The 57671-nt window shown below is 72.5% G+C and carries 48 protein-coding genes and 2 pseudogenes (2 of these 50 running past the window's edge); 24 read left to right on the plus strand and 26 right to left on the minus strand.

The features are described from left to right. Window positions 1-26 (plus strand): annotated as a pseudogene (locus ABZ861_RS19545) (Tn3 family transposase) (its annotated part extends 262 nt beyond the left edge of the window); the annotation flags it as partial. Window positions 27-95: 69 nt separating this feature from the next. Here ABZ861_RS19545 and ABZ861_RS19550 read toward each other — a convergent pair. Together ABZ861_RS19550 and ABZ861_RS19555 are read right to left on the minus strand one after the other, a co-directional pair. Beyond that, window positions 96-863 carry an SDR family oxidoreductase gene (locus ABZ861_RS19550; RefSeq protein WP_361631685.1) on the minus strand — a complete coding sequence of 256 codons (768 nt, stop codon included), beginning with the start codon at window positions 861-863 and terminating at the stop codon, window positions 96-98. A gap of 53 nt (window positions 864-916) precedes the next feature. Continuing rightward, window positions 917-1372, minus strand: a complete 456-nt coding sequence (locus tag ABZ861_RS19555; protein WP_361631687.1) for a lipocalin-like domain-containing protein — start codon at window positions 1370-1372, stop codon at window positions 917-919. 402 nt (window positions 1373-1774) lie between these two features. On the opposite strand from ABZ861_RS19555, the gene ABZ861_RS19560 reads away from it, so the two are divergent. The 3 genes from ABZ861_RS19560 to ABZ861_RS19570 all read left to right on the plus strand — a co-directional run bounded on the left by ABZ861_RS19560 (window position 1775) and on the right by ABZ861_RS19570 (window position 4313). Then, entirely contained in the window at window positions 1775-2416 is a 642-nt protein-coding gene (locus ABZ861_RS19560; protein WP_361631689.1) for a trimeric intracellular cation channel family protein, read from the plus strand. A 44-nt stretch (window positions 2417-2460) separates the two neighbouring features. Beyond that, a complete protein-coding gene (locus tag ABZ861_RS19565) occupies window positions 2461-3738 on the plus strand; it encodes an amidohydrolase (RefSeq protein WP_361631691.1) in 1278 nt (425 codons plus the stop codon). Window positions 3739-4091: 353 nt separating this feature from the next. Next, window positions 4092-4313 carry a hypothetical protein gene (locus ABZ861_RS19570; protein ID WP_361631829.1) on the plus strand — a complete coding sequence of 74 codons (222 nt, stop codon included), beginning with the start codon at window positions 4092-4094 and terminating at the stop codon, window positions 4311-4313. Between the two features lie 629 nt (window positions 4314-4942). On the opposite strand, the gene ABZ861_RS19575 is transcribed toward ABZ861_RS19570, so the two are convergent. The 9 genes from ABZ861_RS19575 to ABZ861_RS19615 form a co-directional block, all read right to left on the minus strand. Further along, the gene (locus tag ABZ861_RS19575; protein WP_361631693.1) at window positions 4943-5902 is read right to left on the minus strand and encodes an ABC transporter substrate-binding protein; all 960 of its coding nucleotides are present in this window, start codon (window positions 5900-5902) and stop codon (window positions 4943-4945) included. 159 nt (window positions 5903-6061) lie between these two features. Next, entirely contained in the window at window positions 6062-6730 is a 669-nt protein-coding gene (locus ABZ861_RS19580) for an ABC transporter permease (protein WP_361631695.1), read from the minus strand. Beyond that, window positions 6727-7443 (minus strand): ABC transporter permease subunit, encoded by a 717-nt coding sequence (locus ABZ861_RS19585; protein ID WP_361631697.1) that lies wholly within the window; start codon window positions 7441-7443, stop codon window positions 6727-6729. Before ABZ861_RS19585 ends, ABZ861_RS19580 begins: the two co-directional genes overlap by 4 nt. Beyond that, window positions 7440-8594 (minus strand): ABC transporter ATP-binding protein, encoded by a 1155-nt coding sequence (locus ABZ861_RS19590; protein ID WP_361631699.1) that lies wholly within the window; start codon window positions 8592-8594, stop codon window positions 7440-7442. Before ABZ861_RS19590 ends, ABZ861_RS19585 begins: the two co-directional genes overlap by 4 nt. A gap of 281 nt (window positions 8595-8875) precedes the next feature. Continuing rightward, a complete protein-coding gene (locus ABZ861_RS19595; protein ID WP_361631701.1) occupies window positions 8876-9241 on the minus strand; it encodes a DUF6479 family protein in 366 nt (121 codons plus the stop codon). 263 nt (window positions 9242-9504) lie between these two features. Continuing rightward, a complete protein-coding gene (gene msrB / locus ABZ861_RS19600) occupies window positions 9505-9912 on the minus strand; it encodes a peptide-methionine (R)-S-oxide reductase MsrB (protein ID WP_361631703.1) in 408 nt (135 codons plus the stop codon). A 14-nt stretch (window positions 9913-9926) separates the two neighbouring features. Next, the gene (murC, locus tag ABZ861_RS19605) at window positions 9927-11318 is read right to left on the minus strand and encodes a UDP-N-acetylmuramate--L-alanine ligase (RefSeq protein WP_361631705.1); all 1392 of its coding nucleotides are present in this window, start codon (window positions 11316-11318) and stop codon (window positions 9927-9929) included. A gap of 78 nt (window positions 11319-11396) precedes the next feature. After that, window positions 11397-11870, minus strand: a complete 474-nt coding sequence (locus ABZ861_RS19610; RefSeq protein ID WP_361631707.1) for an indole-3-glycerol phosphate synthase — start codon at window positions 11868-11870, stop codon at window positions 11397-11399. A gap of 337 nt (window positions 11871-12207) precedes the next feature. After that, the gene (locus tag ABZ861_RS19615; protein ID WP_361631709.1) at window positions 12208-13038 is read right to left on the minus strand and encodes a pyrimidine reductase family protein; all 831 of its coding nucleotides are present in this window, start codon (window positions 13036-13038) and stop codon (window positions 12208-12210) included. A gap of 37 nt (window positions 13039-13075) precedes the next feature. Between ABZ861_RS19615 and zapE the strand changes: the two genes are divergently transcribed. The 6 genes from zapE to ABZ861_RS19645 all read left to right on the plus strand — a co-directional run bounded on the left by zapE (window position 13076) and on the right by ABZ861_RS19645 (window position 18389). Next, complete coding sequence (gene zapE / locus ABZ861_RS19620) at window positions 13076-14185, plus strand: cell division protein ZapE (protein ID WP_361631711.1); 1110 nt, start codon at window positions 13076-13078, stop codon at window positions 14183-14185. 264 nt (window positions 14186-14449) lie between these two features. After that, entirely contained in the window at window positions 14450-15589 is a 1140-nt protein-coding gene (locus ABZ861_RS19625) for an SPFH domain-containing protein (RefSeq protein ID WP_361631713.1), read from the plus strand. 122 nt (window positions 15590-15711) lie between these two features. Continuing rightward, window positions 15712-16608, plus strand: a complete 897-nt coding sequence (locus ABZ861_RS19630) for a polysaccharide deacetylase family protein (RefSeq protein ID WP_361631715.1) — start codon at window positions 15712-15714, stop codon at window positions 16606-16608. 38 nt (window positions 16609-16646) lie between these two features. After that, a complete protein-coding gene (locus ABZ861_RS19635) occupies window positions 16647-16907 on the plus strand; it encodes a hypothetical protein (RefSeq protein ID WP_361631717.1) in 261 nt (86 codons plus the stop codon). Between the two features lie 119 nt (window positions 16908-17026). Continuing rightward, complete coding sequence (locus tag ABZ861_RS19640) at window positions 17027-17740, plus strand: peptidyl-tRNA hydrolase (RefSeq protein WP_361631719.1); 714 nt, start codon at window positions 17027-17029, stop codon at window positions 17738-17740. Window positions 17741-18251: 511 nt separating this feature from the next. Continuing rightward, window positions 18252-18389, plus strand: coding sequence for a hypothetical protein (locus ABZ861_RS19645; protein WP_361631721.1), 138 nt, complete (start codon window positions 18252-18254; stop codon window positions 18387-18389). Between the two features lie 86 nt (window positions 18390-18475). Here the strand turns inward: ABZ861_RS19645 and ABZ861_RS19650 are convergent, their stop codons facing one another. From ABZ861_RS19650 to ABZ861_RS19660, 3 genes are all read right to left on the minus strand, one after another. Next, window positions 18476-20374 (minus strand): ABC transporter ATP-binding protein, encoded by a 1899-nt coding sequence (locus ABZ861_RS19650; protein WP_361631723.1) that lies wholly within the window; start codon window positions 20372-20374, stop codon window positions 18476-18478. A 107-nt stretch (window positions 20375-20481) separates the two neighbouring features. Continuing rightward, window positions 20482-21204 carry a lasso peptide biosynthesis B2 protein gene (locus tag ABZ861_RS19655; RefSeq protein ID WP_361631725.1) on the minus strand — a complete coding sequence of 241 codons (723 nt, stop codon included), beginning with the start codon at window positions 21202-21204 and terminating at the stop codon, window positions 20482-20484. After that, the gene (locus ABZ861_RS19660; RefSeq protein ID WP_361631727.1) at window positions 21204-22958 is read right to left on the minus strand and encodes an asparagine synthase-related protein; all 1755 of its coding nucleotides are present in this window, start codon (window positions 22956-22958) and stop codon (window positions 21204-21206) included. Before ABZ861_RS19660 ends, ABZ861_RS19655 begins: the two co-directional genes overlap by 1 nt. A gap of 496 nt (window positions 22959-23454) precedes the next feature. On the opposite strand from ABZ861_RS19660, the gene ABZ861_RS19665 reads away from it, so the two are divergent. After that, on the plus strand, window positions 23455-24873 hold the full coding sequence (locus ABZ861_RS19665; RefSeq protein ID WP_361631729.1) for a transcriptional regulator: 1419 nt from the start codon (window positions 23455-23457) through the stop codon (window positions 24871-24873). A 73-nt stretch (window positions 24874-24946) separates the two neighbouring features. Here the strand turns inward: ABZ861_RS19665 and ABZ861_RS19670 are convergent, their stop codons facing one another. Further along, complete coding sequence (locus tag ABZ861_RS19670) at window positions 24947-25171, minus strand: hypothetical protein (RefSeq protein ID WP_361631731.1); 225 nt, start codon at window positions 25169-25171, stop codon at window positions 24947-24949. A 73-nt stretch (window positions 25172-25244) separates the two neighbouring features. Continuing rightward, window positions 25245-25361, minus strand: a complete 117-nt coding sequence (locus tag ABZ861_RS19675) for a DUF6233 domain-containing protein (RefSeq protein WP_361631823.1) — start codon at window positions 25359-25361, stop codon at window positions 25245-25247. Between the two features lie 443 nt (window positions 25362-25804). Here ABZ861_RS19675 and ABZ861_RS19680 point away from each other — a divergent pair, with 443 nt between their 5' ends. Beyond that, window positions 25805-27319 (plus strand): DUF692 domain-containing protein, encoded by a 1515-nt coding sequence (locus ABZ861_RS19680; RefSeq protein ID WP_361631825.1) that lies wholly within the window; start codon window positions 25805-25807, stop codon window positions 27317-27319. A gap of 672 nt (window positions 27320-27991) precedes the next feature. Here the strand turns inward: ABZ861_RS19680 and hemQ are convergent. Further along, window positions 27992-28723 carry a hydrogen peroxide-dependent heme synthase gene (gene hemQ, locus ABZ861_RS19685; protein WP_361631733.1) on the minus strand — a complete coding sequence of 244 codons (732 nt, stop codon included), beginning with the start codon at window positions 28721-28723 and terminating at the stop codon, window positions 27992-27994. Between the two features lie 4 nt (window positions 28724-28727). Next, complete coding sequence (gene hemG / locus ABZ861_RS19690) at window positions 28728-30212, minus strand: protoporphyrinogen oxidase (protein ID WP_361631735.1); 1485 nt, start codon at window positions 30210-30212, stop codon at window positions 28728-28730. Window positions 30213-30345: 133 nt separating this feature from the next. Here hemG and ABZ861_RS19695 point away from each other — a divergent pair, with 133 nt between their 5' ends. Next, window positions 30346-31764: an FAD-dependent oxidoreductase gene (locus tag ABZ861_RS19695; protein ID WP_361631737.1), complete on the plus strand. Its 1419-nt coding sequence runs from the start codon at window positions 30346-30348 to the stop codon at window positions 31762-31764. Window positions 31765-31779: 15 nt separating this feature from the next. Here ABZ861_RS19695 and ABZ861_RS19700 read toward each other — a convergent pair whose 3' ends face one another. Beyond that, on the minus strand, window positions 31780-32061 hold the full coding sequence (locus tag ABZ861_RS19700) for a hypothetical protein (protein WP_361631739.1): 282 nt from the start codon (window positions 32059-32061) through the stop codon (window positions 31780-31782). A gap of 122 nt (window positions 32062-32183) precedes the next feature. Between ABZ861_RS19700 and ABZ861_RS19705 the strand changes: the two genes are divergently transcribed. Further along, window positions 32184-32999 (plus strand): rhomboid family intramembrane serine protease, encoded by an 816-nt coding sequence (locus ABZ861_RS19705; RefSeq protein WP_361631741.1) that lies wholly within the window; start codon window positions 32184-32186, stop codon window positions 32997-32999. 463 nt (window positions 33000-33462) lie between these two features. On the opposite strand, the gene ABZ861_RS19710 is transcribed toward ABZ861_RS19705, so the two are convergent. After that, window positions 33463-33849, minus strand: a complete 387-nt coding sequence (locus ABZ861_RS19710; protein WP_361631743.1) for a peptidoglycan-binding domain-containing protein — start codon at window positions 33847-33849, stop codon at window positions 33463-33465. Window positions 33850-34035: 186 nt separating this feature from the next. Further along, the gene (locus ABZ861_RS19715; protein WP_361631745.1) at window positions 34036-37866 is read right to left on the minus strand and encodes a hypothetical protein; all 3831 of its coding nucleotides are present in this window, start codon (window positions 37864-37866) and stop codon (window positions 34036-34038) included. A gap of 152 nt (window positions 37867-38018) precedes the next feature. Here ABZ861_RS19715 and ABZ861_RS19720 point away from each other — a divergent pair, with 152 nt between their 5' ends. Both ABZ861_RS19720 and ABZ861_RS19725 read left to right on the plus strand, forming a co-directional pair. Then, window positions 38019-38930: a peptidoglycan-binding protein gene (locus ABZ861_RS19720; RefSeq protein ID WP_361631747.1), complete on the plus strand. Its 912-nt coding sequence runs from the start codon at window positions 38019-38021 to the stop codon at window positions 38928-38930. Window positions 38931-39062: 132 nt separating this feature from the next. Beyond that, window positions 39063-40328 (plus strand): GH25 family lysozyme, encoded by a 1266-nt coding sequence (locus tag ABZ861_RS19725; RefSeq protein ID WP_361631749.1) that lies wholly within the window; start codon window positions 39063-39065, stop codon window positions 40326-40328. A 51-nt stretch (window positions 40329-40379) separates the two neighbouring features. Here ABZ861_RS19725 and ABZ861_RS19730 read toward each other — a convergent pair whose 3' ends face one another. Both ABZ861_RS19730 and ABZ861_RS19735 read right to left on the minus strand, forming a co-directional pair. Beyond that, a complete protein-coding gene (locus ABZ861_RS19730) occupies window positions 40380-41702 on the minus strand; it encodes an aldehyde dehydrogenase family protein (protein ID WP_361631751.1) in 1323 nt (440 codons plus the stop codon). Between the two features lie 376 nt (window positions 41703-42078). Then, complete coding sequence (locus ABZ861_RS19735; RefSeq protein WP_361631753.1) at window positions 42079-42312, minus strand: DUF2945 domain-containing protein; 234 nt, start codon at window positions 42310-42312, stop codon at window positions 42079-42081. A 186-nt stretch (window positions 42313-42498) separates the two neighbouring features. Here ABZ861_RS19735 and ABZ861_RS19740 point away from each other — a divergent pair, with 186 nt between their 5' ends. Together ABZ861_RS19740 and ABZ861_RS19745 are read left to right on the plus strand one after the other, a co-directional pair. Next, complete coding sequence (locus ABZ861_RS19740; protein WP_361631755.1) at window positions 42499-44259, plus strand: PP2C family protein-serine/threonine phosphatase; 1761 nt, start codon at window positions 42499-42501, stop codon at window positions 44257-44259. Continuing rightward, entirely contained in the window at window positions 44256-45374 is a 1119-nt protein-coding gene (locus ABZ861_RS19745) for a cobalamin-dependent protein (protein ID WP_361631757.1), read from the plus strand. The genes ABZ861_RS19740 and ABZ861_RS19745 overlap by 4 nt, the downstream gene beginning before the upstream one ends. A gap of 288 nt (window positions 45375-45662) precedes the next feature. Here ABZ861_RS19745 and hemE read toward each other — a convergent pair whose 3' ends face one another. After that, a complete protein-coding gene (hemE, locus tag ABZ861_RS19750; RefSeq protein WP_361631759.1) occupies window positions 45663-46733 on the minus strand; it encodes a uroporphyrinogen decarboxylase in 1071 nt (356 codons plus the stop codon). Between the two features lie 125 nt (window positions 46734-46858). On the opposite strand from hemE, the gene ABZ861_RS19755 reads away from it, so the two are divergent. The 6 genes and pseudogenes from ABZ861_RS19755 to ABZ861_RS19780 all read left to right on the plus strand — a co-directional run. Then, complete coding sequence (locus tag ABZ861_RS19755; RefSeq protein WP_361631761.1) at window positions 46859-47560, plus strand: DUF3000 domain-containing protein; 702 nt, start codon at window positions 46859-46861, stop codon at window positions 47558-47560. A gap of 362 nt (window positions 47561-47922) precedes the next feature. After that, window positions 47923-48579 (plus strand): response regulator transcription factor, encoded by a 657-nt coding sequence (locus tag ABZ861_RS19760; protein WP_361631763.1) that lies wholly within the window; start codon window positions 47923-47925, stop codon window positions 48577-48579. Window positions 48580-49036: 457 nt separating this feature from the next. After that, window positions 49037-50326, plus strand: a complete 1290-nt coding sequence (locus ABZ861_RS19765; protein WP_361631765.1) for a ribonuclease D — start codon at window positions 49037-49039, stop codon at window positions 50324-50326. A 405-nt stretch (window positions 50327-50731) separates the two neighbouring features. Then, the gene (locus tag ABZ861_RS19770; RefSeq protein ID WP_361631767.1) at window positions 50732-51952 is read left to right on the plus strand and encodes an acetyl-CoA C-acyltransferase; all 1221 of its coding nucleotides are present in this window, start codon (window positions 50732-50734) and stop codon (window positions 51950-51952) included. Further along, window positions 51949-54075, plus strand: coding sequence for a 3-hydroxyacyl-CoA dehydrogenase NAD-binding domain-containing protein (locus ABZ861_RS19775; protein ID WP_361631769.1), 2127 nt, complete (start codon window positions 51949-51951; stop codon window positions 54073-54075). Before ABZ861_RS19770 ends, ABZ861_RS19775 begins: the two co-directional genes overlap by 4 nt. Window positions 54076-54337: 262 nt before the next feature. Next, window positions 54338-54797 (plus strand): annotated as a pseudogene (locus ABZ861_RS19780) (transposase); the annotation flags it as partial. Between the two features lie 1101 nt (window positions 54798-55898). Here the strand turns inward: ABZ861_RS19780 and ABZ861_RS19785 are convergent. Together ABZ861_RS19785 and ABZ861_RS19790 are read right to left on the minus strand one after the other, a co-directional pair. After that, entirely contained in the window at window positions 55899-56294 is a 396-nt protein-coding gene (locus ABZ861_RS19785) for a hypothetical protein (protein ID WP_361631771.1), read from the minus strand. 128 nt (window positions 56295-56422) lie between these two features. Then, window positions 56423-57671, minus strand: the final stretch of a protein-coding gene (locus ABZ861_RS19790; protein WP_361631827.1) for a DNRLRE domain-containing protein. The gene runs 4829 nt beyond the window's last position; only the last 1249 of its 6078 coding nucleotides appear in the window; its start codon lies beyond the right edge, outside the window — the gene reads right to left on this strand; the stop codon is at window positions 56423-56425.

Raw genomic sequence — 57671 nt, forward strand, 5'->3', positions numbered from 1 at the left:
CGACGAACGCGGTCGTGTGCTGGCACACCGAGCACTCTGAAGGTGTCGGCGCTACCGGCGGCGCCCCCTGCTGCAACAGGATTTTCCGTCGTGTGTCACTGCGCGGTCTTCGAGCCGCCGTCGATGGGGATGGTCTGCCCGGTGATGGACTTGGCGCTGTCGGAGGCGAGGAAGAGCGCCAGTGCCGCGATGTCGTCGGGGTCGGTGAAGTGTTTGAGGGACTGAATGCTCAGGGCGTCGACGGTGACGTCTGGCAGGCTGCGTCCGCTGGCGTCGGCCCGGCCCTGCAGGACCCGCTGGATGCGGTCGCCGGCGACTGCGCCGGGGGCGATGGCGTTGACGCGGATGCCGTCGTCCCCGAGTTCGATGGCGAGGGTCTCGGTGAGGGCGATCAGTCCGCGTTTGGTGGTCGCGTAGGGGCTGCGGTTTGGGTAGCCGTAGCGTCCGCCGACGGAGGACATGATCAGTAGGACGCCAGAGTCGGACTTCTTCAGGAAGGGGATGGAGAGCCGGGTGACGTTGAAGGTGCCGGTGAGATTGACGGCCAGCACCTTCTCCCACTGATCAGGGTCCATCTCTTCCACTGGTGCGGTGGGACCGGAGACGCCTGCGTTGTTGACCAGTACGTCGATGCCGCCGAGGGTGTGGGCAGCGGCCTCGACGAAGGTCTCGACGGCGGGCCTGTCGGACACGTCGCAGACTGTTGCGGTGATCATCGGATCGGCTTCGGTGATCTGTTCGAGGGACCGTTCATCGATGTCGCAGATGTGTACCCGGTCGCCGTTGGCCGCGAAGGCTCTGGCCGTCGCGAGTCCGATGCCGGCGGCTCCTGCCGTCACGACGACTCGTCGTCCAGTGTTCATGAGGGTTCCCTCCTCGGGTCGTAGCGGCCGCGCTGCCCGGTTGCCGCGGGGGGTCAGTTGGGTTCCGCCCGGCGCCAGGTGAGGGCCGAGTTGACGGTCTGGCCGCTAGACGTGATGGGGGATGCGGTGCTCAGGCGCAGCGTGTCGCCGTCGAGTTGCACCACACGTGGTTGCGTCTGGCCGGTCCAGTTAGGGAACAGGGAGACGAACATGGAGTGGGTGAGGGTCTGCTTCTCCTCGTCGACGTGGAACGGTCCCGAGTAGGCGATATAGGAGGTCGCTTCCGCCGTGTATTCCTCGGTCGTGCCGTCGAACCAGTCCCCGGAGGCGAAGCCGGGACGGTCGGGTCTGGACAGTTGCGCGGACATGTACCCGTCGGGGGTGTACATGATGATGCCTTGCGGCTTCCGGCCCAGCGGCTCGAACGGCTCGGAACCGTCCACGGGGATCTCCTGGTACGACACCAGCTTCCAGGCGCCGATCAGCCGTTTGCGCAGACCCTCAGCCATCACTGCCTCCGTCGACAAGTGCGCCGTTCCGTTCCGGCAGGCCGGCCGGCACTGCCGGTAGCTGCTCGACTCAACCCGCCCATGGAGATGATTCAGGGGCCGGCCCAAGTCCGCTCGGCCCGCTGCTCTGTCCGGGTGCCTGGTACGGGAATGACGGGGCCCGTCGATAGAAAGTGACCACCTCCTGCTCGGGGTGACCCCACACCTGCTCAGTGGGTTTCCCCACCCGTACGGCACGTGATCTGCGAACGGAGGCCACAGTCGCAGTCCGGCCAGCCAGTGGCGGGGGAGGCTGCCTTCGTGCCGTGCCCGGCGGGCAGGTGGCGCCTTTTGCTGCTTCGATGGTGAAAGGTGTGAAGGGAGACGCTGGTGTCTGTGGCGCGGGCGTTGTCGCCTGAGAGCGTGAGCGAGCTGACCCGGGCGCTGGACCTGAGCGGGGTGTTCGCCAACGGCACGCTCGGAGCGGTGCTGGCTCGGGCCCGTCGTCTGGACCTGTTCGGCTTCCTGGTCATCGGCATCGTCTCCGGGCTGGGCGGCGGAATTCTGCGCGACACCCTGTTGCAGCACGGCACGCCCGTCGCCCTGACCGACTACACCTATCTCACGGTCGCCACGGCCGGCACCCTGCTGGCCTTCGTGGCCGACCTGAGCCGCCACACATCCGGCTGGGCCTTCAACCTCCTGGATGCCTCGGCCCTGAGCGTATGGGCGGTCGCCGGGGCGCAGAAGACGCTCGCTGTCGGCCTGGGCTGGCTGCCGGCCGTGCTGCTGGGCACCATCACGGCGGTCGGCGGCGGCGCGATCCGGGACCTGCTGCTCGCGCGGACTCCTTCCGTCTTCGGCGGCACTCCGTTGTACGCGACCGTCGCGATCGCGGTGAGCGCGGTGATGGCGGTCTGCAGCCGGCTCGGCGCACCCACCGTAGGCGTCCTGGCCGGAATTACGGTCGGTATCCCGCTGCGGCTGGCCGCGTTCCACTGGGACTGGAAGCTGCCGGGCAGCCGCGACTGGCGGCCGGGGGCGTCCAAGGACCGGAATCCCTGACCTGAACGGGCACTGCGATCACCCACCGATAGGGAGGAGCAGCCATGACGCCCAAGGACATTGCGGATACTGTCCTGGCCGGGCTCGGTGACATCCGCTCCGACCTCGAAGAGGTCTACAAGGATTTGCACGCCCACCCCGAGCTGGGACACCAGGAGCACCGCACCGCGACCCGGGTGGCGGAACGCCTGAGAAACTGCGGCTGCCAGGTGCACGAGGGCATCGGCGGCACCGGTGTGATCGGTGTGCTGGCCAACGGCGAGGGGCCGACCGTTTTGCTGCGGGCCGACATGGACGCCCTGCCAGTCCTTGAAGATACCGGCCTGCCCTACGCCAGCACGGCCGAAGCCACGGACGCCTCCGGCCGCCGGGTGCCCGTGGCGCATGCCTGCGGTCACGACATGCACGTCACCTGCCTGCTGGGGGCCGCGCGGCTCATGGCCGCCGCGCCGGGGGCGTGGCAGGGCACACTGGTGGCCTTGTTCCAGCCTGCCGAAGAGCCGGGGGACGGTGCTGACCGGATGCTCGCCGACCATCTGAACGACCGTGTTCCCCGCCCAGACGTCGCCTTCGCCCAACATGTGCTTCCCTATCCGGCCGGGCAGGTCGGCACGCGCGCCGGGTCCTTCCTCTCCGCGGCAGACAATGTGAAGATCACCGTCCATGGCCGGGGCGCTCACGGCTCGGCACCGCAGGCAGCCATCGACCCCGTGGTGATCGCCTCGATGATCGTCGTCCGGCTCCAGACGATCGTCTCGCGTGAACTGGCCGCCACCCAGCCGGTCGTGGTCACCGTGGGCTCCGTCCAGGCGGGCGCGAGCGGCAACGTGATCCCGGAGTCGGCCGAACTACTGGTGAACGTGCGCACATACGACGACGAGACCCGGCAGGCCGTCCTGGCAGCCGTGCGGCGCATCGTCCATGCCGAGTGCGACGCCTCCGGAGCGACTCGTGCGCCGCAGATCGAGGAGGGCACCCGCTTTCCGCCGACTGTCAACGACGACGTGGTAACCCGCGAGGCTTCCGGCGCTTTCGCCGCGATGTTCGAAGAGCGCGCGGGCACTGTCGAGCTGCAGAGCGCCAGCGAGGACTTCAGCCGGATCCCGGACGCCTTCGGCACCCCGTACACCTACTGGGCCCTGGGCTGTGTCGATCCGGACTCCTACCAGGCCGCCCGGCAACACGGCACCGTGGCCCAGGACATCCCGGTCAACCACAGCCCCCGCTTCGCACCGGTCCTGCAGCCCACACTGGACACCGGCGTCCAGGCCCTGGTCACAGCCGCACTCACCCAGTTGGGGAAACCGGGCCGTACGAGCTGAGGGGCTTCCGGCCGGTCCGCCCCTGATACCGCAGACAGCAATCGACCGCCCCGGCTGACGCCCGCGCAGCCAGCGTTGCTGTGGTTCTCGGCGCCCACACAGTCACCTGGACGGATCTTCCGGGACGCGCTGTGCTCCCGGCCGTGATTTCGTTCTTTGCGGAGCTCCCTGCCCGTCCGAGCGTGAGATACACAAAAACGAAAGAACACAATACGCGCATCGAATCGAGGAACCGCTGACTACATACAGGGTCGGCTACTTCGCGGGAAGTCTGGCGACCCAGTCCATCAACGGGACGCTCTCCAAGGCTCTGATCCGGCTGGACAACGTCTCATGGGCTTCCCGGCCGCTTCATGCGCTGGCTGCAGCAGCACGGGGGCTACGAAGGCGTCACCGTCGCGGCCCACTCTGCTGCCCTGGGCCAGGGCAAATGGCTGATCTTCGTTCCGGTGCGGGGCAAGACCGAGACCAAGCGGACGGTCGACATCCTCCGAGCGCAAGGAGGCAGCGAGATCTTCCACCTCCGCCGATGGACAGTGCAGTTCTTTCCCCCGAGCTATCGGCTGAAGCCGTAAAGGGTCTACGACGCCTTGCGCGCCCTGCACCCCGGTGTTCCCGGCGCCGGCAAAGGAGGCGGACATGGGGCATGCTGCCGCCGGTCTGGACGATCTGACCGCCTTCCTGGCCCGCCTGACCGCCTTGCTGCTGCGTTCTTCCGGCGAGGGCGCCTACTCCATCGACAGGGCTGTGGGCGTCAGCGTTCGGGCCTTCGGAGGCCAGGCGTCCGTAGTCCTCGTGCCCGAAGCGGCCGTGCTCTCGGTCGCCGCGGCCGACGGCCGCATCCGCACCGTCTGCGTGCACGGCTTCCCGGACGTGACACGGCTCGACCAAACTGCGGCGCTCAAGCCCTTCCTGGCCGAGATCAAGACGGGCCAGCTCGGGATAGCCGAGGCCGACCGAAGGCTGGCACGCGTCGAGGCCGCACCACCGCCGTACCCCGGCGGGGTGCCGCTCGGCCAGCACGCTGTGCGGGAAGGATCCGGGCTCGCCGCCGAGCAGCACGGGGGCCGGGGCAGTGTCGGGCATGCGTCTCACCGTAGCGAACGGCGCCGCGCCGCCGCCCGCACCGGGCCGGGGCCGGAGCGGCGCAGGGCGCCCGGCCGGTCGGCCGGGCGCCCTGCGCCCTACGTGCGTGCCGCCGCCGTCAGGCGAGGCCGGCGGACTTCAGCCAGGCGCGGGCGACGTCCAGCGGGTCCTTCTTCTGTGCCTGCACCTGGGTGTCCAGGCGGAGCAGCGTGGCCGTGTCGAGCTTCGCGGAGAGCGCGTTGAGCGCGTCGGCGCCCTTCTGGTCCAGGGCGTCCTTGCCGACGAGCGGCTGGACGTTCTGGAAGCCGAAGAGGTCCTTGGAGTCCTTGAGCGGGACGAACTTATTCTGGGAGATGCTCGGGTCGGTGGAGAAGACGTCCGCGACCTGCACGACGTCCTTCTTCAGCGCCGCCTGGGTCAGCGGGCCGCCGGCGTCCAGCGCCTTGAAGGACTTGAACTGGAGCCCGTAGACCGATTTCAGGCCCACCAGGCCCTGCTGCCGGGTCTGGAACTCCGGCGAGCCGCCGATGACCAGGTCCCCGGCCGCGTCCTTGAGGTCCGCGATGGAGGAGTCCGCGGTGAGGCGGTACTTCTTCGCGGTCTCCTCGTTGACCGTGACGCAGTCCTTGTCCTGGGCGGGCGAGGGCTCCAGCAGGGTCAGCTTGGGGTCCAGCTTGGCCTTCAGGGCCGCCGTGGTGTCCGCGAGCGACTTCGGCGCGGCGCTCTTGTCGAGGTAGGCGAGGAGCGCGCCGTTGAACTCGGGCAGCACGGTGATCGCGCCGTTCTTCATCAGACCGTAGGTGGTCTCACGGCTGCCGATGTTGGGCTTGTACGAGACCTTGACGCCCTTCGCCTTGAGCGCCTCGCCGTAGAGGTCGGCGAGGAGCGTGCTCTCGGGGAAGTTGTTGGAGCCGACGACGACGGATCCGCCGCCCGACTTGCCGCCCTTGAGCGGGTCGCCGGACGAGCTGCTGGAGGAGGAGCATCCCGCCAGCAGGGCCGTGGTCGCGGCCAGGGCGACGACCGCCGCGCCGTGAAGTCGTGTGCTGGTCATGGTCTTCTTCGTGTGAGACGTCACAGTTCCCGTTCCGGGCTCGTAAGTGGGTGAAGTAGAGGAAAAGGGCGAAGAGGCGGATGTTCGGTCTGAGCCGGCGGCCCGGCCGTCCGTCACGGGCGTCCGGGGCGCCGGTCGGCCTCGGCGCGCGACGGCGGCGTACATCGGGTGCGGGAAAGGCGGTCAGCGGGCACGGCGCACTCCGGGGGAGACCGCGAACCGCCCGGCCGCCCAGAACACCGCCAGCGTCGCCAGCGCCAGCACGGCGACCAGCGTGGCCCCGCCGACGACCTTCTCGTAGTCGAACTGGTAGAGGCCGTCGACGATGTAGCGGCCGAGGCCGCCGAGGCTGACGTACGCGGCGATGGTGGCCGTGGAGATGATCTGGATGGCCGCCGAGCGCAGTCCGCTGAGGACCAGCGGGAGCGCGACGGGCAGTTCCACCTGGAAGAGGATGCGCGACTCCCCCATGCCCATGCCGCGGGCCGCGTCCACCGGCGAGGGGTCGACGGAGCGCATCGCCTCGTAGGAGGTCACCAGGATCGGCGGGACGGCGAGGACGACGAGCGGGATCATCACCGGCACGAGGCCGAAGCCGAGCAGGATGAACATCAGCACCAGCAGGCCGAAGCTGGGCAGCGCCCGCCCGGCCGTGGCGATCAGGGCCAGCGCGTTGCCGCCGCGCCCGTAGTGGCCGGTGACGAGTCCGACGGGGAGCCCGATGGCGGCGGCGAGGGCGAGCGCGATCACGGAGTACTGAAGGTGCTCGGCCAGGCGCGCGGGCACGCCGTCGTAGCCGTGCCAGTGGCTGCTGTCGCCGAAGAAGGCGGTGATGAAGTGGAGTGCGTTCACCGGGCGGTGTCCTCGATCGCGGACGCGGCCGGCTCGGGCCGGTCCTCGGCGGGCCTGGCCTTGCCACGGCGCGTGGCGGCCGGCATCCAGGGGGTCAGCAGGCGGCGGACCAGGACCAGCGCGGCGTCGGCGAGGACCGCCAGGGCCGCCGTGGTCACCACGGAGTTCACGGCGAGTTCGGGCCGGTGGTAGCTGTTCGCGTCCTGTAGCAGGTTGCCCAGGCCGCCTTGGTCGCCGATCAGCATGCCCACGCTCACCAGGGAGATGCTGGACACGGTGGCCACGCGCAGACCCGCGATGATCGCGGGCACCGCGATCGGCAACTGCACCTGGAAGTAGCGCCGGACGCCGCCCAGGCCCATGGCGCTGGCCGCCGCCAGCGTCTCCCCCGGCACCGAGCGCACACCGTCGACGATGGCCGGGACGAGCACCACGAGGGTGTAGACGGCGAGCGGGATCATCACGGTCAGCTCGGTCTGGCCGGTGTAGTCGATGAGGATGACGAAGAAGGCCAGCGACGGGATCGCGTACAGGACGGTGGTCAGGCCGAGCACGGGGGCGTAGAGCCAGCGGAAGCGCACGCACAGTTGCGCGACGGGCAGCGCGGCGAGCAGTCCGGCCAGGACCGGCACGAGGGCTTCGCGCAGGTGCAGGCCGATCAGGCCGAGCCAACTGGTCTGGAGGTCGCTCGGTATGTCGAAGAAGCCGCTCATCCGGCGACCTTGGCCTCGGCCTCGGCGGCGGGCGCGGCGGCGCCGCCGTCCTCGGCGTGGGCGCTGCGGATCGCCTCGCCGATCGCTTGCTGCGAGACGACGCCGACCGCGCGTCCGGCGTCGTCCACGGCGACGGCCCAGCCGGTCGGCGAGAGCACGGCGCAGTCGAGCGCGGCGCGCAGGGATCCCTCGCCGTACACGAACGGCCGCCCGTGCGGCAGCAGCCGGGCGGGGTCGGCCGGCCCGTCGGCCAGGTCTTCTCGGGCGGCCCAGCCGAGCGGCTTGCCGTCGCCGTCGGTGACGAGGAGGTACGGCGCGCCGTCGGCGGCGGCCGCGGCGATCCGTTCGGCGCCGGCGTCGGCGGCGACGATCGGGGCGGTGCGCAGGTCGAGTCCCCGGGAGCCGAAGAAGGACAGCCGGCGGATGCCCCGGTCGGCGCCGAGGAAGTCCTCGACGAAGGGGTCGGCGGGGGCGGTGAGCAGTTCGGCGGGCGGCGCGTACTGGGCGAGCCGGCCGCCGGTGCGCAGCACCGCGACCATCGAGCCGAGCTTGATCGCCTCGTCGATGTCGTGGGTGACGAAGACGATGGTCTTGCCCAGCTCGTCCTGGATGCGCAGCAGTTCGTCCTGGAGGCCCTTGCGCACCACCGGGTCGACGGCCGAGAACGGCTCGTCCATCAGCAGCACCGGCGGGTCCGCGGCGAGCGCGCGGGCCACGCCGACGCGTTGCTGCTGCCCGCCGGAGAGCTGGTAGGGGTAGCGCCGGGCGAGCGCGGTGTCGAGGCCGACGCGCTCCATCAACTCCGCCGCCCGTTCACGGGACTTCTGCTTGCCCCAGCCGAGCAGCCGTGGCACGGTGGCGATGTTGTCGACGATGGTGCGGTGCGGGAAGAGGCCCGCGTTCTGGATGACGTAGCCCATCGAGCGGCGCAGGGCGTTGACGGGCTGCTCGCGGATGTCGGCGCCGTCGAGCAGGATGCTGCCCTCGCTCGGGTCCACCATGCGGTTGATCATGCGCAGGGTGGTGGTCTTGCCGCAGCCGGAGGGTCCCACGAGGACGGTGATGGAGCGGTCCGGGATGTCCAGCGACAACCGGTCCACCGCCACCGTCCCGTCCGGGTACCGCTTGGTGACTGTGTCTATGCGTATCAAAACGCCGAACGCCCTTCGGGTCGAGTTTGGCAGTCTGCCCGCTCTCGGCCGCCTCACTCGCGGCATTGCCACAGCGAGTCTAGACGTACGGCGTCACCGCGCCCCGGAGGGCCGATCGGGTCGGCCCCGACGCAGGGGCACGGATGCCCTCTGCCCGTTTCGCGCCGGTGTATACGTCCGCGCGCCCGCCGATCTGAACCGGCGGGCGCGCGGGGGCGCGAAGGCGAAGGGGTGCGGGGGCGAAGGGGTGCGGGGGCGCGGGGGTGCTGTCGGGGCAGAGGTCAGGTGCGGCCGGGGCCGCCGCTGCCGAAGGAGCCGCTGCCGCCCGGCGCCCAGCGGTGCCGGTGCTGGTCCTGGCTGCGCCGGGTGCTCGCGGCGTGCAGGTCGTGGGGCAGGATCCGGGCGCCGTCGTCGCTGTGGACCTCGTCCGGCTCGCGGATCTCACTGATCTCCACGACGGCGCCGGTGACCGGCAGGTGCGGCTGCTCGGACGGCCCGGGGCGGTCCGGCTCGCGGCGCATCACGCCGATGCCCATGCCCACCGCCCAGACCAGGGCGAACACGATGACGAGCCCGCCGACGAACGCGCCGACGACGATCCACGCGCTCGGCCCCGCGGCCAGTACGGCATGGGACGCTGCGACCATGTCTTCCACTGTCTTCCACCTGCCTCTGCGGAGATGCGGAGAAGTGCATGACGAACGGGCCGCACGTGACGTTCAAGACGTCACGTGTGCCCATAGTGTCGCACTTTGGTCAATGCACCGCAAAGCCTCGCATTCCGACCGACCGTCCGCGTCGGCCGACGCGGGCGGCCGACGCGGAAGGTCGGTCAGACGCAGGCGGACGGGCGCTCAGGCGGACGGGTAGGCGCAGGCGGGCGGGCACTCAGGCGCAGGCGGGCGGGCGCTCAGCCCTCCGTCGGCGCCAGCCGCAGCGAGATGCTGTTGATGCAGTACCGCTGGTCGGTGGGGGTGGCATACCCCTCCCCCTCGAAGACGTGCCCGAGGTGCGAGCCGCAGCGGGCGCAGCGGACCTCGGTGCGCACCATCCCGTGCGAGCGGTCCTCGATCAGTTCCACCGCGTCGGTGTCCCTGGGGTCGAAGAAGGACGGCCAGCCGCAGTGGGAGGCGAACTTCGTGTCGGAGGCGAACAGCTCGGCGCCGCACGCCCGGCAGGAGTAGACGCCCTCGGTCTCGGTGTCCGTGTACTCACCGACGAAGGCGGGCTCGGTGCCGGCCTGGCGCAGCACGGCGTACTCGGCGGGGGTCAGCTCCGCGCGCCACTGCTCGTCCGGCTTCTCGACGTCGTACGACATGAGCCCTCAGCCCCTCAGTTCTCGGTCAGACGGTCCAGGATGCGCGGTCCGAGGTCGGTGACGTCGCCCGCGCCCATGGTGAGAACGAGATCGCCGGCCTTGGCCATTCCCGCGATCACGTCCGGCGCCTCCGCCGCGTCGTGGACGGCGGTGACGTCCGCGGCGGCGGCTCGGGCGGCCTCGACGATCAGGTCGCTGGTCACGCCCGGGATCGGGTCCTCGCGGGCCGGGTAGACGTCCAGGACGACGGAGGCGTCGGCCAGGGCGAGCGCCCGCCCCATCTCCTCGCCCAGCTCCTGGGTGCGGGAGAACAGGTGCGGCTGGAAGACCACCAGGATGCGGCCCTCGCCCGCCGCGCCGCGCATCGCGTCCAGGTCGGCGGTCATCTCGGTGGGGTGGTGGGCGTAGGAGTCGATCACCTGGACGCCCCCGGCCTCGCCCTTGAGCTGGAGGCGCCGCTTGACGCCGGTGTAGGCGCCCAGGGCGGCGGCCAGCTCGGCGGCGGGGACGCCCGTCGCCGCGCCGGCGGCGAGCGCGGCGACGGCGTTGTGCGCGTAGTGGCGGCCGGGCACGGAGACCGCGAAGGTCAGCTCCGCGCCGTCCAGCAGGACGGTGACCTCGCTCGTGAGGCCCTGCGGCACGACGGACAGGATCCGCACGTCGGCGTCGGCCGACTCGCCGTACGTCACCGTCCGCACCGCACCGCCCAGGCGGCGGGTCAGCTCGCGCGCGCCCTCGTGGTCGGCGGAGATCACCAGGGCGCCGCCGGGGACGATCTTCCCCGCGAAGGTCTCGAACGACTCGTGGATCTCCTCCATCGAGGCGTAGTTCGCGTGGTGGTCCAGCTCCACGTTGAGGACGATGGCGACCTCGGGGGCGTACGTGTGGAAGCTGCGGTCCGACTCGTCCGCCTCGGCGACGAAGAGGCCGCCCTCGCCGTGCCGCGCGTTGGAGCCGGGCCCGTCCAGGTCGCCGCCGATGGCGTAGGAGGGGTCGAGGCCCAGTGCGGTGAGGGAGACGGCCAGCATGGACGTCGTGGTCGTCTTGCCGTGGGTGCCGGCCACCGCGATCGGGCGCAGGCCCTCCATCAGCGCGGCCAGGGCGTCGGAGCGGTGGACGACCGGGACGCCCAGCTCGGCGGCGCGGACCAGCTCCGGGTTGTCCTCGCGGATGGCCGAGGAGACGACGACGCAGCTCGCGTCGTCGGCCAGGTGCCCGGCCGCGTGCCCGACGCGCACGGTGACGCCCAGCGCGCGCAGCGCCTCGGCGGTCGCGGACTCCTTGGCGTCGCTGCCCGCCACCCGGGCGCCGCGCTGGGCGAGGATCTTCGCGATGCCCGACATCCCGGCGCCGCCGATGCCGATGAAGTGCGGTCGGTCCATGGCGGTAGGAAGGCCGGGTGCCATGCGCTTATCTCCCCAGGTGGTGCGGCTGCGGTACGACGACGGTGCGCGCACCCGCTCGCGCGGCGGCGCCGCCCCAGCCTATGCCTTGCTGTGCGAGAACAGCTTCAGCACCGGGACGCCGACCTTGTGCCGGGCGCGCGAGGCCCAGTCCCGGTGGAAGAACTCCTCCACGTAGTGCGGATCGGTCAGCACGATCACCTCGTCCGCGCCGACCTCCCCGGCCAGGGCCTTCAGGGCGTCCAGCGGATGGTCCTCGATCAGCCGGCCCTCGGCGCCGGCCCCCGCCGCGCGCAGCGCCGCGAGGGACACCTCCAGGGCCCGCTCCCCCTCGGTCCTCGCCTGCGCCCCCTCGGGGGCGTCGCCCTCGCGGGCCGCCTCGTCGATCTCTCCGAGCGCGATGTCGTCGATGGCCCGCAGCAAGCGGTCCGCCTGGTCGCCGCGCGGCTGGAGCAGCACGTGGAAGAAGACCGGCTCCTCGCCGTGCAAGGTAGTGACGAACTCCACGTCGGCGGAGGTCAGGGCCTTCTCGATCATCAGAACGCTGGTGAACACCGGGTGCCCTTTCTGCTGCGAGGGCCGCGCCCTCTGACTGAGGGCCGGACCCGACCCTTGCAGAAACCATCCTTCCCCGTGATCGTGTGGGTATCGCCACTATCGCCCGCACCGGCCGCAACAGAACGGAATGGGGCATTCCAGACATTGACTGAAACGGGGGCTCCGCAGGGCCGTTCATATGGGCGGATGCCGTCGGTCGCGGGGGGGGCGGGCACATGGGGGTGTCACGCTTACGGGGGACTGGCTCATAGGCGCTCAGGCGCACTGGGGTTCGGGCTCACAGAGGCTCGGGCTCACGGCGGGCTCAGGCGCACGAGGGCTCAGGCACGGGGGCTCAGGTCGCCCGCCGGTACTGGCTGAACAGGAACCCCTCCTCCTCCAGCAGGGAGCACAGCTCGAACCGCCGCGGGACGGCCACGGAGGGCCCGCCGGCGATGCGCTGGGCGTCGCCCGCGGTGAGCAGCGGGGCGACCGTCAGGCACAGCTCGTCCAGGACGCCGGAGGCCGCCATCTGGCCCAGCAGCCGCGGGCCGCCCTCGGTGAGCAGGCGGGTGCAGCCCAGCTCGGCCAGGGCTCGCACCGCGCGCGCCGGGTCGACGCCCGCGCCGTCGCCCGCGACCACCACCCGGACGCCCGCCTTCCGCGCGGCCGTGACCCGCTCCGCGGGGGCGGCGGCGCCGGTGAGGATCAGCGTGGGCACGAGCGGCGAGGCGAACAGCGGCAGCGAGAGGTCCAGGTCCAGGCCCGCGGACACCACGGCGACGGCCGGGGCCGGGGCCTGCCCGGCCGCCGCCCGCAGCTCAGCGAACTCGCGCCGGGCGCGGGCCGGGCGGTACCCCTCCTGCCGTACCGTCTGCGCGCCGACCACCACCACGTCCGCCAGCGCCCGCAGCACGCCGAAGATCCGCATGTCGGCGGCGCTGGAGATGGGCTGCGACCGGCCCTCGTGCTGGGCCGCGCCGTCCAGCGTGGAGACCATGTTGGCCCGCAGCCACGGCGCCGGGCCCTCGGGTCCTGGCTCGGGGTAGGCGTAGGCGGCGGCCAGTTCGGCGAGGCTCCACTCACGGTCCACCAGCGCCCCGGGCAGGCGGGCGGCCCCCGTCCCGGGGACGTCGTCCGAGGTGGGGGCCGTTGTCTCATCGGTCACAGGGAACAGGCGTCGCATGACAGGCAGTGTTCCACGCGCCTTACCATGGGGAACCGTGTCGTCCTCCCCAGCCGCTTCCGGCTCCAGCCCCGTGACCGGCGCTCCCCTGTCCCTGTGCGCCCGCGAGCCGCACGTCGCCGCGGACCGCCTGGTGGCCGAGATGGTGCCGCCTCCGCGCTTCGACTCGGTGCGCTTCGCGACGTACATACCGGACCCCGCGCAGCCCAGCCAGACCGAGGCCGTGCGGGTCCTGGAGGACTTCGCCGGCGGTCTCGACGAGCCGACCGGCGCCGGTTCCCCGCGGCGCGGCCTGTTCGGCTTCGGCAGGGGCCGGGCGAAGGCGGCCAAGGCGGCCGCCGGGCCGCGCGGGGTCTACCTCGACGGCGGCTACGGCGTCGGCAAGACCCACCTGCTGGCCTCCCTGTGGCACGCCGCCCCGGCCGAGCCCGCGCGCAAGGCGTTCGGCACGTTCGTGGAGCTGACCAACCTGGTGGGCGCCCTCGGCTTCCAGAAGACCGTCGAGACCCTGTCCGGCCACCGCCTGCTGTGCATCGACGAGTTCGAGCTGGACGATCCCGGCGACACGGTGCTCGTGTCCACCCTGCTGGGCCGGCTGGTCGACGCGGGCGTGGGGCTGGCGGCCACCTCCAACACGCTGCCGGGCAAGCTCGGCGAGGGCCGCTTCGCCGCCGCGGACTTCCTGCGCGAGATCCAGGGCCTGTCCGCGCACTTCCGCGCGCTGCGCATCGACGGCGAGGACTACCGCCACCGCGGGCTGCCCAAGGCCCCGGCGCCCTTCTCCGACGAGCAGGTGACCCGGGCGGCGCACACCGCCCAGAACGCCTCCCTGGACGACTTCCCGCAGTTGCTGGAGCACCTGGCGAAGGTGCACCCCAGCCGCTACGGCGCGCTGACCGACGGGCTCGGGGCCGTGTGCCTCACCGGGGTGCGGCCGGTGCCGGACCAGTCGACGGCGCTGCGGCTGGTCGTGCTGGCCGACCGGCTCTACGACCGGGAGGTGCCGGTGCTGGCCGCCGGGCTGCCCTTCGACCGGCTTTTCAGCGAGGAGATGCTGAACGGCGGCTACCGCAAGAAGTACTTCCGCGCGATCTCCCGGCTCACGGCGCTCGCCCGGGACGCCAAGGGACTCGTCGACGCCTCCTGACGGACTCGGCCGCGCGTCGCGGGCCCTTCCGGGGCTGCGGGGTGGGGCGCGGTCCGGGACGTGGTCCGGTGCGGGTCGGGGCGCGGTCCGGTCGGGGTCGGGGTGTGGTCCGGGTCGAGGCGCGGTCCGGTCGGGGTCGGGGCGCAGTCTGGTGCGGGTCGGGGCGCAGTCCGGTCCGGGGGCTCGACCGCGTTCTCCGGCCGGGCCTATCGTTGAAGCACGCCCCCAACGGGCGAACGGACGACTGGGCGAGGAGTCGTCGTCATGCTTCAGGACGTTCTGACCGCTGTGATCGGCGTGGGCTGCGCGGGGCTGGTGTACCTGGCGGCGGCCGCACGGGTCGTCAAGCAGTACGAGCGAGGAGTGGTGCTGCGGCTCGGCCGCATCGCCGGGGGCGAGCGCGCGCCCGGTTTCACGGTGATCATCCCGTTCGTGGACCGGCTCTACAAGGTCAACATGCAGATCGTCACCTTGCCGATCCCGGCCCAGGAGGGCATCACCCGGGACAACGTGACGGTACGGGTGGACGCGGTCGTCTACTTCAAGGTCGTCGACGCCGCCAGCGCGATCATCCAGGTCGAGGACTACCGGTTCGCCGTCTCCCAGATGGCCCAGACGTCCCTGCGCTCCATCATCGGCAAGAGCGACCTGGACGATCTGCTGTCCAACCGCGAGCAGCTCAACCAGGGGCTGGAGCTGATGATCGACAGCCCGGCCATCGGGTGGGGCGTGCAGATCGACCGCGTGGAGATCAAGGACGTCTCCCTGCCGGACACGATGAAGCGGTCCATGGCCCGCCAGGCGGAGGCCGACCGGGAGCGACGGGCGAGGATCATCAACGCCGACGCCGAACTCCAGGCGTCCCGCAAGCTCGCCGAGGCCGCGCAGCAGATGGCGGACACTCCGGCCGCGCTCCAGCTCCGGCTGCTCCAGACGGTGACCGCGGTCGCCACCGAGAAGAACTCCACGCTGGTGCTGCCCTTCCCGGTGGAGCTGCTGCGCTTCCTGGAGCGGGCGGCCCCGCAGCCGACGCACAACGGATCGGCGGCGCCCGGCGGCGGCGCGCTGGACCCCGCCAGGGTGGACCCCGCCAGGGCGGCTGCCGCCGCCGTCACACCGGTCCGGGCCGCTGCCGACGCCGCTACGTCCGAGCCTGGGCGCCTGCCTGAACCGGCCGCCGAGCCGCTGCCCGAACGGGCTCGCGAGCCCCAGCCGGAACCGCTCACCGAGTCCCTGACCGGGGCGGCCGGCGAGTCCCTGACCGGTACGGCCGGCGAGGGCGTGCCAGAGCATGCGCCTGAGCACATGCCGGCGCCCGAGCGCGTGCCCGAAGCGGCCTCCGAACCGATCCCCGAGCCGGTCTCCGAGCCGATGGCGGACCGGCGGAGCCTGCCCCCCGAGTGACCGCCGCGTAGCCGAGGGGGCCTAGGGCGTGTGCCTGCCGCGTGGCCGCTGGGCCCACCGCCCGAGTGACCCCACGGCCGCGCCGCCGTTCCTCCGACCGACGAGGGCCCTACATTCGTCTGGTGATCTCACTAGTACGACGATTTACCGCAGGCGGGGCTCTGAGCGTCGCCCTGGCGGCCCTCGCCGCCTGCGGCACCGCACAGGCCCCTCATGCCGCCCGTCCGGCCCCGTACGAGGCCACGTCCATCGGCCCAGGATCCACCGCCGTCGCGCCCGCACCCACGGCCACCCGCGCCGCCCCCGCTCCGATGCTCCCCCAGGGACGGGACGGCCGGGCGCCCGTGTTCTTCAACGGACCGCGCACCCAGGGCAAGACGGTCGCGTTCACCTTCGACGCCGACATGACCGCCGACGAGGGAGACCGGGCCGCGAAGGGCGAGCGCTTCGACAACCCAGGGCTCATCGACACGCTCCGCTCCCTCGACGTCCCCGCCACCGTCTTCATGACCGGCAAGTGGGCCGAGACCTACCCGGACGAGGCCCGCGCCATGGGCCAGGACCCGCTGTTCGAGATCGGCAACCACTCCTACAGCCACTACGCCTTCACCCACGGCTGCTACGGCTTGCCCACCGTCTCCAACGACAAGGCGGCCTCGGAGCTACAGCGCACGGAAGCGGCCTTCACCAAGGCCGGCGTCAGGAACCGCGTGCCGTACTTCCGCTTCCCCGGCGGCTGCTACGACAACAAGGTGCTGCGCACGCTCGGCGCCCTGCACGTCACGGCGGTGCAGTGGGACGTGGTGAGCGGGGACGCGTTCGCCTCGGACGCGAACGCCGTGGCCCAGCAGGTGCTGAAGGGCGTGAAGCCCGGCTCGGTGGTGGTCATGCACTGCACGCGCAGCGCCGCCCCGACGACCGAGCACGTCGTGAGCGAGGTCGTGCCGGAGCTGCGCAAGCAGGGCTACCGCTTCGTGAAGGTCTCGGACATGATCAGGTCGGCGAACGGCCGCTCGTGACCGGGTCCGCGCCCCTGCCGGAGTCCTACCCTGAAGGCATGAGCGGGGACGACGAGCACGGAACCGGCGCGCACGGACCGGACGGGTACGGAACCGGCGCGCACGGGGCGGACGAACACGGCGCCGACGGCTGCCGCGCGGCCCCCGGTCCCGCCGGGCCGCCCACGGCCGAGGGGCCGCCGTACGCGGAGTGCGTGCTGTGCCGCGAACCGACGGAGTACCCGGAGTCGTACCGGGGGATCACCCTCTGCCCGGTCTGCGCGTGGCTGGAGGCGCAGCGCAAGGCCTGTTCCGGGTGATCGATCCGCGCCTTCAGGGTGATCGTGGTGATCCGCGTACGGTCCTACGGGTTCGGGGAGCGTCCGAGCGGGGGCGGGGAGCGTCCGAGCGGGTGCGGCGCGGTTGGCACACTGGGGGCGTGAACAACGAGACACCCGTTTCTGACAGTCCGTTCCGCACCGAGACCGGCGCCCGCGACCAGGCTCCGCAGTTCGTGCTGCCGCTGGTGGTGCGGATAGAGCGGGCCGCTCCCCCGGCCCGCACCGACGCCCTCCAGACCGCGGCGCGCGCGGTGCTGGTGCTGCTGAGCGACGAGCGGTCGCTCGGGGACGGCGAGTGGGCGCAGCCGGTACGGGACTGGCAGGACGCGCGGATCCGCAAGGTGGTGCGGCGGGCGCGCGGCGCGGAGTGGCGGCGGACCGAGGCGCTGCCCGGCATCACGGTCACCGGGGAGGCGGCCGAGGTGCGGGTCTTCCCGCCCGTCCCGCTGGACGGCTGGCCCAGGGTTCTCGCCAAACTCCAGGTCTCCGGCACCGACCTCGACGACCCGCTGCCGCCCGCCCCGGCCGGACCGGGCGACCCGGTGCTGTGGCTCAACCCGGGCCTGGACATGTCCGCGGGCAAGGCGATGGCGCAGGCGGGTCACGGCGCCCAGCTCGCCTGGTGGGAGCTGACCGACGAGCAGCGCGCCGCTTGGCGCGAGGCCGGCTTCCCGCTCGCGGTGCGCACCGCCCCACCCGCCCGCTGGGACGAGCTGACCGCCTCCCGCCTGCCCGTGGTCCGCGACGCCGGCTTCACGGAAATCGCCTCCGGCTCCCAAACAGTGGTCGCAGACCATCCAGCGTTGCGCTGAGCCTCTCCCGCACGCCGCCCTGACCCCGGCCCGAGCGGACCCGGCCCCCTCCGGAGCCCCGGCGGGGCGGGGTCGCCCCCTCACCGGGTCAGGCGGACACCGGCGGAGCGAAGCTGAGAGGCACGTCCCTGACCCGAAGCGGCCGCCATGGGACCACCCCGTGACGCCAGGGCAGGCGAGGACGCCGTCAGGCGCGGCGCGTGCGGGCGGTGAACGCGTCGTGGTGCTCACACCCCGGCGACAACCGACCGGTCGATCGCACCCGCTCCACCTCGCCCCGCAGCCCCGCCGCCTCCTGAGCCCCGAGCCCCGAGCCGTGTACGCGCCTCGACGAGCGCGACCAGAGCCGCCACCGCAGGCGCATCGCCTTCCGACAGGCCCGCGGCCATCTGCTCGACGCACGCGGCCAGCTTCCCACCAGCTTTGCTACGACGGAGACCTGTACGGGGCCATCGACCTGGCAGTCCGCGCGCAGCAGCTCCCCGGAGGACTCCCCCGCCTCGAGCCCGCCTTGACAGCTCCCCTCGAAGCCCACGCCCAGCTCGGCGCGCAGGCGAAGACCTCCAACGCGCTCGGCGCAGCCAGAGCCGCCCTTGACCGGCTCCCCGGCGACGACTGGACCGGGCGCGTGCAGGAGCGATTCGGGTAAGGGCGGTGTGCCATGGCCGACAGGATGACAGATCGCCACTCACCTTCCATGCGCGTCGTCGCCGTGCCGCAACACCTGTATGCAACTCAATCGTCGACGCCTTCTTGGAGACGGTGGCACTCAGCGAACAGACCGCCGCTGACCAAGAGTTCCTGATACGTGCCTTCCTCGGCGATACGGCCGTTCTTCATGACCAGGATGCGGTCTGCCATCCGAGCGTTGGCAAGCCGGTGCGTGATGAACAAGGCCGTCCGGCCCCCGGCGAGTTCCCGGAAGGTGTCGAACACCTGTCGTTCGGCGCGGGCGTCGAGCGCGGCGGTGGGCTCGTCAAGGATGTGCACGGCGGCGTCGGCGTGGAATGAGCGGGCGAGCGCGATCCGCTGCCACTGACCGCCGGAGAGGTCGTGCCCACCCCACCAGGAACGGGCGAGCGACGTGTCCAGGCCGTCTGGGAGGGCGGCTAGGACGCGGTCGGCACCGCTGGCACGGGCAGCGTCGTGCACTGCGTCGTCGCCGTTGTCACGCGGAGTGCCGAGCGTGATGTTCTCGCGGGCGGTCAGGGGCCAGCGAGTGTACTCCTGCGGGGTCATGGCCACACGTCGCCACACGCTGGCGGCGGACGCGTCGGCGACGCTGACGCCGTCCCAGGTCACGTCTCCGCCAGTCGGCAGGTACAGGCCGGTGAGCAGGTGGACCAGGGTGGTCTTGCCGGAGCCGTTCTCGCCGACGACGGCCACGATCTCGCCACGCTTCAGGTCGAGGTCGACGTGGTCGACGGCGGGTTGGTCGCTGCCGGGGTAGCAGAAGGTCAGGTCGCGGGCGCTGATGACGCCGGGGCCGTCCGCCGGCAGCGTCCGGGTGCCGCGGCAGGCGCGATGCCGGTCCGCCTCGTCAAGGAACGCGGCCCAGTCCTCAAGGTATAGGCCCGTGCGGAACACCCGGCTCACCGCCCGAGTCAGCATGGTCAGCGACGCGGACGCCGTGCGCAGGGCGATGAGCGCTGTGGCGGCGGCCGCCGCGTCCAGACGCCCCGAGGCGCCCAGCGCGCCCAGCGCGGCGAACGCCCCCAGGAGCGTCACGGCCGACACGGCGTCGCCTGCCATCTGAACGCGAACAGAGCGCACCGCGGCGGCGAGCGCCTCGGCCTCCAGGCGGTCGGAGACCTGACGGTAGCGCACCGAGAGGAAACGGCCCATGCGGGCGGAGCGGATCTCGGCGGCGGTGGCACGGTCGGTGCTGTAGCCGCGCAAAGATTGGCGCAGTCGGGCGTCGGAGCGGGTGGCGACCGAGGCCGCGTGGTCCAGACGGGCGGCCCGCAGCGAGGCGTACCCCCGCGGGGCGGCGGTCAGCAGGAGCAGCCCCGTCAGGATCGGGTCGAGGGCGGCGACCACCGCGGTGACGGCGGCGAGCTGGGCGAGCACCGAGACGGCGGCCTGCACGTCGAGGACCAGGTCACGTGCGGACTCGGCGCCCTTGCCGGCGGCGTCGAGACGGTCCTCGAATCCTGGGTGCTCGTAGGCGATCAGCTCGACGGAGGCGGCCGCATCGAGGACGCGGAGGTCGGCCTCCCGGAACACACTGGGGCTGAGGCGGGCGGCGGCCGCTCGCGCGGCGGCGGCGGCGAGCGCCGACCCGGCCAGCGTGACGGTCACGAAGGCAGCCGGCCCGGCCGCGGCGTGGGCGATGGGGCTGACCGGGCGGTGGCGGTCGACTGCGGCGGCCGCGGCCAGGGCCGCGCTCATGAGCCGGGTGGTGCCGGCGAGGGCGAGCGCGGCCAGCACGGCGGAGACGGCCTGGGCGGTGAGCATGCCGAGAAGGGCTCGACGGTCCGCGTGCCAGGCGAGGCGCAGCGTGCGGGCGAGGACGGCGGGGAGACGGCGCGCGGTGGCGGCCAGGCCGAGCGCTTCGTCGCGCTGGTCTTCGGCGAGCCGCATGATCGGCGCGGGGCCGACAGCGGCGGGCGGTTGTGCGAGTTCTGCGGTCACAGGCTTGGTGTAGGGCTCAACTCGCCTTGCCGACATCACGTTTGTGCGGCCCCCTGCCGCAGACGGGCAGGTGGGCCGCTGATGTCGTCATCTTCGCGTTCGAAGATTCACCCTTTCGGGTGAATGGGCGGTGCTGCGGCGACTGCCACCCACGGGCGACGCGGGTCGCTGATGTCCCGGCCCGACAGTCCGAGCGCACCGGCGGGCGTCCACACCCAGGCGTGCGCCTCGTTCGGCATGCGCCGGGCGCCGAGGATCCAGTGCGCGCGGCGGCCCCGCAGCGCGACGGTGAGGACGGTGGCGAGGGAGACCTCCATGCAGGCGATGCGGCCCGGCCACCAGGCGGGCCGGATCAGGGGGACGGCCGCCGCCGCCGACGCCGCCAGAGCGGGCGGCGCGGGCGGCAGGACGCGCAGGCAGTCGAGCAGCCGCATCCGGGTGCGCAGGGGCAGCCGCATCATGGCGAGCGCCAGGGCCAGCCCGACTCGGGCCAGCATCCGACCCGGCCAGCGCGGGGCCGGGCCCGGTGCGGCCGGGACGGTGGCGGAGGGCATCGGCGGCGGCAGCGCGGCCGTGCCGCGCCCGCCGTCGGCGAGCAGCCCTGCCCTGGTGAGCTGTTCGACGATCTCCGTGACGATGGCGTCGGCGTCGCCGGGCAGGCCCTGCTCCCCGAACCGTCGGGCCAGGTCGTGGAGCGTGCCGGTAAGGGCTGCCGCCCAGATCCGGTCGGTGGCGGCGTTCATCCACTGCCAAGTGCCGGTGTGCGCGGCCAGTGCGGCGTATGAGCCGCTGCCGAGGTCGGCCCGGTGCACGCCGGGCGGTACTCGCATCACCGGGCGCCCCCGACGGCGGTCTGCGGCGCCAGGACGCGGGCGAGCCACCAGGAGGTGATCAGGAAGGACTCCAACGCGGGCAGCGGCGGCCGTCCCATACCCGCTGCGGTGGCATCCAGTGCGGAGTGCACCGCCGCCGGGTCGATCAGACCGCAGCTCACCAGGTCACTCGTGTCGATCACCTGGCGCAGCTCCAGACGGTGGGCGCGCAAGCCTTCGTATAGCAGCGGGGTGAAGTGCCCCTTGGACTGGCGGCCGGTCAGCCACTGCGGCAGCTCCGGACGGGCCAGCGCGAGCAGCGGCTTGTACCGGTCCGGCTGGCGGCGTTCGCTGGCGCCGATCGTGAGGCAGGCCCGTACGACCTCGTTGTCCAGGAACGGCGCGACTTGGTGCACACCGTGCTCGTCGCTCAGCGCGTCGCCGTCGCGGAGGGCCGCTCCGTTGGAGCGCAGCGCGCTCCAGTCGTCCCACGCGCCCGCGTGCACGTCGCCTTCGCGGCTGCCGGAGTCGGCGAGCATCTGGGCGACGGTCCGCCGTCCGTATGGGGTCAGCCACTGCGCGGCCGGTCCGATGGAGCACCATGTCCATACGCCGAGCCTGTCGCCGAACGGCTGCCCCTGGGCGACGGCTTCAGCGGCTCTCTGCATGGCAAGGTCCCGGCCCCGCGCGCCATTCCGGACGGCCCGCCACAGCGGGCCGGGAGCAGTGTTGACGCGGCGGGCCAGCGCGCGGACCGCCTGCTTCGCCCGCCGGGTCTGCCCGTCCTGGATGAGAGCGGTCCACGCGGCCGTCGAGGACTCCAGCACCACGTCCCCGCCGTGCCCGGTCAGATGGAGCGCGGACACCCCACGCGCCGGGGGAAGGTAGTCGCCGTCCAACGAATAGGACGCCACCGGCAGGACCGGCGCGGCCGGGGTGACGCGAGGCCAGCGGGCGAAGTGCGCGCTGCCCGGCCCGCCCGAGCTGACGTGGTGCTCGGCGCCCACATATGCGGCGATGTCGCGGGCCAGGCGCTCGTCTTCGGCGTCGGCGAGCGGCCCGCCGTGGGTGACGGCCACGATCCGGGACACCTCGGCGGCCGCGATGACCACCGCTGAGGAGTCCAGGCCGCCGGACAGGTCGGCGCTCACCCGCGCTCCGGCCACGCGGGCGTAGCCCTGCACCGCTCCCCACAGCGCGGCGCCGATCTCCTCTGCTCCCTGCTCCATAGTCCGGCCGTCCGGTCGCGGCCGGACGTCGACCGTGCGCGCTCCGCGCTCGTCCAAGATCAAAGCGAACCCTCCGGGCACCCGCTCGACCCCCGACCACAGCGACCGGTGCGGCCAGTGCTCCGCCGAGCCCACCGTGATCTGCGCGGCCAGCAGCTCCAGATCCGGTCCATGGCCGAGCTGCCGCGCGAGCACGGAGGCGTCAGTGGCCCACATCGCTCCCAGCTCGGCGCGCGCGAGGAAAACGCCCCGCCTCTCGGCGAGGTCGCCCGCCACGACGGTGCGCCGCCGCCGGTCATCGTGGACGGCCATCCAGTACGAGCCGCCCATGCTGACGATCACCTCGGTGCGGCCCGCCGCCACCTCGGCGGCCACGCGGCAGACCTCCGCGTCGTCGGCCCGGCACACTCCTGCCACGACCGCCCGCACCGCCCCCGCCTCCATCGATCTCACACGCGCCCCGGCCGGATGCCACACCGGCGCCGTCAGCGCGGCCCCCGCCGGAGGCTCCAGCGCCCCACCGGCCAGCCACATCACGTCCATCCCGTTCTCCCTTCACATCCATCCGGAGAGACGCCGGGGGCGGCGCGGCCCAAGCCGCACCGCCACCAGTTGTCGAGGCGCCGGTCGGATCAGCCCTCGAAGTAGTTCGACTTGTCGGAGTCGTTGAAGACCTGACGGCCGAGGGTGACCCCGTCGGCGTCGGCAGACGCCAGGACCGGCACCTCGACGACGGTGCTCTCGGTGCTCACGGTGGCGATCATGGTGATGCCCTTCTCTCGAAGTGCCGGCCTGTGCCGTGTGGTTCGGTCGGCGCCGGGCTGCCCCGGCCCTTCAAGAACAGCGCTCCGAATGGCTGCTCGGTAGTCGGCGCTGGCCGGTGCCCGGCGGCGGTCGCCTCCCGCCGGGCACCGGGTCCGTCCGGTGCAGAGCAGGTGCACGGACCGGTGATTTACGGCGAAATACGCGCGATAATGGGCTAGTTGACGTAGTCCTCGTAGCCTGAGAGCCCGCCATTACGTGGCCAGGAGGCAACCGCATGGGCCGGCCCCCGCTCGACAAGCAGCCGAACGCTCCGCTCGCGCACTGGATGACGCAGTGCGGCCTGTCCCGAAACCGCCTGGCCCGCCTGGTCACGCAGCGCGGCGCCCAGCAGGGCATCAGTGGGCTCGCCACCGATGAGAGCCGAGTGCGGGCGTGGCTGAAGGGCTCGATCCCGAGAGACCCCGTACCGCGCCTGATCCTGGAAGTCCTGAGCGCCGAGACGGGCAAAGACCTCACCTACGCCGACCTCGGTCTGCCAGGTGAATCAGGGCAGACCGGCATCCGCAGCCCATGGACCCGCACGGCTGCCATCGCCGCACTCAGCCACATCATCCGGAGCGAATTGATGCTTCCCGACACTCGCAACGACGCCGACGCCGCGACCGTCCTCACCGGCCACGACCTCCTCGAACCCCTCCAGGAGTGGGCGCTGTCCCAACCTGACGGCGCCACGCCGCAGGGGCCGCCGGGCAGGCACATCGGCATGCCCGAGGTCGAGGGCATCCGGAACATCACCAGCAGCTTCCGCACCCTCGACAACATGCACGGCGGCGTGCTCTCCCGCTCCGCCGTCCTCGCCCAGACCGAGGCCGTGCTCGACCTGCTGCGCACCAGCACCTACACCGAAGCCGTAGGGCAGGCGCTATGGTCGGCGGCCGCCGACCTCGCCAGCGTCGCCGGATGGATGTCGTTCGACGCGGGCCGTCACGGCATCGCGCAGCGTACGTTCGTGTCCGCTCTGCATGCCGCTGCCGAGGCGGACGACAAGCGGATCGGCGCGCACATCCTCCAGTGCATGGCCCGGCAGATGTCCCACCTCGGCCACCCGGAAGACGCGCTCGACCTCGTGGCACTCGCACAGTACGGAGGACGGCGCCGCCTCACCCCCGCCGCCACGAGCATGCTCTTCGCCCTGGAGGCGCGCTTTCAGGCGATCATCGGCCGGGTCTCCGACAGCGACACCGCCGCCGGACGTGCCCTCGACGCCTACGAGCGGGTCGAGACCGGCAGCGAAGACCCCCACATGGACTTCTTCGACCTGCCCGAACTGCATGCCACCCTGGGGATGGCCCACCAGATCGCAGCGAAGCACGTGCAGGGACCGGCCCGGACCAGCCACGTGCGCCGGTCACGGGATCTGGTGTCCGCCGCTCTCGCCGCCCGCCCCGGACACCGCCGACGGAGCATGGCCTTCGATCACCTCGGGCTCGCCCGGACCCACCTGGCAGGCGGCGAAGTCGACGGCGCCGCTGAGGAGACCGTGCACTGCCTGGACATGCTCGGCGCCGTGCAGTCCCGGAGGGTCACCGACCGCCTGGGCGAGCTGTACGACGAGGCCGAGCCGTTCGCGTCCACGGCTGCCGGGCGCGAGCTGCGCGAGCAGATCCATGAGGCGGTGCTCGCCACCCGATGACCACGGACGCGGGCCCCTGCCGACGCTGTGCGCGTCGGCAGGGGCCCGCGTCTGGAGGACAGCCCGGCGCCGCTCACGAGCCTTCTCCGGCCGCCTTGCACACACGGCAGCGCTCACCGCGTGTCAGCAGCGACTTCCACTCGACGTCGGACTTTACGACGTAGTACGTGTCTGCGAGGGCATGGTAGGCGAAGGCGCCCTTCTCCACGTCGTACGCATGGACGATGGCGTCTGGGTCGTCGTCGCGCAGGCGTCCATCGCGCTCGCTCACCTCGACGGCGATCTTCAAGTTGTTCATGTGGCGAGCATGCGAGCAGGCAGCCCGCCAAGTCCAGGAAATTGGCTGACCGGATTTTGGCAATCAGGAGCGCTCAGTCGAGGGCAACCAGCATGCTGCCGGGTCGGCAGTGCGTGCACTCCTCCACGGCGTCGGCCAGCGCCCGGCGCGCGCTGGCATGGTGGATCGGCTTGATCCTCTGGCCGGCGATCCGACGGTCGCCCGACGTGGACCGCCAGCCACGGCGCCCCCACCCGCAGGAGAATACTCAGGGCGTCGTCGCCGTGCTGGCGCCCCTCCTCGCCAGAGCGGGCAGCGCGCGGCGCACACCTCGTCGGCGGGACGAGCGGTCCGCACGCTGGCGCCTGCCCGGCGCAGATGCTTCGTCGTCGTGCGAGGCCGATCGTCGTGGCTGCTCATGGGCGCTTCGGCGCGGTGGGCACGGCATGGTTCCGTCCTCGCGGGGACGGCGCCGGACGCCTTCGGCCGCTGCCGGTCGGCCTCGGCGGGTGAACCTCAAATGTTGCTCTGAAGCGCTGCCGGAGCGGTTCGGCTTCGGGTCGCGGGGCCATACCCCCCTCACACGGGCAGCGCGCACGACCGCCCGTACGGGGGGCCGAGGTGGACGGGGTGGATGGCGTGGACGGGGGAATGATGCAGCGGCTGGGGACGGGGATCGGCTGGCGGCCGGAGATCGCGGACGCGGTGGAGGACATGCCGGGCGTCGACTGGGTCGAGGTCGTCGCGGAGAACGTGTGCCCGGGGCATCCGCCCGAGTCGCTGCTGCGCCTGCGGTCCCGCGGGGTGACCGTCGTGCCGCACGGCGTCTCGCTCGGGCTCGGCGGGGCCGAACGGCCCGACGAGGGCCGGTTGCGCGCGCTCGCCGAGCGCGCCGAGGCGCTGGGCTCGCCGCTGGTCACCGAGCACATCGCGTTCGTGCGGGCGGGCGGCCCGCTGACCGCCTCGGACCGGCTGGAGGCGGGGCACCTGCTGCCCGTGCCGCGCACCCGGGACGCGCTCGCCGTGCTGTGCGAGAACATCCGGGTCGCGCAGGACGCGCTGCCCGTTCCGCTCGCCGTGGAGAACATCGCCGCGCTGCTCTCCTGGCCGGGCGAGGAGCTGACCGAGGGACAGTTCCTGTACGAACTGGCCGACCGCACCGGCGTCCGGCTGCTCATCGACGTGGCCAACCTGCACACCAACCACGTCAACCAAGGCGAGGATCCGGCCAAGGCGTTGGCCGAGCTGCCCCTCGAAGCCGTCGCGTACGTCCATGTGGCCGGGGGCTTCGAGCGGGACGGCGTATGGCACGACAGTCACGCCCATCCCGTCTCGCGCCCGGTCCTGGACGTCCTCACCGACCTCGCCTCCCGGGTCTCCCCACCGGGGATCCTGCTGGAACGGGACGAGAACTTCCCCGAACCAGCCGAGCTGGAGGAGGAGTTGGCGACCATCCGGCAGGCCGTGCAGCGGGGGCGCGCGGCGGCGGGGCGGCGACCGGCCGCGGTGGCGGATGCGACGGCCGATGCGAAGGCGCTGGGCCGGACGGTCAAGACGGGCGAGACAGGTGAGTTGGGTGGGATAGGCGAGTCGGGCCAGAAGGACGACGCGACGGCGCGCGGACGGACCGACGGCATGGGCGACGCGACGGCCCGGACCCAGACGGTCGCGGCGACGGGCGCCGACGGCACCGGGCGGGCGGCCGGAAGCGAAGGGGGTCAGGCAACCGCGGACGCACTGAACGGGACCGGTCCCGCCCGGCAGCGGCTCGCGCTCGCTCAGACCGCGCTGCTGTCGGCGCTGGTCGCCGGGACGCCCGCGCCCGAAGGGTTCGACCGGGGGCGGCTCGGCGTGCAGTCCCGCGCGCTGGCGTCGAAGCGGGCGGACGTGGTCGCCAAGGTGGCGCCAGAGCTGCCCATGATCCTCGGACCGGCGTACCGGACCGCGTTCCTGTCCTACGCACAGGCGCGTCCGATGCGCGAGGGCTACCGGCGGGACGCGATGGACTTCGTGGAGTCGCTGCTCGCAAGCACCCGGCCCGGGGAACCCGCCGTCCTGCGGGAGCTGCGGCAGTGGCGGCAGGAGCGCTCGGGACCGGCCCCCCGGGCGGCCCGCCACGACCGCCGGTCAGCGGTCCGCGCGGCCCGCCGGGTGCTGCTACGGCACTGAGGGCCGCCGCGGCGAGCGAGCGCGCCACGCATCGCCCCTAGGGCCCCAGCGGATGCGTCAACGCGGTCGTGGCCGCATTCCCACCCAACGCAGCCTTGGCCGCCCGCCTCCCGCACGGACCTACTGCGCGGACTGCCGCCCGGCGACCCGGCGGTCTGCGCCCCACACCTGCGGCCCAGACCGGCCGGTGGGCGCGCCCCTCCGGGGGACGCCGCGAGCGGCAGACGCGCGCGGTTCTGCTGGCAAACGCGTAGTACACGGCGGCAAGCACGCTGGCCCTACGGCATGCGCACCCCGCCTTGGCGGCAAGCACGCGACCCTGGCGGCCAGACGCGCCGCCCTGACGGCAAGGGCGCGGTCGGTGGTGGTAAGCACGCGGCCCTGCGGCAGACGCACGCGGCGTGGGCGACAAACACGCGGCCTTGGTGGCAAGCGCGCGATCCTGGAGGCAAGCGCACGCGGCCTTGACGGCAGACGCGCGCCGCCCTGACGGCAAGCACGCGGCCCCGGCGCCAGGCGCACGCGACCTTGACGGCAAGCACACGGCCATGGCGGCAAGCGCGCCGCACTGACGGCAGGAGCACGCGGCGCCCCCTGCCGCCAAGCGCGCCCCCCCTGGCCGCAGACGCGCGCCGGCTCACCCGTCGCGACCCGGCCGCCGCCGGGAGGCGGTCAGGCGAGCCCGGCGACCAGGTCGGCGACGGACTTGCGGCGGCCGGTGAAGAACGGGACCTCCTCGCGTACGTGCATCCGCGCCTCCGAGGCGCGCAGGTGGCGCATCAGGTCGACGATGCGGTACAGCTCGTCGGCCTCGAAGGCGAGCAGCCACTCGTAGTCGCCGAGGGAGAAGGAGGCCACCGTGTTGGCGCGCACGTCCGGGTAGCCGCGGGCCATCTTGCCGTGGTCGGCGAGCATGCGGCGGCGGTCCTCGTCGGGCAGCAGGTACCAGTCGTAGGACCGCACGAACGGGTAGACGCTGACGTACTCGCGCGCCGTCTCGTCGGCGAGAAACGCCGGGATGTGCGAGCGGTTGAACTCGGCGGGGCGGTGCAGCGCCATGTTCGACCACACCGGGTCGAGGGCGCGGCCGAGCCTGGTGCGCCGGAAGAGGTTGTACGCCTCCTGGAGCTGGTCGCTGGTCTCGGCGTGCCACCAGATCATGAGGTCGGCGTCGGCGCGCAGCCCGGAGACGTTGTACGTGCCGCGGACGGTGACGTCCTTGGCGGAGAGCTGGTCGAACAGCTCCTGCACCTCGTCGGCGAAGCCCCCGCGGTCCTCGGGCAGCACGTCCTTCAGCCGGAAGACGGACCACAGCGTGTAACGGATGACCTCGTTGAGGTCTTTGGCCAGCTTGCCCTTGTTCGGGATGCGGCCGGACTCGGTGGTGGGGGCGTCGTCGCTCATGGCGTTATTCTCCCGCTCCGCCGTGCAGGCTCCGCACCGGGGCGGCGGTGAGACCGCGCATCGCCCGCGGGTCGCCGTCCACCTGGTCCACGGCCGCGTGGGCGCTCGCCACGCAGGCCGGGATGCCGACGCCGTCGTAGGCCGCGCCGCACACCGCCAGGCCCGGCAGTCTGCCCACCTGTTCGCGGATGCGGGCCACGCGCGCGTGGTGGCCGACGGGGTACTGGGGCAGGCCGTCGGTCCAGCGGGTGACGCGGGTGCGCAGCGGCGCCGCGTCCAGGCCGGTGGCCTCGCGCAGGTCGCGCCGGGAGAGGTCGGCCAGGTCGGCGTCGTCGCGGCCCAGGATCTCCGTCTCGCCGTACCGGCCGACGGAGGTGCGCAGCACCGTCACGCCGGGGTCCTCCGCGGCGATCCAGCCCCATTTGCGGGAGGCGAAGGTGGACGCCTTGATGGTCCGCCCGTCGACGGGGGGCACCAGGAAGCCGCTGCCCTCGGGGAGCACGGCGTCGGCGCTGCGGTAGGCGAGGGTGACCAAGGCCACCGAGGCATACTCGACGGCCCGCAGTTCGGCCGCGGCGCCGGGCGACTCGGCGTCCAGCAGGTCGGCCGCGGCGGGCGCGGGAGCAGCGACGATCACCGCGTCGGCGTGCAGCGTCCGTCCCTGGGCCACGACCCGCCAGGGCGCCTGTGTCGTCGGCGTCGGCGCCTGTCGGCGCAGTTCGGTCACGGGGGCGCCGGTGAGGATCTCGCCGCCGCGGGCCCGCACCGACTCCGCGACCGCGAGCGGGAGCAGGCCCACGCCGCCCTCGACGCCCATGAAGACCGGCGCGGGCCGCTGTCCCGGCTGCTGGGCCGCGGCCGCGGCGGCCTGGATCTCGCGGACCGCCTCGGTCAGCGAGGCGTGCGTCCGCGCGGCCTCGAAGAGCTGCGGCACGGCCGAGCGCATCGAGATGCGGTAGGCGTCGCCCGCGTAGACCCCGCCGAGCAGGGGCTCGACCAGGCGGTCGACGACCTCGCGGCCCAGCCGCTCGGCCACGTACGCGCCGACCGCCACGTCGTCGCCGATCTCCGTGCGGGGCAGGTCGGCGTCGCGGCCGATCCGGGCCGCGCCCTCCTCGGAGACCACCCCGGCGAGCGCGGCGGCGGCGCCGGGGACGCCCATCACATGTCCCTTGGGCATCGGGCGCAGGGCGCCGCGGGTCCAGAGCGACGCGGTGGCGGTGGCGGGCGGCGTCAGATGCCCGGCGAGTCCCGCCTCGCGCGCGAGGGCCACCGCCTCGGGCCGGCGGGCCAGGATCGACTCGGCGCCGAGGTCGACCCGGACGCCCGCGATCTCGCCCGGCAGCAGCTTGCCGCCGACCCGCCCGGACGCCTCCAGCACGGTCACCCGCGCCCCGCGCCCCAGCAGCCGGTGCGCCGCCGCCAGTCCCGCGATGCCGGCCCCGATGACGACGACGTGCCGCCCCGCGGCGCTCCCCGTTGTGCTCATGGAACCACTCTCTCAGACGCCTCTGACACTCCCCTCGCGCCCCGGCGGCGGGGCGGGCGGGCACATAGTCGTCCTTGCGGTCCCCCTGCGGGCCGGGCAGGACCGAAGTGCCGGGCGGCCGTAGCGTGTTCGCATGGACATGAGCGGCGCCAGGGGCGCGAAGGCGGGGCGCGAGCGGCTGGTCGTGATCGGCGCGGACGCCGCGGGGATGTCCGCGGCGTCCGGGGCGCGGCGGCTGCGCGGGCCGGACGAGCTGGAGATCGTCGCGTTCGAGCGCGGCCACTTCAGCTCGTACTCGGCGTGCGGCATCCCGTACTGGGTGAGCGGCGACGTCGACGGGCGGGACCGGCTGATCGCGCGCACGCCGGCCGAGCACCGCGCGCGTGGGATCGATCTGCGGATGCGCACCGAGGCGACGGAGATCGACGTGGCGGCGCGCCGGGTCCGGGCCCGGGACGCGGCGACCGGCGAGGAGTACTGGACGTCGTACGACAAGCTCGTGATCGCGACCGGGGCGCGCCCGGTCCGGCCGGACATGCCCGGGGCCGACGCGCCCGGGGTGCACGGCGTGCAGACCCTGGACGACGGCCAGGCGCTGCTGGACCGCCTGGACCGCACGCGGGGACGCAGGGCCGTCGTGGTGGGCGCGGGGTACATCGGCGTGGAGATGGCCGAGGCCCTCCTCAAGCGCGGCTACGAGGTGACGGTCGTCGACCGCGGCGCGGAGCCCATGTCCACGCTCGATCCGGACATGGGCCGCCTGGTGCGCGAGGCCATGGAGGGCATGGGCGTCGCCATGGTCGGCGGGACGGAGGCGGCCAAGGTGCTCACCGGCCCGGACGGCGGGGTCCGGGCGGTGGTCGCGGAGGACGCCGAGTACCCGGCGGACGTGGTCGTGCTGGGCATCGGCGTGCGTCCCGAGACCGGGCTCGCGCGGGCGGCCGGGCTGCCGGTCGGCGCGCACGGCGGGCTGCTCACCGACCGGGCGATGCGCGTGCGCGGCTATGAGGACGTCTGGGCGGGCGGCGACTGCGTGGAGGTCTTCGACCTGGTCTCCGGGCTGCACCGGTACGTCCCGCTCGGCACCCACGCCAACAAGCAGGGCCAGGTGATCGGCGCCAACGTCGGCGGCGGCTACGCCGCTTTCCCCGGCGTGGTGGGCACCGCGGTCAGCAAGGTGTGCGACCTGGAGATCGCGCGCACCGGACTGCGCGAGAAGGACGCCCGCCGGGCGGGTCTGCGGTTCGAGACGGTCACCGTGGAGTCGACCAGCCGCGCCGGGTACTTCCCCGGCGCGGCGCCGATGACGGTGAAGATGCTCGCGGAGCACCGCACCGGCCGCCTGCTCGGCGTGCAGATCGTGGGCCGGGAGGGCGCGGCCAAGCGGGTCGACGTCGCGGCGGTCGCCCTGACCGCCGGGATGACGGTGGAGCAGATGACCTTCCTGGACCTCGGCTACGCGCCGCCGTTCTCACCCGTGTGGGACCCGGTCCTGGTGGCGGCCAGGAAGGCCGCGGCCCGAGTCGCCGACGGCGCGTGCCGCGGAGCGTGAGGCGGCGGGAGGCGACTACGCCGTCCCGCCCAGCCGGGGCAGCGAGGCGACCGACCCGCCGGACGGCGCGGCGGCGGGCTGCTCCCCGGCCGGGCGGGCGTGCGAGGCGGCGTTGCGCACCGACCGCAGCCGGTGGCTGACGGCCTCGTCCAGGGTCACCGGCCGTTGCGCCTGGGCCGCCAGCCGCCCGGCCTCCTGGCCGAGCCGGGCGACGTCCTCCCAGGGCAGCCGCACCACCAGGGAGAGTTCGGCCTCGCCGTCGGGCAGCGCCTGCATCGGAGTAACTCGGTCGCTCATCGCCAGTTCCCGCCTGTTCCTCGCGTCATCGCCTACGTCACTGGACCGGTCGAGGGGACATACGCGGCCGGGGGCGGCGGCGTTCACCGGTTCGCCGCACGCATCCGGGGCAGAACTCCCCTGTGGTGATCCCCGTCCATGATGTGAACCCGGTGCGGCGCACTCCGTGGGTGACGTACGCCCTGATCGCCGCCAACGTCGTCGTCTTCTTGCTCACGCCCGGCGTCGCCGGCTCTCTGACCGGCCACGCGGGCCTGGCCGAGCTGTGCCGCCTCCAGGCGTTCACGGAGCACTACGCCCTGGTGCCGCGCGAGCTGATCCACGAGCGGATACCGGCGCTGGCGCCCACCGGCGCGGTCGGGGTGGGACCGCACGGCGCCGGCTGCGTGCTGGCCGCGCCGTCCTACGCCAAGTCGCCGGTGCTGTCGGTCTTCACGGCGATGTTCCTGCACGGAAGCTGGGTGCACCTGCTGGGGAACATGCTGTTTCTGTTCATCTTCGGCAACAACATCGAGGACCGGATGGGCCACATCCGGTTCACGCTGTTCTACGCGGTCTGCGGCTTCGCGGCGGGCGCCGGGTTCGCGCTGCTCAACGCGGACTCGGGCCAGCCGCTGATCGGCGCGTCGGGCGCCATCGCCGGAGTGCTCGGCGCGTATCTGGTGCTGTACCCGCGGGCCCGGGTCTGGGTGCTCGTGCCGTTCCTGGTCTTCCTGCCGCTGCGGCTGCCGGCCTGGATCGTGCTGGGCTTCTGGTTCGTGCTCCAGGCGTTCTACTCGGCCGGGCAGGGCACGTCCGAGGCGGGCGCCGTCGCCTATGCGGCGCACGTGGTGGGGTTCGCGGTCGGCATGCTCCTGGCGTGGCCGCTCAAGCCCGGCACTCCCCCGCCGCCGGAGCCCCGGGGCGCCCTCTTCGGACGTCAGGCCCGACGAGCCTGACGGGGACAGAGCGCCCGCCGCACGCGGCAGGACTCACGCCGCCCTTCGCCCACTCGCCTGAGAGGCCGTCGGTCCCCTCGCGCACTCCGTGAAGCCCCCCTTGCGCACGACGCAGGGGCGCGCCCGGCCAGTCGGCCGTCAGCGCGTCCACGCTCCGCGAAGTGTCAGCGCTGTCCACCCGGAGCGCACCGCGAAGCTGCCCCGGTAGTCAGGGCAGCTTCGCGGTGCGGCTTCAGCGGCGGCCAAGAGGCGTCGAGGATGACGCAGGGATGTTCGCCATCCTGGCGAAGCCGTCGCCAAAGGCCCAGGCTGGTCCTGCCAGAACGCGCATGGGGCACACGATCCCGCGCGGCCCCGTCCTGCTGCCCACGGCCACCGTGCTAGGGCCTGTCCGGCGGATCACGTCGCGGACGCGTGGCTGATCCGCCCGGTCCGGCGCCCACCGCACAGCGATCCAGGCCGGTCACTTGTAGGTGCTGGGCAGGGAGGTGTAGCAGCTAGACCGCCAGTTGCCGTCGCCGGTGAGGTTGTCGGTGATCGCGTTCGCGGTGGCGGGGCCGACGACCCCGTCGGCGGTGAGGTGGCTGGCAGCCTGAAACTTCTTGAGGTAGGTGAGGGTGTTGGAGCCGAACTGGCCGTCGACGGTCAGCGGCCAGGTGTGGTGGACGCGGTTGGACCAGTCGTCGATGCCTTCCTGTACGCACTTCACGCCGTAGCCGGAGTTGCCGTAGACGATGTAGGCGTGACCGCTGACGGCGTGGGCCGGCAGAGCCAGTCCGCCGACCGCGATGGTGCTCAGCGCGGCGACCGTGAGTGCCGTCCGCGGCATCCGCATGCGGGACTTCGACATGGTGAGCCTCCTCGGTAGTTCTCCAGGCCCCGGTCGGAGCGCTGTGACCACTTGTCTACGTCCCGTGGGGTTGTCCGGTGTCGGCCCGGCCCGTTCGGACAACAGCCCGCGGACAACCGGCAGACGGTGGGGCCGCGGGGCCGGACTCCGTTCCCACGGACTTCCGCCGACTCGTGTGGGCGCCGGTCAGCCGCAGACCTCCCGGTACGGCAGCGCGGAGACGTGGTGGCGCCACGCCTGACGGGTGAGGGCGCCGGTCGTGGTGGCGCAGATCCGGCGGACGGCCTCCGCGGGGTTCACGGACTGCACCTGGACGGTGTGGTCGTCGCCCGCGCTGGCCAGGGTGCGGCCGTCCGGGCTGAGCGCCGCCTGGTCGACGGGTCCGGTGTGGCCGCTGACCGGGCCGCCCCGGGGGGCGGGGGCGTTCGGGTCGGCGACGTCCCACAGCCGTAGCGTGCCGTCGCCGCCGCTGGTGACGAGGGTCTTCCCGTCGTGGCTGAACGCCACGGACAGCACGAAGCTGGTGTGCCCGGTCAGCGGCGCGGCCAGGGCCGTGGGACGGCGGGGGTCGCTGACGCTCCACAGCCGCACGGTGTGGTCGTCGTTGGCGGTGGCGAGGACACGGCCGTCGGGGCTGAAGGCCGCCGATCCCACCCCGCCGGTGCGAGCGGCCAGCGGCGGACACCACTGCCGGGGCCGGGCGGGGTCGGAGACGTTCCACAGGCGGGTGGTGTCGTCCGCGCCCGCGCTGACCAGGATGCGGCCGTTCGGGCTGAAGGCCAGCGCGCGTACGGCGTCGGTGTGCGCGGTGATCGGGGCGCCGATCTCGCGTGGGCGGGCGGGATCGGCGATGTCCCAGAGCCGTACCGTGTGGTCGTAGCCTGCGGTGGCCACGACACGGCCGTCCGGGCGGAAGACGGCGTCGGTGACGGCGGTGTGGGCGGGATCGGTGAAGCGCTGGGCCAACTGCTGGGGCTTGGCGGGGTCGGTGACGTTCCACAGCCGTAGCGTGCCGTCGCGGCCTGCGCTGGCCAGGAGGCGGCCGTCGCGGCTGAAGGCGAGCTTGTTCACCGCTTTGGCGTTGCCCAGCAGCGGGCCGCCGAGGGGGGTGGGCCGGTGGGGGTCGGCGCTGTTCCACAGCCGGATCGCGCCGTCCGTCGCGCCCGCGGCCAGCACGCGGCCGTCAGGGGTGAAGGCGACGGTGTTCTCGTAGCTGGGGGTGGGCAGCACGGTCCGGGGCAGGTCCCACAGGCGTACGGTGTCGTCGGCGCCGACGCTGGCCAGCGCGTGGCCGCGGGGGTCGAAGGCGAGCCAGTACACGTATCCGCTGTGGCCGGTGAGGGGCGGGCACAGCGCGAGCGGGGCCGTGGGGTCGGTGACGTTCCACAGGCGGACCGTCTGGTCGGCGCCCGCGGTGGCCAGCACCTTCCCGTCGGGGCTGAAGGCCACCGCGTAGATCGTGTTGGCCGCGGCGCCGGGGATCTTGCCCAGAGCGAGGGGTTTCGCCGGGTCGGACACGTTCCACAGCCGTACGGTGAAGTCGTTGCCGACGCTTGCCATGGTCCGGCTGTCGCTGCTGAAAGCGACCGCGTAGACGGTGTCCGTGTGGCCGCGCAGCGGCTTGCCCCAGGGCGACGGGTGCGCGGGGTGGGTGACGTTCCACAGTTGGACGGTGTGGTCGTGGCCCGCGCTCGCCAGGGTGCGGCCGTCGGGGCTGTAGGCCGCCGAGGCGATGGCCCCCTTCTGATCGCGCAGGGGCTTGCCCAGCTCGCCTTGGTGGGCGGGGTCGGCGACGTCCCACAGCCGCACGGTGCCGTCGGCGCCGGCGCTGGCCAGGGTGCGGCCGTCCGGAGCGAAGGACACCGAGAAGACGATGTCGGTGTGGCCGCGCAGCACGGGCCGTGCGGCCGGGTGCTTGGGATCGGAGAGATTCCACAGCCGTACGGTGTGATCGCGGCCGGCGGAGGCCAGGGTGCGGCCGTCCGGGCTGAAGGACAGCCACATGACGCCGGCGCTGCGGGCGCGGATCGGGGCGCCGAGCGGCGAGGGGCGCGTGGTGTCCGCGACGTTCCACAGTCTGATGGTGTCGTCCCTGCCCGCGGTGGCCATCACGTGGCCGCGGGCGCTGAAGGCGACGGCGAGGACGGTCGCGGAATGCCCGGTCAGCGGTGCGGACAGCGGTGCGCTCTGGGTGCTCAGCAGGTCGGTCGCGAGCAGGTCGGTGGGGTGGATCCGGTATCCGGCGACGTCCAGCCGGGCGGCCAGTGACTGGTCGGTGCCGCGCAACTGGCCCGCTTGGGCCTGTACTTCGCCCGAGACCGCGCTGTCGCGCTCGGACCGGGCGGTCGATCGCTGCTGGAGCGCGATGCCGGCGGCGGACACGGCCAGCACGGTCAGCAGGGAGAGCCCGGCCACCGCGGCACGGCGCCACAGGACGGCCCGGTCCTGATGTCTGACGGACGCGGCCAGGAACTCCCGCAGCCGCGGGCCCAGTCGCCCGTCGTCCGCGTGCCCCTTGGCCCAATCCCGGGCGGCGGCCAGCCGAGTGCCCCGGTACAGCGCGCTGGCGTCGCGCTGTTCCCGGTCCCACGCCTTGGCGGCGTCGGTGAGCTGCTGCTGGACGAGCAGACCGGCCCGGTCCTCGCTGATCCAGCCGCTCAGCCTCGGCCACGCCTCCAGCAGCGCCTCGTGGGTGATCTCCACGGTGTCGGTGTCCAGGGCGACGAGCCTGGCGCGGGCCAGCGCGTCGAGGACGGCGTCGGCGCTGGGATCCAGTTCCTCCCTGTTAAGGCGTCGCTTGGAGTCTCCGGCGCCGTCGTTGAGGGACACCAGCCGCAGGAAGATGCCGCGCGCGATCCGCTGCTGCTGCTCGGTGAGGCCGCCGTAGACGGTCTCGGCGGTGTTGGCCAGGGCGTGCGTGATGCCGCCGGCGGCCTCGTACCCGCTCACCGTCAGGGTGTTGCCGCGGCGGCGGCGCCAGGTCTCCCGCATCGCGTGGGAGACCAGGGGGAGGACGCCGGGCTGCCCGGTCGCCTCGGCCACCACCCGGGCGAGCAACGCGCCCTCGACCGTGCACTCGGCCTGGACGGCGGGCCGGGTGACGGCCCGGCGCAGCTCCTCGGTGGTCATCGGGCCGACGAGCAGTTGCGAGTCCTGCACGGCCTCCACGAGGTCCGGGAACTGCGAGCAGGCGGCGTAGAAGTCCGCGCGCACGCCGAGGACGACCCGCGTCCGGCTGTTGGCCGCACCGGCCGCGGTGAGCAGCGCGGCGATGAAAGCGGTCCGTTCCTCCGCGTCGCCGCAGAGGGTGAAGATCTCCTCGAACTGGTCCACGACAAGCAGGAGTTCGGCGCCCGGCGGCTGCTGCGCGAGCAGTTGGAGCACGGTGAGGTGAAGGGCTCGCGGAGTGGCCCGCAATTCTTCGTGGAGGGCGACGGCGGAGGCGCCGGTGAGGGCGGCGAGCCGCGCCGCGCACTCCTCGAAGGGATGCGGGCCCGGGGTGAGCACCAGAGGGGTCCATGCCGCCGGGCCGCCGGACACCCGAGGGAGCAGGCCGGCCCGCAGCAGGGACGACTTGCCGGAGCCGGAGGCGCCGAACACCGCGGTGAACCTGTTGCCGCGGACCCGGGACTCCAGGTCCTCGGTGAGCCGCTCGCGTCCGAAGAACCTTCCGGCGTCCGCTGCTTCGAAGTGACTGAGTCCCGCGTAGGGACCGTCCTCGTGCGCGGCGTCCGGAACCTCGTCGGTCTGGCTCAGCTCGACCGAGAGGCGGCGCCAGCGCTGCTCCCAGTCCGCCGGGTCGCCGCCGCACGCGCGGACGTAGGCGAGGGTGACGGGCAGGCTCGGCAGCTTACGGCCGGAGGCGGCGTCGGCGAGGGTGGTCGAGGAGTAGTGCGCGGCGCGGGCGAGCTTGCGGTAGGGCGGGGCGCCGGCCTTCTCCCGCAGCTTCCGCAGATCCGCCGCGAACCCGACGAGCAGGGTGTCCTCGTTCTCTAACGGCCGCTCGCTGCGAGGCACCGATGTCTCCTTTCCGGAGGACGCGAAGTGCTCATTGTGCGAGAGCTGTTGTCCGGCGTCCAGCGACCGACAGCGGACAACACCCGCCCCCTAGAAAGGACTAGTCGCCGCCCGCACGGGGCGGCGGCCATCCGACAAGGGGGACGCACGACATGAGCATCAACGCAGTCACCTCACAGGCGCCGCGGCGTACGAGGAGAGCCGTGATCGGCGCTCTCGCGACGGTCCTCGTCTCCGGCGCGCTGCTGGCCGGACCCACCGTGGCGTCGGCGGACTCGGCCGACGTCAAGCTGGGGCAGGAGGACCTGAACGGACTGGCGTACAACGCCGGCTCGGTCGACGGCGTCAGCGGACCGCAGACCGAGGCGGCGGCCGAGTCCTTCCAGTCCGACCGGTGCCTGAGCGTCGACGGGATCATCGGCGCCCAGACGCTCGGCGAGCTGGAGACCGTCGTCAAGGCGGTCCAGAGCAAGGCCGGCGTCGACCAGGACGGCGACTACGGCAGCGGCACCGCCGGCGCCGTCAAGAACTACCAGAGCGCGCACCAGCTCACCGCGGACGGCATCGCCGGACCGGACACCATGAAGTCGATGGGCGTCACCCGGCAGGTCGCGAGCTGCCACACCGCCGACGCCCAGCGCAACAAGATCGTCAGCGTGGCCAAGAGCCAACTGGGCGTCCGCGCCGACTCCCGCAACTGCGTCCCCGGCAAGCCGTACAGCATCTGCGCGGACTGGTGCGCCGCCTTCGCCACCTGGGTGTGGCGGGACGCCGGGGAGAACATCCCGTCCATGAACTACGTGCCGAACGTCTACGACTGGGCGGTCAGCCACAACCGCTGGTACGGCACCAGCCAACTGCACTCGGCGCTCCCCGGCGACATGATCATCTTCGGCACCGCCACCAACCGCTACCACATCGGGATCGTCGAGCACGTCAGCGGATCGACGGTCTACGTGATCTCGGGCAACACCTCCAACCCGAGCAACTCCAGCCAGATCGGCGTCTACGACAAGAGCTATCCCCTGTCCAGCTCGGTCTTCTACGGGCTGGTCCGGCCCTGACTCCGCGCCCCCGCCCGGTTCGCTGAACAACACCGCTCGCCCGCCGGCTGGCGCCGCCCCCGCGCGCACACCACGCGCCCCGCGGCGCCGGTCCGCCGCCCCGCACTGTCCTTCGAGATCGGAGAAGCACCGATGAACAGAAACCTGGCCGCCGCCGTCACCGTCGGCCTCACCGTGCTGGCCGCGTCGGCCGGTCTGCCGCACGAGGCGGCCCACGCGGCGCCGGGTCCGGCGGCGGTGCGTCCCTGGCACGAGGACGCCGACCACATGGGCTCCGGGCTCGCCGCCCGCATGCCGGCCGGGATCGCCCACGACTCCGCTGCCACGGCCGCCCCCGCCGCCGCGGGAACGCTGAAGGGCCTGGACGTCAGCGCGTTCCAGGAGAACGTCGACTGGTCGTCGGTGGCCTCCAAGGGCGCGTCCTTCGCCTACGTCAAGGCGACCGAGGGCACCGACTACACCAGCGGCCAGTTCTCCCGGCAGTACAGCGGATCGGCGGCCGCGGGCCTGATCCGCGGCGCCTACCACTTCGCCCTGCCCAATGCCTCCGGCGGCAGCGCCCAGGCCGACTACTTCGTCGCCCACGGCGGCGGCTGGTCCGACGACGGCAAGACCCTCCCTGGCGCGCTCGACATCGAGTACAACCCCTACGGCGCCACCTGCTACGGCCTCAGCCAGAGCGCGATGGTCTCCTGGATCACCGCCTTCAGCGCCGAGTACCGCACCAGGACCGGCCGCTACCCGATCGTCTACTCCACGCGGGACTGGTGGTCGACCTGCACCGGCAACTCCGCCGCGCCCGGCCAGCACGACCCGCTGTGGATCGCCCACTACGGCGGGTCGCCCACCCCGCTTCCCAACGGCTGGAGCACCTACACGATCTGGCAGAACGCCGACAGCGGCGCCTTCCCCGGCGACCAGGACGTGTTCAACGGAACCGCCGCGGACCTCAAGACCTTCGCCCACGGCGCCTACACGCCGCCCCCGCCGCCCCCGGGCAGCGGCTGGCCGGTCATCTCCCAGGGCGCGACCGGCCACAGCACCACCGCCGTCCAGTACCTGCTCAACGCCCACGGCGCCAGCCTCGCGGTGGACGGCGACTTCGGTTCAGGGACGCGCAGCGCGGTGATCGCCTTCCAGACCGGCAAGGGCCTGACCGCCGACGGCGTCGTCGGCCCCGACACCTGGCAGGCCCTCATCGTCACCGTGCAGCAGGGCGACAGCGGATCGGCCGTCAAAGCGGTGCAGGACGAGCTGACCGCGCACGCCCACCCCGTTGCCGTGGACGGCCAGTTCGGCCCGGCGACGCGGAGCGCGGTGGTGGCTTTCCAGACCTCGAAGGGCCTGACCGCCGACGGCGTCGTGGGCCCCGACACCTGGCAGGCCCTCGTCTCCTGACCCCGGCGTCACGTGCGTTCGCCGGCGCCGCGCGCGCCGCGTCGGCGGAGGTCAGCCGAGCGGCTTGGCGAGGACCGCCTTGCGGTGGCTGAACGTCTCGATCGAGTAGCGGCCGTGGTAGCTGCCCATGCCGCTCTCGCCCACCCCGCCGAACGGCAGGTCGGAGACGGTGAGGTGGGCGAGCGGCAGGCCGTGGCCGAGGCCGCCCGAGGAGGTCTCGGCGGCGATGCGCTCGCGCACGGCCGCGGACTCGGAGAAGACGTACAGCGCGAGGGGCTTCTCGCGGTCGTTGATGAAGCCGATCGCGGCGTCGAGGTCCGGCACGGCGACGATCGGCAGGATCGGGCCGAAGATCTCCTCCGCCATCACGGGCGCGTCGGGGGCGACGTCGGCCAGGACGGTCGGCGCGATGTACTTGTCCGTACGGTCGCTGCCGCCGCCGACCGCTGTCCGGCCGGAGCCGAGCAGGGCGGAGAGGCGGTCGAAGTGGCGCTCGTTGACGATGCGCCCGTACTCCGGCGAGGCCGCCGGGTCGGCGCCGTAAACGCCCTCGACGGCGCGGGCGAGCGCGGACTCCAGGGCGGCGGCGGTCTCCGGGTCGGTGAGGACGTAGTCGGGGGCGACGCAGGTCTGCCCGGCGTTGAGGAACTTGCCGCGCGCCAGCCGGTCGGCGACCACGTCGAGGTCGGTGTCCCGGTCGACGAACACCGGTGACTTCCCCCCGAGTTCCAGGGTGACGGGGGTGAGGTGCTCGGCCGCCGCACGCATGACGACGCGGCCCACGGCGCCGTTGCCGGTGTAGAAGATGTGGTCGAAGCGCTCGGCCAGCAGCGCCGTGGTCTCCGGGACGCCGCCCTCGATCACGGCGACCGCCTCGGTGTCGAGGTAGGCCGGGATCAGCTCGGCCAGCGCGGCCGAGGTGGCCGGGGCCAGCTCGCTCGGCTTGGCCACGACCGCGTCGCCGGAGGCGAGGGCGCCGACGACGGGGGCGAGCAGGAGCTGGACGGGGTAGTTCCAGGGCGCGATGACGAGGACGACGCCGAGCGGGTCGTACTGCGTCCAGGCCGTGGCGTCGGCGCCGAGGTGGGCGGGGACGGGAGCGGGCTCCGGGCGCAGCCACTCGTCCAGGTGGGCGAGGGTGTGGTCGATCTCACGGACCGTGAAGTCGATCTCCGTGCGGTGCGCCTCGGCGGCGCTCTTGCCCAAGTCGGAGTGGAGGGCCGCGGCGATCTCGGCGCCGCGCTCGGTGAGCATCGCGCGCAGGCGGCGGAGCTGCCCGGTGCGCCACTCGACGGGCTTGGTCCGGCCGGTGCGGAAGGCGGCGCGCAGCCGGGCCACGGTGTCGGCGGGCTGCTCGGGGGCGGGGTGGTTCACAGGTGCCTCGCTGATGACGCTCGGGCCGGTCGGCCCGGAGGACGGTGGTGTGCTGTCAGCCGGCGTTCGTAGGCAAACGCCGACCTTTCAGGTGCCCCAGTGATTGCGGTTCAGGGCCGGGGATGACCTATGTCACTGCGTCCCCGTGCGCCACTGCGCCGCCATGCGTCAGTGCGCCGCCATGCGTCACCGCGCCGCCATGCGTCAGTGCGTCCCCCTACGTCACTGCGCTTCCATGTCACTGCGCCTCCACGTCACCCCATTCCATGCGAGCAGCCGTCAACGGGAGGTCACGGCGCGAGGCCCTGAGCAGAGGCGGGCCCCAGGCCCGTGAGCCCGGGAGCACGCCTCGCGTCGCGGTGAGGGGCGAGCCCCCCTACTTCTCCTTCTTCTTGAGCGCGGACGGCTTGTGCACGGCCGAGCGGCCGGACTTGTCGCTGCGCACCTCGTACTGGGGGTCCTCCGGGGAGGCGTCCACCGTGCGGCCCGCGGCCTCGGTCCGGCGGGTGATCTTCTTCTCCACCGTGCCGCTCGTCTCGCTGCCGTGCGTGCGCCAGGTCACCTTCTCCCCCTTGGCGGGCTGCTTCCCGCGGGAGTCGTCCTTCGCCATGGCGGTCTCCTTCCGGGCTCGTCCACCACGCGCCCGCTTCCCACCCTGCGAGGTGCTGCGACAGCCCGCATCTTGGCGCTGAGCTGGGGGCTTGCGCCGGGAGGAGGGATGCGGGACGGTTGCCGGAGGCCAATTGTCCCCGACAGCGGAGAGGTGGTGGGGTACGCGGTACGCGTGCCCCCTTGTGTGCGTGCATCCGGCGGGACCCCCACCAGTGCGCCTGCGGACGTCGAGGTCGGCGCCGCATGGCGCGATGCCCCCTGTCCCGTTCTGGTGGTCGGCCGCGACGGCCGTGTCGTCGGGATCAACGCCGCCGCCCGCCTGCTGCTGCCCGAGGCCGCGCCCGGACAGGCGCTGTCCGACCGGGCGCCCTCCTGGCTGGCCGACGCGCACCGTCGGCACACGGACGCCGGGCCGCCCGACGAACTCAGCGGCCTGGGCCGACTCGGTGACTTCCGCGGCCCCGGCTCCGGTGACCTCGGCGGCCCCGGTGACCTCGGCCTTCCCGAGGATCTCGGTGAGCCGGCGGCCCATGCCGCAGGACTGATCGGCGACCGCTTCTACGAGGCGCACCCCAGCCGGTCCACGGGCGGCACGGTGGTGTGGTGGCTCATCGACGACGATCGGCGTCTGGCGGAGACGGCCCTGCACAACGCCCGGGAGCGCTCGGCCCTGCTCGCGGAGATATCCAGCACGCTGCTGTCCACGCTGAACGTGCCGCGCTGCGCCGAGGTCGCCGCGCGCATGGCCGCGGAGCACCTCGCCGAGGCCGCCGTGCTGATCGCGCCGTCGCAGGGGCGACGGCACCCGCTGACCCTCGCCCGGCGCGGCGGTCCCGTCGTGCAGGTGACGCGGCGCGTCGACCCGGCGGACGTGCCCGGTCTCGCGGAGGCGCTGCGGGGCTTCCCGCCCGTTCCGGCCCGCTGGATCGACCCCGGCGACCTCCCCGACTGGGTGATCCCGCCCGACTTCACCGGACGGGTCGGCTCCGTCATCGTCACCCCGCTGCCCGGCCACGGCGTGCCGGCCGGCGCCCTGGTGCTGCTCCGGTCCGCCACCGACCGGGCGTTCAGCCCGGACGAGGAGGTCTTCTCCCGGCTGTTCGCCGCGCGGGCGGGGGCGGCCCTGTCCGCGGCCCGTATGTACACCGAGCAGGCGTCCGTCACGGCCACGCTGATGCGCGAGCTGCTGCCGCCCGCGCTGCACGGCGTGCACGGCGTGGAGTACGCCGGCTACTACCGCGCGGCCAAGGACCAGGAGCAGGTGGGCGGCGACTTCTACGACGTCCACCCCAGCGCGGACCCGTCCGGGGAGACGCTGGTGGTGCTCGGGGACGTGGCGGGCAAGGGCCTGGAGGCCGCGGTGCTGACCGGCAAGATCCGCAACACGCTGCACGCGCTGCTGCCGCTGGCCGCCGACCACGAACGCGTGCTGAACCTGCTCAACGGGGCGCTGCTGTCCTCGCACCACACCCGTTTCGCGACCATCGTGCTGGCCTCGGTGCGCCGCCGCGGCGACCGGGTGCGGCTGCGGCTGACCGGCGCCGGGCATCCCCGGCCGCTGATCCTGCGCGCCGACGGCAGCGTGGAGGCGGCGCCCACCTACGGGACCCTGGTCGGCGCGCTGCCCACGGTGACGGCGCGCACCGTGGAGACGGAACTCGCCCCCGGAGAGACCTGCGTGCTGTACACCGACGGCGTCACGGAGGCCCGCGGCGGCCCGTTGGGCGACGACCTGTTCGGCGAGCACCGCCTCGAGCAGGCCCTGGCCGGGTGCGCGGGCATGCCGGCCGAGGCCGTGGTGGAGCGGGTGCAGATGCTGGCGAGCCAGTGGGTGGGCGCCGGACGCCACGACGACATGGCCACCGTGGCCGTCAGCGCCGCCCGGACGGCTCCGCCGTCCTTCGCGCCGGCCGACGGCGGCGACTCCCGCGAGGGGGACGAGTGACCCGCCCCGCCCCGTGCCCCGCCGCGCTGCGGGAGGACCTGTGGCAGGCCGTGATCGACGGCGACGAGTACACGGCCCTCGACGTCGTGCACGCCGGGCTGGCGGACGGGCTCGACCGGGAGACGCTGCTGCTCGACGTGATCGCCGGGGTGCAGGCGAGGGTCGGCGGGGCCTGGGCGGCCGACCAGATCACCGTGGCGCAGGAGCACGCGGCCACCGCCGTCAACGAGCGGGTCGTGGCCGCGCTCGCCCGCCGGTCACGGCCGTCGGGCGCCGGGGAGCGCGGCAGGGTGACGGTCGGCTGCGTGGACGGCGAGTGGCACGCCATGCCGGCCCGGCTGGTCGCCGAGGTGCTGCGGCTGCGCGGCTGGCGGGTGGACTACCTCGGCGCGCAGACCCCCACGCCCCACCTGATCGCCCATCTGCACCAGACCGGCCCGGACGCGGTGCTGCTGTCCGGTTCCCTCCCCACCCACCTGCCCGCCGCGCACGCGGCCATCACCGCGTGCCAGGCCATAGGCGTCCCGGTGATGGCCGGCGGACGCGCCTTCGGACCCGACGGCCGTTACGCCCGCGCGCTGGGCGCCGATCGCTGGGCGCCGGACGCGCGGGCCGCGGCGGCCGTCCTGGAGGAGGGGATCGAGCCGCCGAGGCCGACGGCCGCCCGGCAACCGGTCGACGACCTGCCACACCTGACGGACCAGGAGTACACGTGGATCGCACGGTCCCGCCCGCGGCTGGTGCGGCAGGCGCTCACCGATCTGGAGAAGCGCTTCCCGGCGCTGCGCGCCTACGGCGACGCGCAGCGCGAGCGGACCGCCGAGGACATCGCCCATATCGTCGACTTCCTGGCCACCGCGCTCTACGTCGACGATCCGGACGTCTTCTCCGCCTTCGCGACGTGGACCGCCGAGATCCTCAAGTCCCGCGCGGTGCCCGCGCACTCCCTCTCAGCGGGCCTGGAGGTGCTGGCGGGACGGCTGCGCGACTTCCCGCGCGCACTGCGGATGCTCGACGAGGGCCTGGCGGCGCTCTCCGTCGAGACCGCCCTGCCGAAGCCGGCCCAGACGCCGGCCCCGGCCGCTCAAGCCCCGGTCCCCGGCGCTTCCGCGTGACCGCGCCGCCCCCGGGCGCGTCCGCCTGACGGGCCCCTGCCTCAGCGGCTCTGCCGCGGCGCCTCGGGAGTTCGACGCCAGGGCCGGGCCGCGACACGGTGCCGTGGCGTGGCGCCCACCGCCTCAGCCGCCCGCCTTAGGTGCGCTTGCCAGAGCGTTGGGATTGCGCTGCTCCGGGGCGGCCTGACGTCACGTCAGGCGACCACCCGGCGTGAACTCGCCTGGCCCGCCCCGGAGATGCCCAGCGACGCCCGGTGCGAACCGGCCGCCGCGGTCAGCGGTCAGCGGTCAGCGGCCGGTCTGCGTGTGCACGTACTCCACGAGCCGGGTGAGGGCGTCCGGGTCGGTGGAGGGCATGACGCCGTGGCCGAGGTTGAAGACGTGGCCCTCCAGCCCCGCCGCCGCGTCCAGGACCTCGCGGGTCTTGGCCTCCACGGCCTCGCGCGGGGCGAACAGCACGGTCGGGTCGAGGTTGCCCTGGAGCGCCTTGCCGGGGCCGACCCGGCGGACGGCCTCGTCCATCGGGACCCGCCAGTCGACGCCCACGACGTCCGCCCCGGCCTCGCCCATCAGGCCGAGCAGCTCGCCGGTGCCGACGCCGAAGTGGATGCGCGGGACGCCGTATCCGGCGACGGCCTCGAAGACCTTCGCGGAGGCGGGCAGCACCGAGCGGCGGTAGTCGGCGGGGGCGAGGGCGCCGGCCCAGGAGTCGAAGAGCTGCACGGCGCTCGCGCCCGCCTCGATCTGCACCTTCAGGAAGGCGGCGGTGATGCCGGCGAGGCGGTCGAGCAGGTCGGCCCACAGCTCGGGGTCGCCGTACATCATCGCCTTGGCGTTCTCGTACGTGCGGGACGGGCCGCCCTCCACGAGGTAGCTCGCGAGCGTGAACGGCGCTCCGGCGAAGCCGATGAGCGGGGTGCCGCCCAGCTCGCGGGTGAGCAGGCCGATCGCCTCGGTGACGTAGGGGACGTCCTCGGGGGTCAGTTCGCGGAGCTGCGCGAGGTCGGCGCGGGTGCGCACGGGACGCTCGACGACCGGGCCGACGCCGGGCTTGATGTCCAGGTCGACGCCGATGGCCTTCAGCGGCACCACGATGTCGCTGAAGTAGATCGCCGCGTCCACGTCGTGCCGGCGGACCGGCTGGAGGGTGATCTCGGTGACCAGGTCCGGGCGCATGCAGGAGTCGAGCATCGCGACGCCCTCGCGCACCTTGCGGTACTCCGGCAGCGAGCGCCCGGCCTGTCGCATGAACCACACGGGGGTGTGCGGCACCGGTTCACGCCTGCACGCCTTGAGGAAGGCGGAGTCGTGGGCGGCGGTCGGCGACTGCGGGCGGGCGGGCGTCTCGTTGGCACTCACGGGGGCAAGTCTCGCACGCCCGCGGGGGCGATCCGGCCGCGGTGCGCGGTCCCCGGACGGGGCCGGAGCCGGCGGCGGGGTGTGTTGCCCTGCGCGAAGGCCCGGTTCCCCTTAATCTTCCCGGCATGGCTGCGGCACAGGGACGACGGTCGGACGGCGCTGGCGGAATGGACGAGGCGAAGGAAGTGAGGGGCAAGGAGAAGGAACCGGGAGGGGCCGGGAGTGCCAGGACGGCGGATCCGACGCCTTCGCCCTTCCGGGCCGCCGTGGAGGGGCTGAGGACCGCACGGCTGCGTCCGCTGGTGGAGATCGAGCAGGTGCCGCCGCCGCAGCGCCTCGCACCCTACGCGCACGCGCTGGAGGCCACGGTCGTCGACGGCGAGCAGGAGCTGGCCGACGGCCGGCTGGTGCTGCTGCACGACCCGGCCGGACACGACGCCTGGCGGGGGGCCTTCCGGCTGGTGACCCTGGTGCGGGCGGAGCTGGAGCCGGAGATGGCCGCCGATCCGCTGCTGCCCGAGGTGTGCTGGTCGTGGCTGACGGGGGCGCTCCAGGCGCGCGGCCTGGCCTGCGGGGAGCCGAGCGGGACCGTGACGCGGGCCAGCTCGCACTACTTCGGCGGCCTGTCGGCGCGGCCCGCCGCTTCGCAGATCGAGATCCGCGCCTCCTGGACGCCCCGCGAGGGCCATGGCGGGGCGCCCGACACCGGGGGTCATCTGGCGGCCTGGTGCGATCTGCTGGCCCAGGTGGCGGGGCTGCCGCCGGCCGGGCCCGGCGACGCCTCCGTGGTGACGCTGCCGCAGCGGCGCGGCCCGCAGTCCCCCTGACCGGCGCACTCCTCGGCGCGCTGCCGCCTCCCGCCTGATCCGACGGCCCGGACGGACTCCTCTCCGTCCGGGCCGCCCGCTGTCCGGCGCGTGTCACCGGCTTCTCGCCGTGTCTTCGCCGCCTTTGTCGATACAGCCATTTTCGGGCATCTGGCGAACCCGAACGGCCCCGAGCGAACCGATTCGACCTTCGGGCGATCGACAGCGTGTCCGAATTGCACGCATTGTTACTCACCAGATCGTGATCTTTCTCTAAAGGACGACAGGTTTACTGCCGAAGACGACTGTGACCTTGCAAGCACGGTTCGTCCGGCTTCTTCCCCACAGGCCGGCCCCGTCGCCCCCACCCCCCAGGAGGCCTGGTGTCCGTTCTTCTCGAGCAGCCCGCAAGCCTGGTCGCCTACCGCCCGAACAAGCCGACCGCCATGGTCGTCGTGGCGGACCCGCGCGTCAGGTCCACCGTCACCCGCCACCTGTGGGCGCTCGGCGTCCGTGACGTCATCGAGGCGTCGTCCGTGGCGGAGGCCCGCCCCCGCGTCGGCAACCCGCGCGACATCTGCGTGGCCGACGTCCACCTGCCCGACGGCTCCGGGCTGACCCTGCTGTCCGAGACCCGTGCCGCCGGATGGCCCAACGGCCTCGCCCTGTCCGCCGCCGACGACATCGGTGCCGTCCGCAACGCCCTCGCGGGCGGGGTGAAGGGCTACGTCGTCACCGGCACCCGCACCAACGTCGGGCTGCCCACCCGGCCGGGCGCCGCCCCCATCGGCGCCGCCCGGATGCACCGCCGCCCCCCGGGCGCCCCGAGCCACCCGGGCGGCTACCGCGAGCTGTCCGGCCGTGAGGTCGAGGTGCTGCGACTGGTCGCCGAGGGCCAGTCCAACAAGGCGATCGGCGTCTCGATGGGCCTGTCCGCGCTGACCGTCAAGAGCCACCTCGCCCGCATCGCCCGCAAGCTCGGCACCGGCGACCGCGCCGGAATGGTCGCCGTCGCCCTGCGCACCGGCATCATCCACTGAGACCGGCGCACGGCCGCCGCTCCCCGTAAGGCCGTCTGCCCGTCCCCCAGCCCGACCGTCTGCTCACCTCTCAGCCCGACCGTCAGCCCGTTCCTCGGCTTCTCGCGGCTTCCCCACGCGTCTCTCGGGCCCTTCACCCCGTTCACCCCCGTCCCCGCGACCCCCGCGATTCCGACTCCGCTCCTCCGGACTTCCGCCGACCTCTCGACCGCTCCCGGCTTCCCTCAGCCCCCTCCGTCAGCCCCTCCGTCACCCGTACGCCGCTCTGGCCGCTCCCCTGTTTTACGAACCCCTCCGCACCCGGCCGAGCACCGTCCCGACGCGGCGCCGGCCCCGCTCTCACCGCACTGACCGTGCATCGGACGTGTCGCCGACCTGACCAGTCCACGACCCTCCGGCGCCCGCCGACGGAACGTTCCGTCGGCGGGCGCCGTCCATCCACGGATACCCTTGACAGGTGACCGACGCCCGAGAAACCGCAGCAGACTGCCCACTGCGCACCACCGGAGGCGCCCCTCCGGACGACGGTGGATCGTCTGAGACGGGGGCGCCGATCCCGCTGCTGGAACCGCGCGAGGGCATACCGCCCGTCATCGCCGACGCCGCCGCGCTGGCCGAGACGGTGGCCGCCTTCGCCGCCGGCTCCGGCCCCGTCGCCGTGGACGCCGAGCGCGCCTCCGGCTACCGCTACGGCCAGCGCGCCTACCTGGTGCAGCTCCGCCGCCAGGGCGCCGGGACCGCGCTGATCGATCCCGTCGCCTGCCCCGACCTGTCCGCGCTCGGCGAAGCGCTGTCCGGCGCCGAGTGGGTGCTGCACGCCGCCACTCAGGACCTGCCGTGCCTGCGCGAGATAGGCATGGTGCCCACGCGGCTGTTCGACACCGAGCTGGCCGGCCGGCTCGCCGGGTTCCCGCGGGTCGGCCTCGGCGCCATGGTGGAGAACGTGCTCGGCTTCGTCCTGGAGAAGGGCCACTCCGCCGTCGACTGGTCCACCCGCCCGCTGCCCGAGCCGTGGCTGCGCTACGCCGCCCTCGACGTGGAACTGCTCGTCGACCTGCGCGACGCGCTGGAGAAGGAGCTGGACCGGCAGGGCAAGCTGGAATGGGCCCTTCAGGAGTTCGACGCCACCGCCTCGGCCCCGCCGGCCGAACCCCGTAAGGACCCCTGGCGGCGCACGTCCGGGATGCACCGGGTGCGGCGCCGGCGGCAGCTCGCCGTCGTCCGGGAGATATGGGAGGCCCGGGACCGCATCGCCCGGCAGCGGGACGTCTCGCCGGGCAAGGTGCTGCCGGACACGGCGATCGTCGAGGCCGCGCTCGCGCTGCCCTCCACCGTGCAGGCGCTGGCCGCGCTGAACGGCTTCGGGCACCGGACGGGACGGCGCCAGCTCGACCAGTGGCAGGCCGCGGTGGACCGGGCCAAGGCCCTGCCCGAGTCCGGACTGCCGCAGCCGGGACAGCCGGTCACCGGTCCCCCGCCGCCGCGGGCGTGGGCGGACAAGGACCCGGCCGCCGCGGCCCGGCTGTCGGCGGCGCGCGCCGCGGTCACCGCGCTGGCCGAGGGGCTGGCCATGCCGCAGGAGAACCTGATCGCGCCGGACGCCGTGCGCCGGCTGTGCTGGGAGCCGCCGCAGAGCGTCGACGCCGCCTCGGTCGCGGCCGCGCTCGCCGGCAACGGCGCGCGTCCCTGGCAGGTGGAGCAGGTCGCCCCGGCACTGGTGCGGGCGCTGAGCGGCGAGGCGGAGTAGGCCCCGCTGCCGCCGCGCTCCCAGCCTCCTCGGTGGCCGCGCATGCCCCGCGACGCCCTCGCGCCCCGCTCGCGGTGCCCCGCCAGGCCCGGAGCGCCCCGCCCCGCCCGCGGCGCCATGACCGCGATCGACGCCCTCCCGGGGGCGTCCCGCCCGCGTTCTCGCGCCGCGCAGCCGCCCCCCGAGCGCATCGCGGGAACGGCGGCGAGAGGGTCCCGGCCCGGCGGCGCCTGACCGGATGAGGCGCCGATCGGCGCCCCCGGTCCCCTCGCCGGGCGTGTGACGTTCGCCGCTTGGGGCGGAAGGACTGGGCAGTGACATTACCCGCGAGTAGCATGAACCTGAGCGCACGCTCAGCGCTGTGCGCCGCAGCAGTGCCATCCCGCACCCTGGAGGAGAGCCATCGTGCCTCGTAGCGTCAGGGACGTCGTCTTCGTCGACGGCGTCCGCACCCCGTTCGGCAAAGCGGGCCCGAAGGGCATCTACCACGAGACCCGCGCCGACGACCTGGTCGTGAAGGCGATCCGGGAGCTGCTGCGCCGCAACCCCGGTCTCGACCCGAAGAAGATCGACGAGGTCGCCGTCGCCGCCACCACGCAGATCGGCGACCAGGGCCTGACCATCGGCCGCACGGCCGGCATCCTCGCGGGGCTGCCCACCACGGTCCCCGGCTACTCCATCGACCGCATGTGCGCCGGTGCGCTGACCGCCGTCACCTCGGTGGCCGGCTCGGTCGCCTTCGGCGCCTACGACGTGGCCATCGCGGGCGGCGTCGAGCACATGGGCCGCCACCCGATGGGCGAGGGCGTCGACCCCAACCCGCGGTTCGTCAGCGAGAAGCTGGTCGACCAGTCGGCCCTGTTCATGGGCATGACGGCGGAGAACCTGCACGACCGCTACCCGCAGATCACCAAGCAGCGCGCCGACGAGTACGCCGTGCGCTCCCAGGAGAAGGCCGCCAAGGCGTACGCCAACGGCAAGATCCAGGCCGACCTGGTGCCGGTCTCGGTGCGCCGCACGGACCCCGCGGTCGGCGAGACGGGCTGGGGCCTGGTCACCGCCGACGAGCCGATGCGTCCGGGCACCACCCTGGAGAACCTGGCGAACCTCAAGACGCCGTTCCGCGTGCACGGCCGGGTCACCGCGGGCAACGCGGCCGGCCTGAACGACGGCGCCACCGCCTCCGTCATCGCGAGCGAGGACTTCGCCCGGGAGAACGGCCTGCCGGTCAAGATGCGCCTGGTCTCCTACGCCTTCGTGGGCGTGGAGCCGGAGGTCATGGGCTACGGCCCGATCCCGGCCACCGAGAAGGCACTGGCCAAGGCCGGCCTGTCGATCTCCGACATCGGCCTGTTCGAGATCAACGAGGCGTTCGCCGTCCAGGTGCTGGCCCTCCTGGACCACTACGGCATCGCGGACGACGACGAGCGCGTCAACCAGTACGGCGGCGCCATCGCGTTCGGCCACCCGCTGGCCTCCTCCGGTGTCCGGCTGATGACCCAGCTCGCCCGCCAGTTCGAGGAGCAGCCGCACGTCCGCTACGGCCTGACCACCATGTGCGTCGGCTTCGGCATGGGCGCGACGGTCATCTGGGAGAACCCGCACTTCGACGGAGGCGACAAGTGAGCACCGCTGAACTCCTGAAGGGCGCGGCCGAGCTGTTCCCGGACGAGGTCGTGACGCAGGCGCACGTGCGCCACTTCGACCTGCCGCTGGGCGCGGGCCGGTTCGCCCTCGTCACGCTGGACAACGGCTTCGACCACACCAAGCCGACCACCTTCGGTCCGCAGTCGCTGGCGAACCTGGACGCGGCGATCGACCAGGTCGAGCAGGAGGCCGCGGACGGCGAGATCGTCGGCGTCGGCGTCACCGGCAAGCCGTTCATCTTCGCGGTCGGCGCCGACCTCAAGGGCGTCGAGCTGCTGAAGCGGCACGAGGACGCGCTGGCCATCGGCCGCGGCGGCCACGAGGTCTTCAAGCGGCTGGCGAAGCTGGCCGTGCCCACCTTCGCCTACTACAACGGCGCGGCGATGGGCGGCGGCGTCGAGGTCGGCCTGCACTGCTCCTACCGCACGGTGTCCGCGGCGCTGCCCGCGTTCTCGCTGCCCGAGGTCTTCCTCGGCCTGGTCCCGGGCTGGGGCGGCTGCACCCTGCTGCCGAACCTGATCGGCGCCGACAAGGCGGTCTCGGTCGTCATCGAGAACAGCCTGAACCAGAACAAGCAGCTCAAGGGCGCCCAGGTCTACGAACTCGGCATCGCGGACGCGCTGTTCGAGGGGGCCGACTTCCTGGAGCAGTCGCTGATCTGGACGGCGGCCGTGCTCAAGGGCGAGATCGTCGTCGACCGCCCGGTGATCGACCGCGGTGAGGCGTGGCAGCAGGCGGTCGCCCGCGGCCGGGCCGTCGCGGACTCCAAGGTGCACGGCGCGGCCCCGGCCGCCTACCGCGCCCTGGACATCATCGCCGCCGCCGAGAACGGCGACCTCCAGCAGGGCTTCGACGCCGAGGACCAGGCCCTGGCGGACCTGATCATGGGCGGCGAACTGCGCGCCGGCATCTACTCGTTCAACCTGGTGCAGAAGCGCGGCAAGCGGCCCGCGGGCGCCCCGGACAAGAACCTGGCCCGCCCGGTGACGAAGGTCGGCGTGGTCGGCGCAGGCCTGATGGCCTCGCAGCTCGCGCTGCTGTTCCTGCGCCGCCTGGAGGTCCCGGTCGTCCTCACGGACGTCGACAAGGAGCGCGTCGACAAGGGCGTCGGCTACGTCCATGCCGAGATCGAGAAGCTGCTCGGCAAGGGCCGGATCAACCAGGACAAGGCCAACCGCCTCAAGGCGCTGGTGACCGGTGTACTGGACAAGGCCGAGGGCTTCTCGGACGCCGACTTCGTCATCGAAGCGGTCTTCGAGGAGATGGGCGTCAAGCAGAAGGTGTTCGCGGAGGTCGAGGCGGTCGCCCCGGCGCACGCGATCCTGGCGACGAACACCTCGTCCCTGTCGGTGTCGGAGATGGCGTCGAAGCTGAAGCACCCCGAGCGGGTCGTCGGCTTCCACTTCTTCAACCCGGTCGCGGTGCTGCCGCTGCTGGAGATCGTCCGCGGCGAGGAGACGGACGACGCCTCGCTGGCGACCGCCTTCGCGGTGGCCAAGAAGCTGAAGAAGACGGCGGTCCTGGTCAAGGACGCTCCGGCGTTCGTGGTGAACCGCATCCTGACCCGCTTCATGGGCGAGATCCAGAACATCATCGACGAGGGCACCCCCGTCGAGGTCGCGGAGAAGGCGATCGAGCCGCTGGGCCTGCCGATGTCCCCGCTGGTCCTGCTCGAACTGGTCGGCCCGGCGATCGGCCTGCATGTCTCGGAGACCCTGCACGGGGCCTTCCCGGACCGCTTCACCGTCTCCCCCAACCTCAAGGCGGTCGTCGAGGCGGGCAAGCGCGGCTTCTACGTCTACGACAGCGGCAAGCCGGAGCTGGACCCGGAGGTCGCCGCGCTGCTCCAGCAGGGCGACACGGTGCTGACCGAGGAGCAGGTGCGGGCCCGGGTGCTCGACGCGGTGGCCCAGGAGATCGGCCTGATGCTCGACGAGGGCGTCGTCGCCGAGGCCCAGGACATCGACCTGTGCCTGATCACCGGCGCGGGCTGGCCCTTCCACCTGGGCGGCATCACGCCGTACCTGGACCGCGAGGGCGTCTCGGACCGAGTGAACGGCAAGCGCTTCCTGACACCGGGCGTGGCGTCGGTCCCCGCGTAACGGTCACCGCCACACGAAGAGGGCCCGCCGACGAAGTCGACGGGCCCTCCCGGTCTCCGATCCAGAGCGAGCACGGGCGTCGAAACCAGCACGACAGCATGGGCCTTCTTCAGCGCACCGAACTGCTGCGACTGCTGGAGGAGCATGGTCTTGCGGTCATGTGGCCTTGGCTGACCCCTCGTTGGCGGCGACCGCCCTCGCCAGCAGTTCCGGATCGGCCAGCGTGGCGGGGTAGCGGGGTGGCGCAGCGTATGGGCCCTGAAAAGGGAATCTGGCAGGTCCGAATCCTGTCGACCGGGGCAAGTACGGCTCGAAGATCCACCTGATCACCGACCGAACCGGTCTGCCGCTCTCTGTCGGCGTCTCCGGTGCCAATGTCCACGACCGCCGGGCCCTGTACCGCTCGCCAAAGGCATTCCTCCGGTCCAGTCCTGGCGTGGCCCCCGCCAACGCAAGCCCGGCAAGCTTTACGCCGACAAAGAATACGACCACTCCCACTTGAAGCGATGGCTATCCCAGCGAGGCATCCGGCATCGCACAGCCCGTAAGGGAGTCGAGACCTCGCAACGGCTCGGCCGGCACCGCTGGACCATAGAATGCAGGATGGCCTGGCCCGCCGGATGCCGTAGCTTGCATCGTCGCTACGAGCGCGAAGCCAAGCACTTCCTCGCTTCCCGAGCCCCGCATGCAACCTGATCTGCTACCGCAGGCTTGCCAGATGAGATGGCTTCTTAGTCGAGATCTACAGCAACATGGTTCATTTCTCGGCGGACTGGTGGACTCTTCTTCGACGGACGGGCAAGAGCCGTGCACGGATGAGCTTCGCGAGAAGTGCGGGGACGGGCGAGCGTCCATAGACTCGGACGACAAAGCCTCGCGCTGCGTGTTCTCCACCTGGCAACGATCTGGCGGGGCCTTCGGCGATCCTCGTTCGGACTATCGGGACATTGCCATGCGCTGATGGCGGCACAAGCAAGGCCTTCACTCAGGCCATTGCCACACTACTGGTCAGCCGGCTAGGTCCAGTGAGGTTTTCGCAGTGAAGATCACCTCTGGAATTCGTTGAGGACGAGGGCGGCGCGGGCGATGTCGCCGATGGGGCTGGGACTGAGCGTGACGTGTCCGAGTGCGCGCCAGCGTTCCTTGTGCTCGGCGGCGGCACGCCCGCCGCGTGCGTGGATGCCTCTGATCGGGGTGTTCGTCGTTCGAGTGTCGGTGGGGAGAGCCCGCTCGGGCTGGCCTTTCGGGCGTCGGACCGGCACGTGGATGCCGATCCAGCACCGATGCAGCCCCTTACGACCGGGGTCGGCATCGATGCCTTTGTGCAGTTAGCGGTAGCCGACCGGTGGCCCGGGAGACGCCAGCGTCGCGGGCAGGCAGTGTACACAGCCGCGCACACGGAACCAGCACAGCCTGGCGGAACGGACCCAGCGCCCGGGGGTCCTCCGACGATGGGCGGCCAGGAGCCGGGCAGGGAACTCGATGGTGTCGGGAAGATCGTCGTTATGGGTGTCTGCTATGAGTTCGGCGAGTGCGAGGAGGCTTCCGCTTGGCCGTTAGCTTGCACGATGGCCCATCGGGACGCGGCGTCCTCCAGCCCATGATGCGGCGTAAGCTGCGAATTCGTAAAGCCCGCCGCGGAGTCGCCTGACCCTGATGTCGGGCCCAATGGCCTTGACGCGGGGAGACTATAGAAGCACGGAACACCCCGGATCGTACGTCGGTGTCTTTCCGAAAGCACTGTTTTCCCAGCCTTCACGCTCCGCCATTTCCTGTCCAACCTGCGGATACTTGGCGATTTACGCAGCTTCGCCCAAATCAGGTCACTGAGAAAACGTCACTGACATCCATTCCATACCCATGAACAAGCAGGCCACAAGCATGGCCACTTCGATCACACCGCCACGGTAAGTTCCGTCACTTTTTCGATGGTCCACGAGATAGCGACAGGAGTCGGCGGCCACTCCGGCCACCACGGCCACCCCCAGGCTCTTCACATCGAATACCGAACCCACCAAGACGGCCAACCCCACTCCGGCGGCACCAGCGGCCGCACCCAGAACTCCCGCCCGATTAAAGAGACTTATGTCTCGCAACTTGACAGTTTTTGAATTTCGGAAAGATCGCAACATCGTGCGAAAGTTCAGAAACACGCCCGCAGCCGCCACCACCGCTGCAAGCGTGGCGGCGATGGCACCGCATATTACAAAGATTTCCACCGATTCCCCTAACTCCGGGGTCTGTTCCGACGGACGAACCCTCGGAACAGACCCCGGACCCTCTACCTACAGCGCTGAAATCAGGCTTCGCGGATCTACCGCCTCGCCTTTATGGCCGACAGCCCTGACTACCAGAACCTCCAGAAGGGCCGTCCCTTGAAGCACGCTTGGTAGACCATTCCAACTCCCGCGACCTGTGCGATGACACCGAGGCCTGCCCGATAGAGGGACCGAACTGCGACCCTATAGCTGTAGCCGACGATCATACCCCAAACAATTCTCCAGAGTCTGCCAGCGGCCCGCATTTCCTTGATAATACGGAATGCCTTGGTCCAGGGAGCCACCGCGGCGACAATCGCCGATATGCAGTTCATGCACTTAACAAACTTCGACCAATAGCTGGTGCCTGAAAGGTCGAAGTTGTCGTTAGGGTCTTGTTTTGCGTAGTCGTACGCGTTGGCGCTGCCTCCGACAACAGGATCGATGGAAAGGAACCGACCGATCTGCGGGTCGTACAGGCGCACGCCCATGAGGATGGCGGCAGTAACTGTTTCGCTTGAGCGTTGTTTGCCGCCGAGCCAGCCGTAGCGAGCTATCGCCGTGTCGCCCTCCGGGTTGCCGTACTCGTCATAGGCGAGTGCGACCACCGGTTGGGTAACGTTCAAGGGAAGCTGCACCGTCACGTCACCGTGGATGTCAGTGAGCTGCAGGACCGTGCTGCCGTCCGCTGCCGTGATTGCGTCGAGTTGGCCGCTGGGGCCTTGGACCTCGCGGCTGACGGTGCCGCTTGCTTCCTGGATCCAGTCGGGGCTGTCGCCGTCCGAGCCGTAGTGGTTGGTCTTGGCTCCGGTCTGGGTCCAGGTGCCGTCGCTGCTCTGGGCTTCGCTGGTCCAGGCGGCGAGACGGCCTGCCGCGTCCAGGCTCCAGGTCTGCCGCCTGGAACCGGAGATCTGCTGGTGGACGAGGTCGTTGACGTAGTAGCCGATGGTCGCGCCCGACGCCTGGGCTGTGGTGCGGCCGAAGGCGTCATAGACCGTGCCGGTAGCGGCCAGCCGATCGGCGCTGTCGTAGGAATACGACGTGGTGGTCGCGCCTGCGGAGGTGCAAGCCGCGCCCACGTCGCTGGTGGAGACGGCGAGCGACTTACGGTTGGTGTCGTTGTCGAAAGTGTAGTCGTGGCGGGTGCAAGCCCCGTCCGGGCCAGTGTCGTCGGCCCTGGTGAGGCGTCCGGCCGCGTCGTAGCTGTAACTGCGGCTGCGGCTCTGGCCAGCCGTGTCGGCGTTGTCCACGTTCTGGCCATGGACGCTTTCGTCGACGGTGTCGGAGGCCACGACGGCGCCGTCGGTTTTGCGGGTGTAGACGCGCGAGGTGGTCACC

Source organism: Streptomyces sp. NPDC046985, assembly GCF_040644415.1.
Lineage (GTDB): Bacteria > Actinomycetota > Actinomycetes > Streptomycetales > Streptomycetaceae > Streptomyces.

What these genes read in the sequence shown, in the direction of transcription:
- ABZ861_RS19665 (WP_361631729.1), top strand. Translation starts at nt 23,455, where the DNA reads ATGGGCCGGCCCCCGCTCGACAAGCAGCCGAACGCTCCGCTCGCGCAC.
- hemG (WP_361631735.1), bottom strand. Translation starts at nt 30,212, where the DNA reads ATGAGCACAACGGGGAGCGCCGCGGGGCGGCACGTCGTCGTCATCGGG.
- msrB (WP_361631703.1), bottom strand. Translation starts at nt 9,912, where the DNA reads ATGTCGTACGACGTCGAGAAGCCGGACGAGCAGTGGCGCGCGGAGCTG.
- ABZ861_RS19595 (WP_361631701.1), bottom strand. Translation starts at nt 9,241, where the DNA reads ATGGTCGCAGCGTCCCATGCCGTACTGGCCGCGGGGCCGAGCGCGTGG.
- ABZ861_RS19725 (WP_361631749.1), top strand. Translation starts at nt 39,063, where the DNA reads ATGAACAGAAACCTGGCCGCCGCCGTCACCGTCGGCCTCACCGTGCTG.
- ABZ861_RS19655 (WP_361631725.1), bottom strand. Translation starts at nt 21,204, where the DNA reads ATGCGAGTACCGCCCGGCGTGCACCGGGCCGACCTCGGCAGCGGCTCA.
- ABZ861_RS19550 (WP_361631685.1), bottom strand. Translation starts at nt 863, where the DNA reads ATGAACACTGGACGACGAGTCGTCGTGACGGCAGGAGCCGCCGGCATC.
- ABZ861_RS19695 (WP_361631737.1), top strand. Translation starts at nt 30,346, where the DNA reads ATGGACATGAGCGGCGCCAGGGGCGCGAAGGCGGGGCGCGAGCGGCTG.
- ABZ861_RS19635 (WP_361631717.1), top strand. Translation starts at nt 16,647, where the DNA reads ATGAGCGGGGACGACGAGCACGGAACCGGCGCGCACGGACCGGACGGG.
- ABZ861_RS19660 (WP_361631727.1), bottom strand. Translation starts at nt 22,958, where the DNA reads ATGGACGTGATGTGGCTGGCCGGTGGGGCGCTGGAGCCTCCGGCGGGG.
- ABZ861_RS19565 (WP_361631691.1), top strand. Translation starts at nt 2,461, where the DNA reads ATGACGCCCAAGGACATTGCGGATACTGTCCTGGCCGGGCTCGGTGAC.
- ABZ861_RS19755 (WP_361631761.1), top strand. Translation starts at nt 46,859, where the DNA reads ATGGCTGCGGCACAGGGACGACGGTCGGACGGCGCTGGCGGAATGGAC.
- hemQ (WP_361631733.1), bottom strand. Translation starts at nt 28,723, where the DNA reads ATGAGCGACGACGCCCCCACCACCGAGTCCGGCCGCATCCCGAACAAG.
- murC (WP_361631705.1), bottom strand. Translation starts at nt 11,318, where the DNA reads ATGGCACCCGGCCTTCCTACCGCCATGGACCGACCGCACTTCATCGGC.
- ABZ861_RS19625 (WP_361631713.1), top strand. Translation starts at nt 14,450, where the DNA reads ATGCTTCAGGACGTTCTGACCGCTGTGATCGGCGTGGGCTGCGCGGGG.
- ABZ861_RS19700 (WP_361631739.1), bottom strand. Translation starts at nt 32,061, where the DNA reads ATGAGCGACCGAGTTACTCCGATGCAGGCGCTGCCCGACGGCGAGGCC.
- ABZ861_RS19585 (WP_361631697.1), bottom strand. Translation starts at nt 7,443, where the DNA reads ATGAGCGGCTTCTTCGACATACCGAGCGACCTCCAGACCAGTTGGCTC.
- ABZ861_RS19680 (WP_361631825.1), top strand. Translation starts at nt 25,805, where the DNA reads ATGCAGCGGCTGGGGACGGGGATCGGCTGGCGGCCGGAGATCGCGGAC.
- ABZ861_RS19670 (WP_361631731.1), bottom strand. Translation starts at nt 25,171, where the DNA reads ATGAACAACTTGAAGATCGCCGTCGAGGTGAGCGAGCGCGATGGACGC.
- ABZ861_RS19615 (WP_361631709.1), bottom strand. Translation starts at nt 13,038, where the DNA reads ATGCGACGCCTGTTCCCTGTGACCGATGAGACAACGGCCCCCACCTCG.
- ABZ861_RS19720 (WP_361631747.1), top strand. Translation starts at nt 38,019, where the DNA reads ATGAGCATCAACGCAGTCACCTCACAGGCGCCGCGGCGTACGAGGAGA.
- ABZ861_RS19735 (WP_361631753.1), bottom strand. Translation starts at nt 42,312, where the DNA reads ATGGCGAAGGACGACTCCCGCGGGAAGCAGCCCGCCAAGGGGGAGAAG.
- ABZ861_RS19570 (WP_361631829.1), top strand. Translation starts at nt 4,092, where the DNA reads ATGCGCTGGCTGCAGCAGCACGGGGGCTACGAAGGCGTCACCGTCGCG.
- ABZ861_RS19710 (WP_361631743.1), bottom strand. Translation starts at nt 33,849, where the DNA reads ATGTCGAAGTCCCGCATGCGGATGCCGCGGACGGCACTCACGGTCGCC.
- ABZ861_RS19555 (WP_361631687.1), bottom strand. Translation starts at nt 1,372, where the DNA reads ATGGCTGAGGGTCTGCGCAAACGGCTGATCGGCGCCTGGAAGCTGGTG.